The sequence below is a fragment of the Mycobacterium sp. genome (assembly GCF_044223235.1).
Lineage (GTDB): Bacteria > Actinomycetota > Actinomycetes > Mycobacteriales > Mycobacteriaceae > Mycobacterium.
Map to the genome: position 1 here is coordinate 280,491 of NZ_JBGAME010000003.1, position 57,671 is coordinate 338,161.

General features: G+C 67.8%; 48 protein-coding genes and 1 pseudogene (2 of these 49 cut by a window edge). 22 read left to right on the forward strand and 27 right to left on the reverse strand.

All coding sequences use genetic code 11. The features are described from left to right. Both ADBZ6K_RS07090 and ADBZ6K_RS07095 read right to left on the reverse strand, forming a co-directional pair. Window positions 1-217: the start of a M23 family metallopeptidase gene (locus ADBZ6K_RS07090; RefSeq protein WP_526345166.1), read on the reverse strand. The gene continues 1,088 nt to the left of window position 1, outside the view; the window shows 217 of its 1,305 coding nt (coding positions 1-217); the start codon lies at window positions 215-217; its stop codon lies off the left edge, out of view. Between the two features lie 10 nt (window positions 218-227). Further along, complete coding sequence (locus tag ADBZ6K_RS07095; RefSeq protein WP_526345281.1) at window positions 228-1,385, reverse strand: lysylphosphatidylglycerol synthase transmembrane domain-containing protein; 1,158 nt, start codon at window positions 1,383-1,385, stop codon at window positions 228-230. Window positions 1,386-1,504: 119 nt separating this feature from the next. Here ADBZ6K_RS07095 and ADBZ6K_RS07100 point away from each other — a divergent pair, with 119 nt between their 5' ends. Next, complete coding sequence (locus ADBZ6K_RS07100) at window positions 1,505-2,659, forward strand: AI-2E family transporter (protein WP_526345167.1); 1,155 nt, start codon at window positions 1,505-1,507, stop codon at window positions 2,657-2,659. A gap of 54 nt (window positions 2,660-2,713) precedes the next feature. Here ADBZ6K_RS07100 and mmpL3 read toward each other — a convergent pair whose 3' ends face one another. From mmpL3 to trmB, 3 genes are read right to left on the reverse strand one after another with little or no spacing between them, the layout of a single operon-like run. Beyond that, window positions 2,714-5,752 (reverse strand): trehalose monomycolate exporter MmpL3, encoded by a 3,039-nt coding sequence (gene mmpL3 / locus ADBZ6K_RS07105; protein WP_526345168.1) that lies wholly within the window; start codon window positions 5,750-5,752, stop codon window positions 2,714-2,716. Window positions 5,753-5,799: 47 nt separating this feature from the next. Continuing rightward, entirely contained in the window at window positions 5,800-6,492 is a 693-nt protein-coding gene (locus ADBZ6K_RS07110) for an NYN domain-containing protein (protein WP_526345169.1), read from the reverse strand. Between the two features lie 28 nt (window positions 6,493-6,520). Then, complete coding sequence (gene trmB / locus ADBZ6K_RS07115; RefSeq protein ID WP_526345282.1) at window positions 6,521-7,330, reverse strand: tRNA (guanosine(46)-N7)-methyltransferase TrmB; 810 nt, start codon at window positions 7,328-7,330, stop codon at window positions 6,521-6,523. A gap of 148 nt (window positions 7,331-7,478) precedes the next feature. On the opposite strand from trmB, the gene ADBZ6K_RS07120 reads away from it, so the two are divergent. From ADBZ6K_RS07120 to ADBZ6K_RS07160, 9 genes and pseudogenes are all read left to right on the forward strand, one after another. Then, window positions 7,479-8,546 (forward strand): GTPase domain-containing protein, encoded by a 1,068-nt coding sequence (locus tag ADBZ6K_RS07120; RefSeq protein WP_526345170.1) that lies wholly within the window; start codon window positions 7,479-7,481, stop codon window positions 8,544-8,546. Then, a complete protein-coding gene (locus ADBZ6K_RS07125; RefSeq protein ID WP_526345171.1) occupies window positions 8,543-10,000 on the forward strand; it encodes a hypothetical protein in 1,458 nt (485 codons plus the stop codon). Before ADBZ6K_RS07120 ends, ADBZ6K_RS07125 begins: the two co-directional genes overlap by 4 nt. Window positions 10,001-10,216: 216 nt before the next feature. Further along, window positions 10,217-12,037 carry a phosphoenolpyruvate carboxykinase (GTP) gene (locus tag ADBZ6K_RS07130; RefSeq protein WP_526345172.1) on the forward strand — a complete coding sequence of 607 codons (1,821 nt, stop codon included), beginning with the start codon at window positions 10,217-10,219 and terminating at the stop codon, window positions 12,035-12,037. A 105-nt stretch (window positions 12,038-12,142) separates the two neighbouring features. Beyond that, window positions 12,143-12,637 (forward strand): annotated as a pseudogene (locus ADBZ6K_RS07135) (AMP-binding protein); the annotation flags it as partial. A gap of 149 nt (window positions 12,638-12,786) precedes the next feature. After that, window positions 12,787-14,019 carry an alpha/beta hydrolase gene (locus tag ADBZ6K_RS07140; protein ID WP_526345173.1) on the forward strand — a complete coding sequence of 411 codons (1,233 nt, stop codon included), beginning with the start codon at window positions 12,787-12,789 and terminating at the stop codon, window positions 14,017-14,019. Window positions 14,020-14,061: 42 nt separating this feature from the next. Beyond that, entirely contained in the window at window positions 14,062-14,844 is a 783-nt protein-coding gene (locus ADBZ6K_RS07145) for an enoyl-CoA hydratase/isomerase family protein (RefSeq protein WP_526345283.1), read from the forward strand. Window positions 14,845-14,913: 69 nt separating this feature from the next. Continuing rightward, entirely contained in the window at window positions 14,914-15,345 is a 432-nt protein-coding gene (locus tag ADBZ6K_RS07150; protein ID WP_526345284.1) for an arylamine N-acetyltransferase family protein, read from the forward strand. A 75-nt stretch (window positions 15,346-15,420) separates the two neighbouring features. Then, a complete protein-coding gene (locus tag ADBZ6K_RS07155) occupies window positions 15,421-16,344 on the forward strand; it encodes a helix-turn-helix domain-containing protein (RefSeq protein WP_526345174.1) in 924 nt (307 codons plus the stop codon). Then, window positions 16,344-16,865 carry a dihydrofolate reductase family protein gene (locus ADBZ6K_RS07160; protein ID WP_526345285.1) on the forward strand — a complete coding sequence of 174 codons (522 nt, stop codon included), beginning with the start codon at window positions 16,344-16,346 and terminating at the stop codon, window positions 16,863-16,865. The genes ADBZ6K_RS07155 and ADBZ6K_RS07160 overlap by 1 nt, the downstream gene beginning before the upstream one ends. A gap of 29 nt (window positions 16,866-16,894) precedes the next feature. Here ADBZ6K_RS07160 and ADBZ6K_RS07165 read toward each other — a convergent pair whose 3' ends face one another. The 3 genes from ADBZ6K_RS07165 to ADBZ6K_RS07175 form a co-directional block, all read right to left on the reverse strand. Next, window positions 16,895-17,488, reverse strand: coding sequence for a TetR/AcrR family transcriptional regulator (locus tag ADBZ6K_RS07165; RefSeq protein ID WP_526345175.1), 594 nt, complete (start codon window positions 17,486-17,488; stop codon window positions 16,895-16,897). Between the two features lie 65 nt (window positions 17,489-17,553). After that, complete coding sequence (locus ADBZ6K_RS07170) at window positions 17,554-17,694, reverse strand: hypothetical protein (protein WP_526345176.1); 141 nt, start codon at window positions 17,692-17,694, stop codon at window positions 17,554-17,556. 179 nt (window positions 17,695-17,873) lie between these two features. Next, window positions 17,874-18,680, reverse strand: coding sequence for a class I SAM-dependent methyltransferase (locus ADBZ6K_RS07175; protein WP_526345177.1), 807 nt, complete (start codon window positions 18,678-18,680; stop codon window positions 17,874-17,876). Between the two features lie 91 nt (window positions 18,681-18,771). Between ADBZ6K_RS07175 and ADBZ6K_RS07180 the strand changes: the two genes are divergently transcribed. Further along, a complete protein-coding gene (locus ADBZ6K_RS07180) occupies window positions 18,772-19,932 on the forward strand; it encodes a glycosyltransferase family 4 protein (RefSeq protein WP_526345178.1) in 1,161 nt (386 codons plus the stop codon). Here ADBZ6K_RS07180 and ADBZ6K_RS07185 read toward each other — a convergent pair. Both ADBZ6K_RS07185 and pgfA read right to left on the reverse strand, forming a co-directional pair. Continuing rightward, complete coding sequence (locus ADBZ6K_RS07185; protein ID WP_526345179.1) at window positions 19,916-21,649, reverse strand: MmpA family trehalose lipid delivery protein; 1,734 nt, start codon at window positions 21,647-21,649, stop codon at window positions 19,916-19,918. The two genes, ADBZ6K_RS07180 and ADBZ6K_RS07185, sit on opposite strands and share 17 nt — an antisense overlap. Before the next feature lie 20 nt (window positions 21,650-21,669). Beyond that, window positions 21,670-22,872, reverse strand: a complete 1,203-nt coding sequence (pgfA, locus tag ADBZ6K_RS07190; RefSeq protein ID WP_526345180.1) for a cell envelope lipid trafficking protein PgfA — start codon at window positions 22,870-22,872, stop codon at window positions 21,670-21,672. A 228-nt stretch (window positions 22,873-23,100) separates the two neighbouring features. Between pgfA and ADBZ6K_RS07195 the strand changes: the two genes are divergently transcribed. Next, complete coding sequence (locus tag ADBZ6K_RS07195) at window positions 23,101-24,282, forward strand: acyltransferase family protein (RefSeq protein WP_526345181.1); 1,182 nt, start codon at window positions 23,101-23,103, stop codon at window positions 24,280-24,282. Here the strand turns inward: ADBZ6K_RS07195 and ADBZ6K_RS07200 are convergent. Genes ADBZ6K_RS07200 through ADBZ6K_RS07210 form a run of 3 tightly spaced genes read right to left on the reverse strand, consistent with a single transcriptional unit; the run spans window position 24,248 to window position 29,157 of the window. Continuing rightward, window positions 24,248-28,570, reverse strand: a complete 4,323-nt coding sequence (locus tag ADBZ6K_RS07200) for an alpha-(1->3)-arabinofuranosyltransferase domain-containing protein (RefSeq protein WP_526345182.1) — start codon at window positions 28,568-28,570, stop codon at window positions 24,248-24,250. The two genes, ADBZ6K_RS07195 and ADBZ6K_RS07200, sit on opposite strands and share 35 nt — an antisense overlap. Before the next feature lie 10 nt (window positions 28,571-28,580). Then, entirely contained in the window at window positions 28,581-28,754 is a 174-nt protein-coding gene (locus ADBZ6K_RS07205) for a DUF2613 family protein (RefSeq protein WP_526345183.1), read from the reverse strand. Window positions 28,755-28,803: 49 nt separating this feature from the next. Beyond that, window positions 28,804-29,157, reverse strand: coding sequence for a universal stress protein (locus ADBZ6K_RS07210; RefSeq protein WP_526345184.1), 354 nt, complete (start codon window positions 29,155-29,157; stop codon window positions 28,804-28,806). Between the two features lie 209 nt (window positions 29,158-29,366). On the opposite strand from ADBZ6K_RS07210, the gene ADBZ6K_RS07215 reads away from it, so the two are divergent. Further along, entirely contained in the window at window positions 29,367-30,635 is a 1,269-nt protein-coding gene (locus tag ADBZ6K_RS07215) for a glycoside hydrolase family 3 N-terminal domain-containing protein (RefSeq protein WP_526345185.1), read from the forward strand. Between the two features lie 150 nt (window positions 30,636-30,785). Continuing rightward, window positions 30,786-31,433: a TetR/AcrR family transcriptional regulator gene (locus ADBZ6K_RS07220; protein WP_526345186.1), complete on the forward strand. Its 648-nt coding sequence runs from the start codon at window positions 30,786-30,788 to the stop codon at window positions 31,431-31,433. A 58-nt stretch (window positions 31,434-31,491) separates the two neighbouring features. Here ADBZ6K_RS07220 and ADBZ6K_RS07225 read toward each other — a convergent pair whose 3' ends face one another. Further along, complete coding sequence (locus ADBZ6K_RS07225; RefSeq protein WP_526345187.1) at window positions 31,492-31,965, reverse strand: MarR family winged helix-turn-helix transcriptional regulator; 474 nt, start codon at window positions 31,963-31,965, stop codon at window positions 31,492-31,494. A gap of 59 nt (window positions 31,966-32,024) precedes the next feature. On the opposite strand from ADBZ6K_RS07225, the gene ADBZ6K_RS07230 reads away from it, so the two are divergent. Both ADBZ6K_RS07230 and ADBZ6K_RS07235 read left to right on the forward strand, forming a co-directional pair. Beyond that, window positions 32,025-32,645 carry a class I SAM-dependent methyltransferase gene (locus ADBZ6K_RS07230; RefSeq protein WP_526345188.1) on the forward strand — a complete coding sequence of 207 codons (621 nt, stop codon included), beginning with the start codon at window positions 32,025-32,027 and terminating at the stop codon, window positions 32,643-32,645. Window positions 32,646-32,701: 56 nt separating this feature from the next. Then, on the forward strand, window positions 32,702-33,832 hold the full coding sequence (locus ADBZ6K_RS07235; protein WP_526345189.1) for a TDT family transporter: 1,131 nt from the start codon (window positions 32,702-32,704) through the stop codon (window positions 33,830-33,832). Window positions 33,833-33,932: 100 nt separating this feature from the next. Here ADBZ6K_RS07235 and ADBZ6K_RS07240 read toward each other — a convergent pair whose 3' ends face one another. After that, window positions 33,933-34,103, reverse strand: a complete 171-nt coding sequence (locus tag ADBZ6K_RS07240; protein WP_526345190.1) for a hypothetical protein — start codon at window positions 34,101-34,103, stop codon at window positions 33,933-33,935. A gap of 346 nt (window positions 34,104-34,449) precedes the next feature. Continuing rightward, entirely contained in the window at window positions 34,450-35,403 is a 954-nt protein-coding gene (locus ADBZ6K_RS07245; RefSeq protein ID WP_526345191.1) for a LysR substrate-binding domain-containing protein, read from the reverse strand. Window positions 35,404-35,748: 345 nt separating this feature from the next. Here ADBZ6K_RS07245 and ADBZ6K_RS07250 point away from each other — a divergent pair, with 345 nt between their 5' ends. After that, window positions 35,749-36,798, forward strand: a complete 1,050-nt coding sequence (locus tag ADBZ6K_RS07250; protein ID WP_526345192.1) for an alpha/beta fold hydrolase — start codon at window positions 35,749-35,751, stop codon at window positions 36,796-36,798. A gap of 25 nt (window positions 36,799-36,823) precedes the next feature. Here the strand turns inward: ADBZ6K_RS07250 and ADBZ6K_RS07255 are convergent, their stop codons facing one another. After that, entirely contained in the window at window positions 36,824-37,666 is an 843-nt protein-coding gene (locus ADBZ6K_RS07255) for a MaoC/PaaZ C-terminal domain-containing protein (protein WP_526345193.1), read from the reverse strand. A 41-nt stretch (window positions 37,667-37,707) separates the two neighbouring features. Further along, on the reverse strand, window positions 37,708-39,060 hold the full coding sequence (locus ADBZ6K_RS07260) for a 3-oxoacyl-ACP reductase (protein ID WP_526345194.1): 1,353 nt from the start codon (window positions 39,058-39,060) through the stop codon (window positions 37,708-37,710). Window positions 39,061-39,149: 89 nt separating this feature from the next. Here ADBZ6K_RS07260 and ADBZ6K_RS07265 point away from each other — a divergent pair, with 89 nt between their 5' ends. Together ADBZ6K_RS07265 and ADBZ6K_RS07270 are read left to right on the forward strand one after the other, a co-directional pair. Then, on the forward strand, window positions 39,150-40,460 hold the full coding sequence (locus tag ADBZ6K_RS07265; protein WP_526345195.1) for an acetyl-CoA C-acetyltransferase: 1,311 nt from the start codon (window positions 39,150-39,152) through the stop codon (window positions 40,458-40,460). 565 nt (window positions 40,461-41,025) lie between these two features. Continuing rightward, window positions 41,026-45,225 carry an NACHT and WD40 repeat domain-containing protein gene (locus ADBZ6K_RS07270; RefSeq protein ID WP_526345196.1) on the forward strand — a complete coding sequence of 1,400 codons (4,200 nt, stop codon included), beginning with the start codon at window positions 41,026-41,028 and terminating at the stop codon, window positions 45,223-45,225. 406 nt (window positions 45,226-45,631) lie between these two features. Here the strand turns inward: ADBZ6K_RS07270 and ADBZ6K_RS07275 are convergent, their stop codons facing one another. Beyond that, window positions 45,632-47,485: an acyl-CoA dehydrogenase family protein gene (locus tag ADBZ6K_RS07275; protein ID WP_526345197.1), complete on the reverse strand. Its 1,854-nt coding sequence runs from the start codon at window positions 47,483-47,485 to the stop codon at window positions 45,632-45,634. 429 nt (window positions 47,486-47,914) lie between these two features. Here ADBZ6K_RS07275 and ADBZ6K_RS07280 point away from each other — a divergent pair, with 429 nt between their 5' ends. Next, window positions 47,915-48,409 carry a flavin reductase family protein gene (locus ADBZ6K_RS07280; protein ID WP_526345198.1) on the forward strand — a complete coding sequence of 165 codons (495 nt, stop codon included), beginning with the start codon at window positions 47,915-47,917 and terminating at the stop codon, window positions 48,407-48,409. Between the two features lie 16 nt (window positions 48,410-48,425). Here ADBZ6K_RS07280 and ADBZ6K_RS07285 read toward each other — a convergent pair whose 3' ends face one another. The 5 genes from ADBZ6K_RS07285 to ADBZ6K_RS07305 form a co-directional block, all read right to left on the reverse strand. Next, window positions 48,426-48,581 (reverse strand): hypothetical protein, encoded by a 156-nt coding sequence (locus tag ADBZ6K_RS07285; RefSeq protein ID WP_526345294.1) that lies wholly within the window; start codon window positions 48,579-48,581, stop codon window positions 48,426-48,428. Between the two features lie 149 nt (window positions 48,582-48,730). Further along, window positions 48,731-49,492 carry a succinate dehydrogenase/fumarate reductase iron-sulfur subunit gene (locus ADBZ6K_RS07290; protein ID WP_526345199.1) on the reverse strand — a complete coding sequence of 254 codons (762 nt, stop codon included), beginning with the start codon at window positions 49,490-49,492 and terminating at the stop codon, window positions 48,731-48,733. A gap of 1 nt (window position 49,493) precedes the next feature. Continuing rightward, a complete protein-coding gene (locus ADBZ6K_RS07295; protein WP_526345200.1) occupies window positions 49,494-51,455 on the reverse strand; it encodes a fumarate reductase/succinate dehydrogenase flavoprotein subunit in 1,962 nt (653 codons plus the stop codon). 62 nt (window positions 51,456-51,517) lie between these two features. Next, a complete protein-coding gene (gene sdhC / locus ADBZ6K_RS07300) occupies window positions 51,518-52,339 on the reverse strand; it encodes a succinate dehydrogenase subunit SdhC (RefSeq protein ID WP_526345201.1) in 822 nt (273 codons plus the stop codon). 128 nt (window positions 52,340-52,467) lie between these two features. Then, a complete protein-coding gene (locus ADBZ6K_RS07305; protein ID WP_526345202.1) occupies window positions 52,468-52,761 on the reverse strand; it encodes an Rv0250c family protein in 294 nt (97 codons plus the stop codon). A gap of 119 nt (window positions 52,762-52,880) precedes the next feature. Here ADBZ6K_RS07305 and ADBZ6K_RS07310 point away from each other — a divergent pair, with 119 nt between their 5' ends. Further along, window positions 52,881-53,651, forward strand: a complete 771-nt coding sequence (locus ADBZ6K_RS07310) for an isocitrate lyase/PEP mutase family protein (RefSeq protein ID WP_526345203.1) — start codon at window positions 52,881-52,883, stop codon at window positions 53,649-53,651. Between the two features lie 10 nt (window positions 53,652-53,661). Here ADBZ6K_RS07310 and ADBZ6K_RS07315 read toward each other — a convergent pair whose 3' ends face one another. From ADBZ6K_RS07315 to ADBZ6K_RS07325, 3 genes are all read right to left on the reverse strand, one after another. Continuing rightward, window positions 53,662-54,921 carry a serine/threonine protein kinase gene (locus tag ADBZ6K_RS07315; protein WP_526345204.1) on the reverse strand — a complete coding sequence of 420 codons (1,260 nt, stop codon included), beginning with the start codon at window positions 54,919-54,921 and terminating at the stop codon, window positions 53,662-53,664. A gap of 45 nt (window positions 54,922-54,966) precedes the next feature. Beyond that, a complete protein-coding gene (locus tag ADBZ6K_RS07320) occupies window positions 54,967-56,445 on the reverse strand; it encodes a S8 family peptidase (protein WP_526345286.1) in 1,479 nt (492 codons plus the stop codon). Between the two features lie 185 nt (window positions 56,446-56,630). After that, window positions 56,631-57,131: an Hsp20/alpha crystallin family protein gene (locus ADBZ6K_RS07325; RefSeq protein WP_526345205.1), complete on the reverse strand. Its 501-nt coding sequence runs from the start codon at window positions 57,129-57,131 to the stop codon at window positions 56,631-56,633. Between the two features lie 205 nt (window positions 57,132-57,336). Here ADBZ6K_RS07325 and nirB point away from each other — a divergent pair, with 205 nt between their 5' ends. Then, window positions 57,337-57,671: the 5' portion of a nitrite reductase large subunit NirB gene (gene nirB / locus ADBZ6K_RS07330; RefSeq protein WP_526345206.1), read on the forward strand. The gene runs 2,194 nt beyond the window's last position; the window shows 335 of its 2,529 coding nt (coding positions 1-335); its start codon is at window positions 57,337-57,339; its stop codon lies beyond the right edge, outside the window.

The following is a 57,671-nucleotide window of genomic DNA, read 5'->3' on the forward strand; positions in this document are numbered from 1 at the left end:
CCAGGACCGGCGTGACGGCAGGTGGTTGCGCAGGCGCGGTCGGGGCGGGCCCGGCGGTCGGGGTTTCTTGAGCGGATGCCGGGGTGGATGTCGCTGCGGCCTCCGGGCTGGTCACGCTGTCAGCGCTGTTGGGCGGGATTCCCGACTGCTGGTCACATCCTGCGAGGAGGAGAACGGCCGAACCGACGACGGCCGCGGTCGTTCGGAATCCGGGCATGCGAGGGCTCCTAGGGCTCGGGTCGCGGTTCGGGCTCGTGCCGCGCTTCGGGATCGGGGCTGAACTGCGGCGGCTGCGCCACGGTTGCGTCGCGTGCATCGTGCCCACTGCCGGCGGCGTCGCGGGTGACGGTCGTTACGGCGTCGGGGTCGATGTCCTTTTCGGTGCGGAACATGAAGAAGAACACCACCCAGCCGATTGCCGCGATGAAGATCCAGCTGATCAGCCGGTAGATGAACATCGCGGAGATGGCACCTGCCAGCGTCATGCCGCTGGACACCAGGCCGGGCACCAGCACCGCCTCGACCACAAGCAGGCCGCCTGGCATCAACGGGATGGTGCCGACCGCGCGGGCCGCCGCATAGGCCACGGTCAGTCCCGCGAGCGACGGGTGTCCCCCCGCGGCGTAGCAGGCGAACGTCAGACAGGCCACATCGGCGATCCAGTTGAACATCGACCAGCCGAACGCCATCCCGAGGTCACGCCTGCCGAGGCTGACCGACTCGAGCTGTTCGAGGGTCTCGCGCCACTTGGCAAGGCCGGTGTCGGCGGGCTTGCCACGCAACGAGTTGAACCACGCGAGCAGCTTCACCCCGATGCCGTCGATGAGTTCCGGGCGGGTGGCGACGGCCTGCGCGAGGATCAGCAGCGCCGCGAACCCGCCGAGTGTGAAGATCAGCGACAAGGGGTTCTTGCTCGCGCCGAGCATGAAGGCACCGCCGAGACCGAGCAGCGCAAGGCCAACGCCCTGCAGTACCCCCGACATCACCAGCTGCCAGGACGCCACCACCGGCGTCGCCCCCCAGATGCGTTGCTGTCGGTACAGGAACGTCGCCGAGAGCACCGGTCCGCCCGGCATCGTCGTGCTCAGCGCGTTGCCCGCGTAGTAGGCGGCCTCCGACCGCCACTGCCTGACGTGCACGCCCGCCGATCTCAGCAGTGTCCGCTGGATCTGCGCGAAGCTGTGCATCGACGCCAGTGCCGCGACCATCGCCGCGAGCACCCACCACCAGTTCGCCGACAGCAGGCTCTTCCATGCCTTGGCGATTTGGTCCCACACCAGCGCCATCTCGACCGCCAGCACCGTGACGGCCAGGCCGATGATCACCCAGCGCAGCCACCAGTATTTGCCGCGGGTCGATCCCTGCTGGCTTGTCCGCCCCTGCATGGCGGCGCTCGCCGGCGCGTCATGGGACACGCTTACAGGGTAACGGTGCAGGTAGCTCTCCCACCTCCCCGCGCCGGGCGTGCCGTCGCCCTCGGTGTGCGGACGGCTACGCTACCGGCATGGCCGCCGGTGTCTCGCTCGACGACGAGTCGGTGTCGCCGCTCGTTCGCAAGACCGCGGCGTGGGCGTGGCGGCTGCTCGTCATCGTCGGCGCAGCGGTGGCCTTGTTGTGGGTGATCCTGCGCATCGAGGTGATCGTCGTGCCGGTGGCGCTCGCGACCATGCTGGCGGCGCTGTTGATGCCCGCCGTCGACTTCCTCGACCGCAGGGGCGCCCCGCGCGGCGGCGCGGTGGCGCTGGTGCTGCTCACCGGGATCGCCGTGGTCGGCGGCATCCTGGCGTTCGTCGTCAGCCAGTTCATCGAGGGCGCCCCAGCGCTCGTCGACCAGGTGACGCAGAGCATCGATTCGGCCCGCACCTGGCTGATCGAGGGTCCGCCGCGCCTGTCGCGGGAACAGATCGACCAGGCGGGAAATGCGGCGATCGAGGCGCTGCGCAACAACCAGGAGAAGCTGACCAGCGGCGCGCTGTCCACCGCGGGCACTATCACCGAGATCGTCACCGGCGCATTGCTGACCCTGTTCACGCTGATCTTCCTGCTGCACGGCGGACGCAATATCTTCGGCTTCGTCACCCAGGTGTTTCCCGCGCACGTGCGCGAACGGGTTCGCGACGCGGGCCGGGCCGGGTTCCACTCACTGATCGGCTATGTCCGTGCGACGTTCCTGGTGGCCCTCGTCGACGCCGTGGGGATCGGCGCCGGCCTGGGCATCATGGGGGTCCCGCTGGCCCTGCCGCTGGCGTCGCTGGTGTTCCTCGGCGCGTTCGTCCCGCTGGTCGGCGCGGTCGTCGCCGGCTCGCTGGCCGTGATCGTGGCATTGCTGACCAAGGGCTTCATCTACGCCCTCATCACGCTGGGGCTGATCATCGCCGTCCAGCAGCTGGAGGGGCACGTCCTTCAGCCGCTGGTGATGGGCCGTGCGGTATCCATCCACCCGCTGGCGATCGTGTTGGCCATCGCAGGCGGCGCCGTGCTGGCCGGGATCGTCGGCGCGCTGCTGGCGGTGCCTGCGGTCGCATTCCTCAACAGCGCTGTGCGGGTGCTGCTCGCCGAGGATCCCGACAAGGAGGCCGCGCAGCTGGAGGCGGAGGACGGCCCGGCCATCAAGGCCGAGGCCGACGACGTCGAGGCCGAGCGGGTACCCGACGAGTGACCGCCGTCCCGAAGCGCTTTCCGAAGACCAGGGCAGGCTGAAGACCAGGGCAGGCTAGAGCCTGCCCTCGCGGCGCAGCAGATCCTGGGCGCTGACCCCGCCGCCGCGGCGCTGCCGCTGTTCGTCATCACTGCGATCACTGCGATCAGTGCGGTCGTTCCGGTCGCGGGTGTCGAGCTTCTCCGTGGTCTCCGGATCCTGCGGACGCTGCACGGGTATCGCCGTCGTCGCGTCGTTCTCACCCGCCTGCTGGTGCGGTGCCTGCCCGCCGCGCCGGACGACCGGAATGGCGGTGGTCGCGTCGGCGCCGTCGGCGCCCTCGGGGTTCACGCGGTTCTCGGGGCTGTCGGGGCCAGACGGGCCGGGCCGCTGATCCTTGATCGCGCGGGTGGCCTCGGCCGATGGCGGCGACTGCTGGGCCACGCCGGTCGGCGCGCCCCGCAACTCGCCAAGCCAGGACTCGATCTCGCGGTCCTTCGGAGCGATCGGCGGCGTCGGGCGGGCGGATGTGGTGCCGGCGTTCCTCGCCACCGAAAGCCGCGTGGTGGCCGGCTCGTCGGCCGGGGCGGGTCCCGGCGCGGGCCCCGGGGAGGGCCTTGGCCTCGTCGGGATCCTGGTGGTCCCGGCGACCGACGGGCCGTTGAGCCGCGGCGGGGGTGCGGGCCGGTTTGCGGGCCGCGACGAACCCTCCACCGCGGGATGGGTCGGATCGTGCGGCGGCCGTGACCGCGGCGGAACGGGCGCGCCCGCACCGACGAGTGCGGCATGCTCTTCGCCGGGCTCATGCACCGCGGGGCGTTTCCGTTCGTCGGGCAGCTCGACCTCGCCGAGGCCGATGCGCTCCTGCAGCCTCTTCATCCAGCGCGGCGCCCACCAGCAATCGTCGCCGAGCAGCTTCATCACCGCAGGTACCAGGAACATCCGGATGATCGTCGCGTCCAGCAACAGCGCGATCAGAAGGCCGAACGCCAGGTACTTCATCATGACGAGGTCGGAGAACACGAACGCGCCCGCGACGACGGCCAGGATCAGTGCGGCACCGGTGATGAGCCGGCCGGTGGTTGCGGTGCCGATGCGGATCGCCTCGGCGGTGGACATGCCGCGCTCCCTGGCCTCGACCATCCGGGACACCAGGAAGACCTCGTAGTCGGTCGACAGGCCCCAGATCACCGCGATGATCAGGCCGATCATCGGGGCCATCAGCGGCTGCGGTGTGTAGTTCAACAGGCCCGACCCGTGCCCGTCGACGAACATCCACGTCAGGATGCCCATCGTCGAGCCGAGCGTCAGCGCGCTCATCACGGCCGCCTTGATCGGCAGCACCACCGATCCGAACGCCAGGAACATCAGGATCGTCGTCGTGACGATCAGCAACACCACCATCAGCGGCAGCTTGGCGAACAGGCTGTGGATGCTGTCCTGCTCCAGCGCCGGGGTGCCGCCGACCGACACGGTCAGACCGTGTGGTGGCGACAGCGCCCGAAGTTCGGCGACCTTCTTCGCGGCGTCGTTGCGGTTCTCCAGGCCGTTCTGGATCACCCGCACGGACGGATCCTTCGACGCACCGTCGAGGAAGTTGCGTTCCTGCCACATCTTGGACGGGTCGTTGTCCGGATCGGTGAACCCGGACACCGTCATCGCCTTCGCCCGCACCTCGGCGATCTGCTGGTCGGTGACGGGCTCACCGCTGTCGTTCTTGATGACGAGGGTCAACGGCTCGGTGCGGAAGCCCGGGAAGGTGCGGTCGAATTCCTCCTGTGCCAGGCGCACCGAGTTGTCCGGCGGCAGGTATTTCTCGCTGATGCCGCCCAACGCCAGTTGGCCCAGCGGAATGATGAGCAGGATCATCAGGACCAGGATGGGTGCGGCGAAGGCGATCGGCCGCTTCATCACACGGTTGACCAGCCGGCCCCAGAAACCCTTCTCGACCTCTTCTCGGGTCTTGGTCTTCTGGGTCTTCTCGGCCAGGAAGTTCAGCCACCAGTTCGTCGGCTTCCAGTTGCGCAGGAACGGAACCCGCAGCAACGTGCGGACCCCGAGCGCGTCGACGTTGCGCCCTAGGATGCCCAGCGCGGCGGGCAGCACCGTGATCGACAGGATCGCGGCCAGCATGACCGACGCGATGATCGCGTAGGTGATCGACTTCAGGAAGCCCTGCGGGAACAGCAGCAGCGGCACCGACGACGCCACGATGATGACCGCGGAGAACATGACGGTGCGGCCCGCGGTCATCACGGTCCGGCGCACCGCCGCCTCGGTGTCGTACCCCTCGGCGATCTCCTCCCGGAACCGGCTCACCACGAAGAGGCCGTAGTCGATCGCGATGCCGAGACCGATGAGCGTGACCACCGGCTGCGCGAAGAAATGCACGGGTGTGAACTCGGCGACCAGTCGCATCACGCCGAGCGCGCCGGCGATCGAAAGCCCGCCGATGATGGCGGGGAGGCTGGCGGCGACCACGCCGCCGAAGACGAAGAACAGCACGACGGCCACCAGCGGGATGGCGGCGACTTCGGCGCGCCTCTGGTCCTCACCGATGGTGCCGGTCAGCTCGCTGGCCAGCGGCTGCAGACCGGCCAGCTTCACATCGACGCCGTCGAGGGAGTGCAGATCGTCCTTGACGGTCGTGCCGTCCTCGCCGACGTTCTTGTTGTAGTTGTTCAGGATCGCGTCGTCGTTGTCGCCCTTGAGCTGGATCGACATGAACGCGTGCCGCTTGTCCTCGTCGGACATGTTCGCGAGGAGCTCGGGACTCTTGAAGTACCCGATCGTGCGCAGGACCTGGTCGGGGTGGTCCTTCTCCAGCTTGGCCAGCTGGTCGAGGATCTTCTTCTGGAATGCGGGGTCTTCGACCGTCTTTCCCTCGGGAGCGGTGTAGATGGCCACGATGTGGCCGGAGGTGTCGCGGCCGTAGACCTCGTCGGCCAGCACCGAGGCGGCCACCGACTCACTACCCTCGTCGTAGAAACCGCTCTGGGTGACGTGCTGCCCGAGGCTGATGCCGTAGATGCCGCCCGCGAGGCACAGCGCCACCATGACACCGATCACGATGTACCTGTATCGGTACACCGTTCGTCCCCACCAGGCGAACAATTAAGCTCCTAACTGACTGTTTCCGGCCTCGCGCATTCAGTTGTGCATTACACGCGCGAGGTCAGAAGCGAGGACAGCGGCCGGAACGGCTGCAGCCATGCGCCCTGCTCAGGCAGCGAATCGAGGCCGATCCGCGGTAACGGCTCCCGGAACACCCCGGGAATGTCCTCCAGATCGACGAACTCCAAGGTATCCGACGCTAGCGCCCAACTCGCATGTTCACGAAATCCAAGCACCTCCACGGGCACGCCGCAGCGGGCGATCCGCTCGAGGGGCTGCCGGAACGCCTGTCCGTCGGCCGATGCGACCAACAGACCGGCCAGACCTTCGGCGTGCCGCAGCGCGATGTGATCCAGCATGTCGCTGTCGACGTCACTGCCTTCGTCGATCTTCGGCTTGGCGAAAACGGCGAACCCGACGTTGCGAAGCGCCTCCACCCACGGCCTGACGACGTCGGCGCTACCGGGTGCGATGTTGGTGAAGACGGTGGCCTCCGGTTCCAGCGACACCGTCGTCGCGTCGCCCGCGAGAGCCGACAGATCGGCCGTGCGGGCCAGCAGCCACCGGCCGAGGGCATCGAATCTGGGGCGGTGCGCGGCCGTCGGCCTGCCACCGAGGATCGAGCCGAGGCCCATGTCCAGATTGGGCGCATCCCAAACCAGTAGTACGCGCAGGGTGGTGGGAGCCGTCGCCGTGGGTGGCTCGGTGGCAATCCCGTCGAGCTCGTCGGTGACGCTCATGGGTGACTTCCTCTGCTCACGGGCGTGCTCATGGCGCCTTCTCCCAGATGAGCTCGGCCACGCTGCTGCCCGCGTCCTGTGCCTTGGATTCGTATTTGGTGACGGGCCGGGCCACCGATATCGGCAGCTCGGCGGTGCCGGTCACCCGGCGCAGCAGCGGTTCCGCGTCGCCGACCTCGGCGATCTGCTCGGCGTATCCGGCGTGGTCGGTGGCAGCGTGCAGCACACCGCCCGGACGCAGCCGGTCGGCGATGAGGGCGACCGTCGCCGGCTGCAGCAGTCTCCGCTTGTGATGGCGCGCCTTGGGCCACGGATCGGGGAAGAAGACGCGGACCCCGATGAGTGTCTCGGGGCCGATCATGTGCTCGAGCACGTCGAGACCGTCACCGCGGATGAGCCGGATGTTGGTCACCCCCGCGCGGTCGATGCCACCGAGCAGCTGCGCGAGGCCGCGCCGGTACACCTCCACCGCGATGACATCGAGGTCGGGCTCATCCTGAGCCATGGCCAGCGTCGAGGTTCCCGTTCCGCACCCGATCTCCAGCACCACCGGGGCTCTACGGCCGAACCACGCCTCGGCGTCGATTCGGGGGGCCATTCGGGGGGCTATTCGGGGGGCTTCAGCCCCGTCGGCGCTACGGGCCGCCGGCCGGGCTTCGGCTCCGAGTTCCGGCCAACGCCGGTCCCAGGTCGCCTGTTGGCCACCGGACAGTGCGGAACGCCGGGATCGGAAGCTGGTCACCCGTCGGGGCGGAGGCGGGCCGGCGACGTCGGACTGGACGCTCGGCAGGTCGGCGACGTCGGCCCTGCGCACGTGCATCCGTCCATCGTCGCGCATCGACCCCAGCGAGCCTGCATCGTGGTGCAGATTGATACCCAACAGTTGCCTTCTGCTGGTATGGAGAAACAAGCGTTCACGGGGCGGCTGGGGAGATGCCACGATTTGGGTGGGGCAGGCCATCGGGCCGGCTATGGACGGACTGTGGATGGGCTCTGGATCGGCCCCGAGATTCACGAAAGGCCGCGAGATTTTCGTCGACGAGCTGACGCGATTTGCTGAGCGGATACCCGACCGGAGGTTGACGCCGATCATCGATCGGGTGCGCCGGCCGATCAGCGTTGCGATCTCCGGCCGCAACGGTGTGGGCCGACGCACTCTGGCAGGCGCACTGGCCGCGGCGGGCGACTGGGACGTCGTTCTGAGCGCTCCCGATACCCCGGGTTCTCCAGATACCCCAGGTTCTCCAGATACCCCGGGGGCGGACGTGCACGTTCTGGTCGTCGCCGAGACACTCAAACCGGAGGACAAGGCCATGCTGGCCGCGGCGGGTCGACTCCCGACGGTGCTGATACTCAACAAGGCCGACCTCACCGGGGCGGGCGTCGGCGGTCCGCTGGCCGCCGCCCAGCGGCGTGCGGCGGACTTCCGGGCGTTGACCGGCGTGCCGACTGTGCCGACGGTGGCGGCACTGGCCTCCGTCGACCTCGACGGCGAGCTGCAGGCGGCGTTGCAGACACTGACCACCGAACCCGGTGATCTCACCTCGGTCGACGCCTTCGTCGCCGCCGGTCACCGGATTCCCCGGGCGGTTCGGGCCGGGCTGCTCGCCACACTCGACCGGTTCGGCATCGCGTACTCGGTGCTCGCCCTCGGCAGAGGCGTCGGAGTCGACGGGCTGGCCGCGGAGCTGCGCGAGATCAGCGGGATCGAACGGGTGGCCGCCGAGATCGACGCCGCCGCCGCGCCGGTGCGCTATCGCCGGACGCGGACGGCGATCACCGAGCTGCGCGCCCTGGCCGCGCGTTGCGGTGATGCCCGGATCGCCGAGTTCCTCGCCGCCGATCAGACCGCCTTCGCGGTGATGGAGGCCGCGGTCGACGTGGTGGAAGCCGCCGGTGCGGTCGTCGACCGCGGCGACGATCCGGACGCGCATCTGCGCCGCGCGGTGCGCTGGCGCCACTACAGTCACGGCCCCGTCAACGCGCTGCACCGCAGTTGTGGCGACGACATCACCAGGGGGTCGTTGCGCCTGCTGGGGAAACGCGGTGAGTGACCCCTGTGAGTGACCCGATTGCGTCGGCCGACGCCGTCGTCACGGCCGTCGATCCCGCACTGAAAGCCCCCACCGTCCGGGGCCGCGATGTCGTCCTCGTCACCGGCCCGTGGCTGGCCGGCACCACCAGCGTGGTCGCCGCCCTGCGGGAACGGATGCCGCAGCACGTGTTCGTCGAGGCGGGCCAGCTGATGCCGGGCGAGGGGCCGGCGGCCACGGTTTTCGTGACCTCGGCGATCGCACCGCTGGCCGAATCCGATTGTGCGCTGGTCGATTCGGCGTCCGCGCACACCGACCTGGTGATCGGGGCGGTGGCTAAGATCGACGCACATCGAGGCTGGCGCGAGGTGCTGGCCGCCGACCGGGAACTGCTCGCGGCGCGATCCCCCCGGTACGCACGGATGCCGTGGGTGGGTGTGGCAGCCGCACCCGACCTCGGCGACCCGCATCTCGACGAACTCGTCCAAATGCTCGGACAGGGTCTGGGGGACGCCTCCCTGGAACGTCGTAATCGCTTGCGCTCCTGGGAATCTCGGGTGAACGCGATGATGGACGAGTATCGCGCGGATGGTGCCGGTGCGACCCGGCAGAGCCGGATCACGGAATTGCAGGCCCTCCGCGAACAGGTTCGTCGCGAGCGCCGGCTGTCGAAGGTGGAAGGCGCCATCGCGCTGCGCAGCCAGATTCAGCAGGCCCGTGTGCAGTTGTCGTACTTCGCGCGCAATCGGTGCGCGTCGGTGCGTGCGGAGCTCCAGGAGGACGCCTCGGGGGTCGGCCGCCGCGGAATCGAAGAGTTCACCGGCTACGTGCAGCACCGGGCGGCGGAGGTGATCGGTGAAGTCGACGAGGGCATCACCCGCCACCTCGGCGACGTCGCGCGCGAACTCGGGTTCACCGCCCCCGCCGCTCCCGCCGACGCCGCCGCGGCGCCCGACGTCGGCGTCCCGCCGGTGAAGTCACGGACGCTGGAAACGCGGCTGATGATGCTGCTGGGTGCGGGCTTCGGACTCGGCGTCGCGCTCGCGGTCAGCCGGTTGTTCGCCGGCCTTGCCCCGGGCCTCACCGCGGCCGGGCTGGCCGCGGGCGGCGCGGCGGGCCTGTTGCTGACGGTGTGGGTGGTCGGCATCCGTGGCCTGCTGCACGACCGGGCGGTGCTGGACCGCTGGGTCGTCGACATCACGGCGGCGGTGCGGTCCTCGGCCGAGGAGCTGGTTGCCACCAGAGTGCTGGCCGCCGAGGCGGCGCTCACCTCCGAGTTGGCCGCGCGCGACGACGAGGCCGGCAGGGCCGCGGCGGGCCGGATCGCCCAGATCGATGCCGAGCTGCACACCCATGCCAAGGCCATCGCGGTCGCCGCTGCCACGCGGGACCGTCGAATCCCCGAGTTGCAGCGGGTGCTCGACGCCGTCAGGGCGGAGCTGTCCCGGTCGGATGGCCGGTCGAGCGGTTCGTGAATGGTTGCTGACCGTGTCGCAGTTTGTTAACTGAATCGGTACACCGCTCTGAACGGGCTTCTGAATCGTTCTTGTGAGTGATCGGACATGAATCCACATATCCGCGGGTATGTCACCCGCGTTAACCTCGAACCAGGGACGACCGTGACCGCCACCAATCTGTAGTTGGCGTACATGTGGCCTGCGTCCTGGCAAGAAACCACGCAGGAGAAGTAGATGACTTCAGCGACCTTTCCAGGTCTGGACACCGCCCCGACGAAACACGATGCGCTGCTGGCGTGGGTACAAGAGGTTGCCGAGCTCACCCAGCCGGATCGCGTCGTATTCGCCGACGGCTCCGAGGAGGAATTCGCCCGGTTGACCGATCAGCTCGTGGCGGCAGGAACATTCCAGCGGTTGGACGACAAGAAGCTGCCGAACTCCTTCCTGGCGCTTTCGGATCCCTCCGACGTCGCGCGGGTGGAGTCGCGCACCTACATCTGCTCGGAACGCGAGATCGACGCCGGTCCCACCAACAACTGGATGGACCCCGCCGAGATGCGGTCGCTGATGACGGAGCTCTACCGGGGCTGCATGCGCGGCCGCACGATGTATGTGGTCCCGTTCTGCATGGGCCCGCTTGACGCCGACGATCCGAAGCTGGGTGTGGAGATCACCGACAGCGAGTACGTCGTCATCTCGATGAAGGTCATGACCCGGATGGGTGCCGCCGCGCTGGAGAAGCTCGGGACTGACGGATTCTTCGTCAAGGCGCTGCACTCCATCGGTGCACCGCTCGAGCCGGGCCAAGAGGACGTGCCGTGGCCGTGCAACGACACCAAATACATCACCCATTTCCCAGACACCCGCGAGATCTGGAGCTACGGCTCGGGCTACGGCGGCAACGCCCTGCTCGGCAAGAAGTGCTACTCGCTGCGTATCGCCTCGGCGATGGCCCGCGACGAGGGCTGGATGGCCGAGCACATGCTGATCCTCAAGCTGATCTCCCCGCAGAACAAGGCCTACTACGTGGCGGCGGCGTTCCCGTCGGCTTGCGGCAAGACCAACCTCGCGATGCTGCAGCCCACGCTGGAGGGCTGGCGCGCGGAGACCGTCGGCGACGACATCGCCTGGATGCGTTTCGGCAAGGACGGCCGGCTGTATGCCACCAACCCCGAGTTCGGTTTCTTCGGTGTCGCTCCCGGAACCAACTGGGATTCGAACCCCAATGCGATGAAGACCATCGCGGCGGGCAATACCGTGTTCACCAACGTCGCCAAGACCGACGAGAACACCGTGTGGTGGGAGGGCCTGGAAGGCAAACCCGAGCACCTCATCGACTGGAAGGGCCGCGACTGGACACCCGAGTCGGGCGAGAAGGCCGCCCATCCCAACTCGCGCTACTGCACCCCGATCTCGCAGTGCCCGACGCTGGCGCCGGAGTGGGACGACCCGCAGGGTGTGCCGATCTCGGCGATCCTGTTCGGCGGGCGGCGTAAGACCACCGTTCCGCTGGTCAGCGAGGCCAACGACTGGCAGCACGGGGTATTCATCGGGTCCACCATCGGCTCCGAGCAGACCGCCGCCGCCGAGGGCAAGGTCGGTACCGTGCGCCGCGACCCGATGGCCATGCTGCCCTTCATCGGCTACAACGTCGGCGACTACTTCCAGCACTGGATCGACATCGGCAAGAACTCCGACGAGTCCAAGTTGCCGAAGGTCTTCTTCGTCAACTGGTTCCGCCGCGGCGATGACGGCAGGTTCCTGTGGCCCGGATTCGGCGAGAACAGCCGGGTGCTCAAGTGGGTGGTCGGGCGCATCGAGCAGACCGCGGGGGGTTCCACCACCCCCATCGGCGTGGTGCCGACCGTTGACGACATCGACCTGACCGGCCTTGATATCGATCCCGCCGACGTCGCCGAGGCGCTGACGGTCGATCCCGAGGAATGGCGTGCCGAGCTGCCGCTCATCGAGGAGTGGTTCGAATTCGTCGGGGAGAAGCTGCCGACGGGCATCAAGGACGAGTTCGACGCGCTGAAGCACCGCCTGTCCGAATAGTCGCCGACGCCGTCTGCGCCGGTTTCTGCACGAGGGTCGTGGAATCAGCGCGACCACAGCCCTCGCGCAGGATTCGGTGCAGACGGGGGCGATGCCGTCGCGATCCTGATGGCGGCGGAGGCCGCCTACATCGTCGACAACAGCGACGCCAAAGCCGTCATCGGCTCGGCTGTACTCCGCGCGACCTGTGAGGCCATCGGCGAACACCTGCCTGACGGACTTGCCCGAGCTGTTGATGTTCGCCAGGCCTACAGAGCACCGCCCCGACGGCTGGCCGCCTTGCCCCGAATGCGTTGTGGATCAACTGGATACGCTCGGTCTGCTGTCTGGACGCCATTCAGCGCCACGGCGTCACCCACGGGCAGTTCGTCCCGACGATGTTTACCCGGATGCTGAAACTTCCTGAATCCGTGCGTAATTCGTACGACATCTCCAGTCTGCGCCGGGTGATCCACGCCGCGGCGCCCTGCCCAGTCGATCAGGCGGCAGATCATCGACTGGTGGGGCCGCATCGTCGACGAGTATCACGCCTCCGCGGAGGCGATCGATGAGACGCTGATCACCGCCGACGAATGGCTGCGGCATCCTGGGTCGGTGGGCAGCTTCCGCTTCCGGCCGCAACAACGGCCTGCGGGTCTCCGAGGTGTCACCGGTGTCCGCCGCCCTCGGCTGAACGCGCGAATGTGACAGCAGCAGACAACTTTTGAATATCGTCCATCTCGGGCCGATCGCGACGGTACATTCGCGCCGTGACGGAACGACCCGACACCCGCGGTCCCGGACCAACGATGGTCTCGCGGGCGCGTTGGTTGCTGCATGCTCGACCCGCCGACTATGCACTCGCGGTGAGCGTCGCATACGCATCGCTTCCGGTGATCGGCAAACATCTTGAGCCCCTTGGCGCCGCGACGGCGGTGAGCATCTGGGGCACTCGCCTGCTGCCCGACTACCTCTCCGCGACGGCCCGTGCCTGGCTGACGCCCGGCGTTGCCGAAATCCGCAGGCGGGAACGCGAAAGCACCCACGCGGTATCGGATGCCGCATTGCGTGGCGTGGTTGCTGACGAGGATCTGATGATCCAGTGGCCCGCGCCGGAGCGCACCCCGCCGTTGTGGAAATCGCTGCACTTCCGCCGCCACGTCCACCGCACATCGGTGCGCTACGGGAGCCTGCCCAGCCAACTGCTCGACGTGTGGCGGCGCGGAGACGTCGAAGACCTGCCCCGGCATCCCGCGCCCGTGCTGATCTTCGTTCCCGGCGGCGCCTGGGTGCATGGGAGCCGACTTCTCCAGGGCTATGCGTTGATGGCCCATCTGGCCGAGCTGGGCTGGATATGCCTGTCCATCGACTACCGGGTCGCTCCGCACCATCGGTGGCCCTGCCACATCACCGACGTCAAGACCGCCATCGCCTGGGCCAGGGCCAACGTCGACAAATTCGGCGGCGACCGCGATTTCATCGCGATCGCGGGCTGTTCGGCGGGTGCCCACCTCTCCGCGCTGGCCGGGCTGACCGGCAACGATGCCGCGATGCAAGCCGACCTGCCGGAGGGGTCGGACACCACCGTGGACGCGGTGGTCGGTGTGTACGGGCGCTACGACTGGGAAGACCGGTCGACCGCGGAGCGCGCGCGTTTCGTCGACTATCTGGAGCGGGTCGTGGTGAAACGCCGGATCTCGCGGCACCCGGAGATCTTCCGGCAGGCCTCACCGATGGCCAGGGCGCACCCGGGGGCGCCACCGTTCCTGATCGTTCACGGCACCGGCGACGCGGTGGTTCCCGTCGAGCAGGCACGCATGTTCGTCGAGCGGCTCCGGGCTACGTCGGATGCGCCGGTCAGCTACATCGAGCTACCCGGGGCCAGCCATGGATTCGATGTGACCGACGGCGCCCGGACGGGTTCGATGGTGACGGGGATCGGATTGTTCCTCAACGAGATTCATCGCAGGGCCAGCAGCGGCCGGGCCAGGGAAGCCATCTAGTCCAGCCGATATCACCCCAGCGGCCTCGCCGATCTCGCTAGCATCACGGCCGTGAGCGACGACGCATCCACCCCGGTTCTTCTCGAGCAGCGCGGCCGAATCCTGATCATCACCATCAACCGTCCTGAGGCCAGGAACGCGGTGAATGCCGCGGTCAGCCGCGGGCTGGCCGACGCGATGGATCATCTCGACGGGGACCCCGAGCTCTCGGTGGGAGTGCTGACCGGGGCGGGCGGCTCGTTCTGCGCCGGGATGGACCTCAAGGCCTTCGCTCGCGGCGAGAACGTCGTCGTCGCGGGTCGGGGACTGGGATTCACGGAGCGGCCCCCGGCCAAGCCGCTCATCGCGGCTGTCGAGGGCTATGCACTCGCCGGCGGAATGGAGCTCGCGCTGGCCACCGACCTGATCGTGGCGTCGAGGGCGGCGGCATTCGGCATCACCGAGGTCAAACGGGGCCTCGTCGCGGGCGGCGGTGGGCTGTTGCGGCTGCCGCAGCGCATCCCCTACTCGATCGCGATGGAGCTCGCGTTGACCGGTGAACACCTACCCGCCGAGCGCGCCGAAGCCCTCGGCCTGGTCAATGCACTGGCTGAGCCGGGGGCGGCGCTGGACGCGGCGATCGCGTTGGCCGAGAAGATCACCGCCAACGGGCCGCTGGCGGTGGCGGCCACCAAACGGATCATCGTGGAATCGCGGGGCTGGGATCCCGACGAGATGTTCGCCGAACAGCTGAAGATCCTGATACCCGTGTTCACCAGCAATGACGCCAGGGAAGGGGCCATCGCATTCGCCGAGAAGCGGGTCCCACACTGGACGGGCACCTGACCGGTTGACCTCAACCTCCATTCAGATCGCAGGATGAGACCATGACAGCTCAGCTGGGCACGGGCATCGATCTGGCGGCCTATTTCGCTGGTCGACGACCTTGTCCAGCAGACGCCGCACGAACCCTACCGGGTCGTCCGATTCGGCGACGGCCATGCGGTCCAGGTCAGGATCGGTGAGCAGTGGCGACCGTTGTACATCTTCAACACCAGGCCGCAGCCGCGGATCGACCTGGAGGTGGGCAGCTGGTACGTGTCGACACATCCGGCGTCCACCTTCGTCGTCGGACTGACCGTCGCGTTGGTCACCGACAACGCGAGGCTCAACCTCCGCGGGCGCCACCTGGCTATTCACCGCGATGGCGGCACGGAGCGGATCCGCTTCGACACCGCCGGGCAGGTCGTCGACGCGCTCGCCGGCCGGTTCGGGATCGACGTGGCCGATGTAGTGGGTCGCCGCGGCGCGCTGGAAGCGCGTGTCGGCGACGTCCTCGACACCTGACGGCGTGAGCCCCGGGACGGGATCAGCACGAATCGTCATGTCCATTGCGCGGTCGGGTGACCATACTCGGTAGATGTGAGCGAGTTTCCTGCCCGACGTGACCGGTTGCGGGAGTTGCTCGACGCGGTCGTGGATGCCGACAACGCCGACGTCCCCGACATGGCGCGCAGCAGCTACTCGTCGACATTCCACTTCTCCCGTGAGGTCCGGCGATTGACCGGCGAGTCGCCCGCGGCCCTGCGTCGCCGGGTCATGCTCGAGCGCGCCGCGTGGCGCCTGCAGCGCGGTGAGAGTGTGTCCGCGGTGGCCGCAGAGGGGGGCTGGTCGTCGGCGGAGGTGTTCTCGCGGGCATTCCGCCGCTCGTTCGGGGTTCCGCCGTCGCGAGCGTGCGACACCGGATTTCGGCTCAGCGCCCCCAATGGGCTGCATTTCCATCCGCCGCAGTCGCTTTGGCTCGACAGCGCGGGCGACACCAAACAGCCCGACATCCCCGCGCTGATGATCGCCCATGACGTCGCCGACACCGCATACCTCATCGACCGATCCAGCGAACTGTTGGAAGGGCAATGGGACGAGGCGATTTCGCCAGGGCAGGTGGTTCTCGAATGGGACGGGCCGGAACCGAGCGTCGGTGCGGTGCTTGGTGCGTTGGTGTGGGCGAAAGAGGTCTGGCTGGCCACCATCGAAGGCCGGGACTACCCGTCGCGCACGGCGACGACGGCGCGGACGACAACGGCTGAGTCGTTGGCCGCACACCATGGCGAGGTCGGAAGCCGTTGGGCGGCCATGGTTTCGGAGAAGACGGCTGAGGGTCGGCTGGCGGATACGGTGATCGACGCGCTGTGTGATCCACCGGAGTCGTTCCCGCTGTACGGAATCGTCGCGCACGTCCTGACCTACTCGGCGCATCGCCGGGAGTTGGTCCGCACGATGCTCGCGCGCCTGGATGTGCAAGTGCGCAACGGGGACCCACTGGAGTGGATGAGAGGGAACTGCTGATGGCGACCGTGTACTACACCGCGTCGAGTCTGGACGGCTTCATCGTCGACGACGCAGGCAGCCTGGACTGGCTGATGTCGCGTGCGATCGACGAGGACGGCCCCTTCAACTACCAACAGTTCGCCAATAGCGTCGGCGCCCTTGCGATGGGTTCGGTCACCTACGAGTGGGTTGTGAACAATCAGCCGGGCCCGTGGATGTACGAGCAGCCGACCTGGGTGTTGACCAGCCGACCGCAGATCATCGTCGACGGACATCCGGTACAGACCTTCGACGGCGACGTCGCCGAGTTGCATCCCCAGCTGGTCGCCGCGGCGGAGGGTAAGGATGTCTGGGTTGTCGGCGGCGGGGCGACGGCGGCACAGTTCGTATCCGCGAACCTCGTCGACGAGATGATCGTCTCCTATGCACCGTGCTCCCTTGGCAGGGGAGCTCCGGTGTTGCCGATGCGGTCCGAATGGGTGCTCGTGGAATCGGCGATCAATCGGGATTTCCTCTGCGCGAGGTGGCGCAGGGCCTGAGCGCCGATCGCGGGCGCACCGGGCGTTGGTTACGCGTCCTGACGCGGCGCGCGGCCGGGGTCTGTCGGCGCGTTCTGGTGGACGAACTGTCGTGATCTGATCAGGAACTCGATCTCGTGTGCGACATCGCTCAGCACGCCAAGAGCGCGGGTGGATCGCGCCAGCACGACCGCGCCCTCCAGGGCGGCGATACATGTGCGGGCCAGCGACGTGGCTTCGGCTCCGCCCAACCCATCGCTGCGGAAGGCCTCTGTCAGCGCGGCCCGCCAGTGGCGAAAGATGTCGCCCGCCACCGACGCCAGTTCGGGTGAATCGTCGGAGGAGCTGACGGCCGCCGCCATCACCGGACATCCGGCGCTGAAATCGCTGTCGATCAGCTCGTGCTCCCAATACTCGACGAAGCGGCGGACCATCGACACGCCGCCCTCGTCGACGCCCGCATCGATGATGGCGGTGATGGCGTCGCCGGCCTGGTTGAGAGCTTCGGTCAGGATCTGGTTGCGACCGTGCGGGAAGTGGTAGTACACCGAACCGCGCGGCGCCCCGCTACGGGAGAGCACCTCGTCGATGGTGACGCCGGCCGGTCCGCGTTCACGCAGTACCTTCGCCGCTGTGACCAGCATGTTGTTGCGGGTCGAGCCGCGCTTGGGAGGTGTGGCGGTGGTGGGCAGGTTCGGATCCGTTGAGGTCAGGCCACGCGCTGGGGTTGCAGCTGTTGCGACGACCGGCGCTCCTCGGTCCGCGCCTTGAACAGGCACAACGTCCGCTTGCGATCCGGTACCCGGTGTGTGAACCGGCGGCCTGCGAAGTTGATCTCGACGATCCACATCGGACACCTCCTGTCTATGACATTGAGCATAAATATCGTAAGACAAGTGTGCAATCACATTTCGGAGCGTTATCCGAATGGGCAGGTGAACAGTTCGTAAATTAACTGTCTAAATGGGTAGTCGTGAGCCTGAATATGACAGCTGACATATTCGGTCGTTTGTCTGCATGAGAGCGTTCTCATGAGTGCGGGGTCATGACCAGCACGAGATTGCTCACCAGGAACTCGCGCAGCACCGGTGCGCGAGTCATCCACCACGCCCATCGTGGGTGGTAGCGGGGAAATGCGGCGAGCAGCGCCCCGGTGCTGTGTGCCCACTGCAGGCCGTCGGCCGCGGAGACGGCGAATAGCGACGATCCGTAGTTGTTCTTGGGCTGATGGCCATGTTTGCGGGTGTAGCGGGCGGCCGCTCGCTCACCGCCCAGATAGTGGGTCAGGCCCATCTCATGGCCGCCGAACGGGCCGTGCCACACCGTATAGGACAGGATCGCCAGACCGCCGGGCCTGGTCACCCGGAGCATCTCGCGGCCAAGGCGCCACGGCTCCCTGACGTGTTCTGCGACGTTGGACGACAGGCAGACATCAACGCTGCCATCGGCAAATGGCAACGCCATTCCGGATGCGCGTACGTAGGCGGCGCCGCGGTCGACCGCCGCGAGCGGCGCATCGGATCCCGCCGCGAGCGGCGCCTCGGGCAGCACCCCGTGCAGTTCGCCGGGATCCGGTTCGACGCCGATGTAGCGCATGCCCCGGCGTCCGAACGCCGCGGCGAAATAACCAGGACCACCACCGACGTCGAGCACCGTCTGACCGCCGGGTGCCGTTCCGGTGGCCGACCGCCACAGGTCGGCCACCATTTCGGCGGTGTCAGCGGCCAGCGCACCGTAGAAGCGGGCCGGATCGCGCTGCTCGAACCGGAATTCGGCGAGCAGCCGCATCGAGCGGCTCAGCGTCGCGCGGCGCGCGAAGAGATCAGTGGCAGCCACCGGACAGACCCTAGGGGGCGGGCTGCCCATGGGCGATCCCGCCCCGCGACGGGCGCGAGGTGCGCCCCGGTTTGCGTCTAGTGTGGTCCGGGTGTCCGTTCGCCCGCTGAGGTCCGTGCTGCTGTTGTGCTGGCGCGACACCGGCCATCCGCAGGGCGGTGGCAGCGAGGCATATCTGCAGCGGATCGGCGCCGAATTGGCCGCGACCGGCGTCGGCGTGACATTGCGCACCGCCCGATATCCCGGTGCACCCCGCCGCGAGGTGGTCGGCGGCGTCCACATCAGCCGCGCCGGTGGCAGATATTCGGTGTACGTGTGGGCGTTGCTGGCGATGGCCGCGGCGCGGCTCGGGCTCGGCCCGCTGCGGGCGGTACGCCCCGATGTGGTCGTCGACACGCAGAACGGATTGCCGTTCATGGCCCGCCTGGTGTTCGGCAGGCGGGTCGCGGTGCTGGTCCACCACTGCCACCGCGAGCAATGGCCGGTGGCCGGCGCGCTGACCGGCCGGATCGGCTGGTTCGTCGAATCCTTCGTCTCGCCGCGGGTGCATCGCCGCAATCAGTACGTGACGGTGTCGCTGCCGTCGGCGCGGGACCTGACCGAGCTGGGCGTCGACGACGACCGGATCGCGGTGGTGCGCAACGGGCTCGACGAGGCCCCGCCCCACACCCTGAGTCTGCCGAGATCCGCCACCCCCCGGGTGGCGGTGCTGTCCAGGCTGGTGCCGCACAAACAGATCGAGGACGCCCTCGACGCCGTCGCCAGGCTGCGGCCGCGGATGCCAGATCTGCATTTGGACATCGTCGGCGACGGTTGGTGGCGCCACCGGTTGGTCGAGCACGCCGAGCGGCTGGGCATCTCCGACGCCGTGACCTTCCACGGACACGTCGGCGACGGCGTCAAACACGTCGTGCTGCAGAGGTGCTGGGTACATGTGCTGCCGTCGCGGAAGGAAGGCTGGGGACTTGCCGTCGTCGAAGCGGCACAGCATGCGGTTCCCACCATCGGCTACCGGTCCTCGGGCGGGCTGAACGATTCGATCGTCGACGGCGTCACCGGCCTGCTCGTCGACGACCGCAGGCACCTCAGCGACGCGCTGGAGCGGGTGCTGTCCGACCGGGTGCTGCGCGAGCAGTTGGGCGTGAAGGCCCAGGCCCGCAGCGAGGAGTTCTCGTGGCCGCAGACCGCGGACGCGATGCGGCTGGTGCTCGCGTCGATGCGCGCCGGGGTCCTCGTCAGCGGCGTCGTCTGATCGCGGACACCCTGCCTGCCAACAGGCCGACCAGCCCGGCGCACAGCGTCGCCAGCCACACCAGATGCGCGGCGATCGCCAGGCCCCGATGCGCGGCGGCCGGATGGTCGCCGCCCACCCGGTAGACGGCGATGCTGTCGTCGCGGTAGGCCAACCCCAGCCCGGCCGGTGCCGCGTCCGCGGCACCCGCTCCCTGCCCGTCTTCCGCCCTGTCTTTCTCCCTGTCTTTCTCGAGGACCAGCCAGCCGACGCCCGCACGGGCCAGCTCCTCGGCCGGTGCGCCGTCGAGCAGCAGCCACTCCACGTGGCGGGCCCGGTTGCCCTCGCCCGGTACGGTCTGCCCGCCGATGATCAGGTCTCCGCTGGTCAGCACGTCGGCGTGCACCCAGCGGGGTAGCGGATCCAGCACGGGTGCCTCACCGGCCCAGCCGAAGTCGCGCATGCTGGCGGCGGGCAGCACCGCCACCGGGCGCGGATCGGCGTTGATCACCGCCGCGGCGGCCGCCCAGCCGGGCGGGTAGTGCACCGGCACGACCCGGCCGCCCACACCCCACGCCAGGTCGGGCAGCATCGCGACGATCAGCGCACAGGCCACCGCGGCGGTGGCCGGCGCGGGTATCCAGCGCCGCAGGGTGAGCACCGCACCCGCGCCCGCCAGCGCATAGCCCGGCATCGCCAGCGCGACCCACTTCTGCCCGTCGCGGACGACGCCGAGGCCGGGGACGGTCCGCACGGCCGACTCCACGACCGCCAATCCCGGTCCGGTGGCCATCGCGGCGGGCAGCACGACCGCGGCCGCCGCAAGGATCAGTAATGGCGCCGCGGCGCGGCGACGCGCCACGGCGGGCAGACCCGCCCCTATCACTGCGAGCAGCACCAGGGTGGCGACCACGGCGAACGACGTCGTCCGCGACGGCGGGACCGCCTCGCTGTTCCAGATCCCGCCGAGGCCGGCGAGGCTGCCCAACGTGCCAAGACCGGGTTCGGCCCGCGCCGCGAACGCGTGGATGCCCGCTGCGGGATCCGGCGCCGGTTGGGACACCGAGCCCGACACCGACACCGCGACCAGCCACGGTGTGGCTGCGAGCGCCGCTACACCCAGCGACACCGCGGCCACCGGCAGCCGGCCCGCACCCCCGTCGCCCGCGGCCGAATCCCCGGCGGCCCCGACGCTGACCAGCGCCACCACCGCCGCGAGCAGCAACCCGGTCGGTGTCAGGCCTGCCAGCGCCAGCCAGAACACCAGCGGCCACCAGTCGCCCGTGCCGGTGCGCAGCCGCAGCACCGCCACAGCCACCCACGGCAGGCATCCATACCCGACCAGCAAACTCCAATGCCCCTGAAGCAGGCGTTCGGCGACATAGGGATTCCAGATCGCGACCGTGGCTGCGACCAGCTGGCCCGGCACGCCCGCGTCGGGCAGGACGGTCGCGGCCAGCCGCGCGGCGCCCCAGCCCGCCAGCCACAGGCCCACCACCAGCAACGCCTTGACGACCAGGCCGCCATCGAGGACCTGCGATGCGGCCGACACCGCGAAGTCCTGCGGCACCGCCCGCGGCGCGGCTTCGGCGAGCCCGAGCGCCGCATCGGTGAGATACGACCGCGGCGTCGACACCGCGTCCCTGAGCAGCAGGTATCCGGGCGCCAGCAGCGGCGCGTTCACCGCGAGCGCCAGCACCAGCGGGTATCCGGGTGCCAGCAGCGTTTGCGCCCTCACGGGTGCGTCAGTCCGCGATATCAGACCGGTCTGTCCGGTGGCAGATCAGTCGGCCGCTGGGCCGGCAACTTCTCGGTCTTCGCCTCGGCGCCCGGCACCGGCTTGCCCTCGGTGTCCGTGCCGAAGAAGCCGTGGCCGGCGTCGTCAAGGCCCGGGTCGATCAGTGCGGATTCGGCGCGCAGGCTGAACGATCCGAGCAGCGCCCCGCCCACCAGGGTCAGCAGGCCCGTCGCGGTGAACGCGATCGGCAGGATGCGACCCCACAGCGCCAGCCGGTCGCGCTCGTCGCGGGCGCTGGCGACCTGAGACTCCACCGTCTGCTCGTCGGAGCTGACCTTGTAGTCCACGTAGGTGAGCTCAGGTCTGAGCGCCTCGCGCGCGTAGTACTGGAAGCCGTGTTGGTCGGCCTTGACGATGGTGCCCGACACCGGATCCACCCAGAACGTGCGCTGCGCGGCGTAGAAGCGGCTCATGGTGACCGTTTCCTCTGGTTCGCCGGGCAGACCCCACTGCACCGCCCGGGCGGTCACCCGGCTGTCCTCGTCGTTGTCGTACAGCGAGGAGTATTCGATCGGGTCGGCGAGCTTCCCGTCGGCGTCGTAGCCGACGTTCTGGGTGAACCTGTAGGTGGTCAGGCCGTTGACGTCTTCTTCTCCGTCGTAGTTGGCGTCGAACGCCTTCTGCGCGATCGGGTCGAAGAACGGGTAGGTCTTCTTCTCGGTGTCGAAGGGGAACCGGTAGGTCAGCCCCTCGTGGGGCAGCGCGATATTCGTCGGCGGGGTGTCGTCCTCGATGGCCCGCGGCCGCTGGACCGCACCACCGGGGTTGGTGTCACTGGATACCGCCATCGCCGTCGTGCGATCCACCGTGACGGTGTCCACCATGGCCAGCAGCAGACCGTTGTCCTGTTGTTTGTCCGCCCGCCGCAGCGTGCTGCCGACCTGCAGGGTGACGACGTCCGCGTTGGCCGGCGCCTCGACGCTGACCTGCTGCTGCAGGACCACGGGAACGTTCTCGTCCACGACAAACCGCTCACCTGAAAGCGACGCCGGATCGAATGCCGTACCCGTGCCGTTGCTGACCAGCGTCGTGTCGATGTCGAGCGGAATCTTGGCGATCTTGCCCTTGGTGTAGGTGGTGAGCAACAGCGCGGCGATCAGAAGGGCAGCACCGAGCCCTAACAGTCCGCATGCCGCGATACGCAGCGCCACTGCGCGGTTCAAGCCGTGCCCTCCTTTGGTTCGGGCTTACCCCAATCCGGTGCCGTCGACCGCCTGCGCCGGGTCGCTCCCGCGCGCCCGGCAACGCACCTCCACCCGCTTACGGCGGAGCGGTGGAGGCAAACCCGTACGACCCTAACAGCAGAGAATAAAGGCGTACTTACTACACGCGTGGGCGACGTGGTCCCACCTGGTTGGGCTCTCCTCGTCCGGCACGGCACACTGGGTGCCGTGGCGGGTTCCGGTGAAGCAGGCGGGACGCGCGGCTTTCTTCCCGCGGTGGAAGGGCTGCGCGCGTGCGCCGCGATCGGCGTCGTCGTCACCCATGCCGCATTCCAGACCGGGCACACCGAGGGTTTCTGGGGCCGGGTGTGGGGCCGATTCGACCTCGCCGTTGCCGTCTTCTTCGCGCTGTCGGGCTTCCTGTTGTGGCGGGGTCACGCCGCGGCCGCCCGTGGCCTACGCCCCCGACCGCCGACGGGGCACTACCTGCGTTCGCGGGTGGTCAGGATCATGCCCGGCTATCTGGTCGCGGTCGTCGTGATCATGATGCTGCTTCCCGGCGCCGCGGACACCCGCGACGATCTGACCGTCTGGCTGGCCAACCTGACCCTCACACAGATCTACGTGCCGCTGACGCTGACCGCCGGCCTGACCCAGATGTGGAGCCTGTCGGTCGAGGTGAGCTTCTATCTGGCGCTGCCGCTGATGGCGCTGCTGATGCGGCGCTGCCCGGTGCGCGCCAGGATCCCGGTCCTGCTGGCCATGGCGTTCGCCAGCCTGTTGTGGGTGCAGATTCCGTTCGACGGGTCGTCGGGCCACAATGCCTGGAACTGGCCGCCCGCGTTCCTGTCCTGGTTCGCCGCGGGGATGGTGCTCGCCGAGCTGACGGTCAGCCCGGTCGGCTGGATGCACCGGCTCGCGCGGCGGCGGGTGGTGATGGCCGCGATCGCCCTGGCCGCGTTCGCGGTGGCGGCCTCGCCGCTGGCCGCGGTGGAGGGTCTGCATCCGGGCACGGTTCACCAGGTCACGGTCAAGATTGCGGTCGGCGCCGTGCTGGCCTACGTGCTGATGGCGCCGCTGGTGCTCGACCGCCCCGACACCTCCCACCGGATTCTGGGCAGCCCGGCGCTGGTCACCCTGGGGCGCTGGTCCTACGGCCTGTTCGTCTGGCATCTGGCCGCGCTGGCGATGGTGTTCCCGATGATCGGCGAGTTCCCGTTCAACGGGAAGATGCCCGCTGTGCTGGCGCTGACGCTGTTGTTCGGGTTCGCGATGGCAATGGTCAGCTACGCGCTGGTCGAGCATCCGTGCAGGCAGGCGCTGCGCAACTGGGAATACCGGCGGCGTGAGCGCATCCCGCCGCTGGACAGTTCGGTCAGTGCGACGCCGGAGCCTGCTGCCGCCCGGTGATCGTCGCCGACGCATCCTCCTCCGGCGAACCCTCCGGGGAAGCGGGGTCGGCGACGGGACGCGGAGGCCAGCTCAGCGTCGACGCCGCCACGGCGGCCACCGAGATCAACGCCAGGGCCTGCACCCCGGATGAATGGCCGACGTAGCCGTCGACCGAGCGCCACGGATGCTGGGAGAGTGCCGCACCGGCCAGCAGGAATCCGCCGGCCGCGGCGGTGACGGTGATCCGCTCGCACAGCGTCTCGCGGTCGCGCAGCAGATACCGGATGCTCAGCGCGCCGAGCATCGCCACCGCGCCGGCCACCCCCGCGATCAGGGTGCCGAACGCGACCACCCCGATCCCCACCGCGGTTTTGCCCGGATGCCAGGGCAGGGCCGGTTGGCAGGGCCCGCCGGAACGGCGTGAGGGCACCAGTGCCAGCGCCGCCAGCAGCGGCAACAACCCGAGCCCGACGATCAACCCGGCGCGGTAGAGCGTGTTGGAGCCGAACGTCACGGTGACGGTTCCCGACGTCCCCGCCGGGAGCACCCACCCCTGCTGCCAGCCGTTGACGACGATCGGTGTCAGCGATGCGCCGTTGGCGGACCGGGCCGTCCAGCCCGGGTTGACGCTTTCTGGCACCACGAGCACGCGCTGTGTGGGTGAGGCGTGCACGTCGACTTCGCGGTGATCGCTGACCCACGACACGATATCGGCGGGAGTGGTTGCGGCGGTGGTGATGTGGTCGGCCTGCGGGGTAGACAGCTGAGCACCGTCGACGGTGAAGCCGGACCCAGGGCTGATGAGCAACTCCTGATCGCCCGCGGGCAGCGTGATCGGTTCCGCCCTGCACGGCAGGGCCGCGATCGGTTCACCGTCGAGCAGCGCGGCGACGGTGGTGCTCACCGACGTCGGCACGAACTGCCCGGCGATGCCGATGATGGGGCCCTGCCCGCACGGCACCGAGATGTGCCGGGCCCGGTTGCCTGCGGCGTCGGCGGCGCCGATCGGAACACCGTGCACGTCGAGGACGGCGACGTCGGCCAGCCCCGGCGGTTTGAGCTGATCGAATCCGATTGCGGTGCGGTCGATTACGTCCGCCCAGTCCACGATTGACAGCGAGATGGTGTCGGTCACGTGGGGCTGGAGCGCGAACGTCTGCGTGCCCTCGCCGGGGGTGAGCCTGCGGACCTGCGGCCCATCGCCCAGATTCACCGACACCATCGTGGGATGCGCCGGTGGCTGACTGACGCTCGGCGTAATCCGCAGCGCCGCAACCGCAGTGGGGGCGGGCAGCTTCAGGGTCAGGGTGGCCGGGCTGCGGTGCTGCACGACGCGCTGAGGTGCCGTCCACGACGTGCGCGGGTCGCCGTCGGTGGCCGCGAACGCCGAGCCGAGCACGTCGAGGGGGTCGGCGTCACCGCGGGCGCGCGTGGTGCCCGGCTCGGCAATCAGATCGGCCAGGTTGGGACCCTGCCGCGCCCTCACCCATACCGTCGGGCGCACCGTCGTGGGCTCGGGGACGCTCAACGTGCGGCTCATGTTGACCGGCTCCTCCGGCGCCAGTGACATCGCGGCGGAGCACCTGACACCGTCGGGTCCGTCGACGCAGCCGGGCCGCCCGAGCAGTTCGGAGCCCAGATCCCATTGCGCCACTTCAGATCCGGGTGGCGGGCCGGGCACGAGCACCGTGTGGCGCAGGTTGAGGGGGTGAGCGAACCCCGACGCGTCGTACTGGGTGACCGAAAGGTCGGTGATGCCGAACTGCACGCCGCCCGTCCCGTCGTCGGTTCCCACCGCGGTGATCCGCACCCACGGTGTCTCGCCGTAGGGCAACGCCACCGTCAGCGGCATGCCCGGCTCGTCGAAGCTGCGGGTGCTTGTGCCGTTGACGGTGGACACCTCGATGCGGCGGACCTGTGCGCCGATCGCCGTCGCGCTTGGCGTGATGGTGAGGGTGGCGTTGGTGACCGGATGGTCGAAGTCGATCTGCAGCCATTGGCCGACCGCGGACTGCAAGGCGTTGGACACCCAGCTCGTCGACGCGTCGCCGTCGATCGCGGCGGCCGGACCGCTGGCCGGGGCGACGTTGGGCAGCGCGGTGGAATCCGCAGCCGAACTCGACACCGTCAGGCGCCCGCCGTACCACTGGCCGTACACCGGGTCCGCGCCGGTGGCGGGATAGTCGGGTACCCGGTTGAACGTATGCCTGACGTCGTCGGGTGTGCGGATCGCCGAGGAGTGGTCGTCGACGCGGCCGTAGTCGGTCTCCCGCGCGGTGGGGGTGTCGGTGACGGTGACCAGCGGCGCGGGCAGACCGGCCCGGCGCGCGTCCTGGGTCAACAGCATCGGTCCCAGCGGGGGCCGATCGAGCAGCCGGCGCCGCTCGTCGATCCGTAGCAGCGCCTCGGGCCCACCGTCGACCCGCGCCATCGCGTTGGTGTCCGCCAGATACGGCGCCGCCGGGTTCACGCCGCCCGCGTCAACGCGGTAGATCTCCACGGCGGGGTAGCGGGGCCGCAGACCGCTGTCGGTGACGAACCCCTCCAGCGTTCCGGGTCCGACGGGGTCGCCGAACTGGGCGACCTGCGACAGCCCGGGCGAACCGTCGATGGCGCGGTGCACCAGCAGTGGCCGCGCCGACCGTGACGTCTCGGGATCCAGGTCGTTGCGCACCACGACGTAGGAGATCCCCTGCCTGGCGAGGGTGTCGGCCAGTCCGGCCGACGGCCTGCCCGCCGCGATCAGCCGCTGCACCGAATCGAGGGCTCTGATGGTCTCCGGAGGCGTCAGCGGGATCGAGTCGCGAACCCCCCACGGGCTGTCGCCGAGCACCTGCAGCGGCTCATCGTGGCTGTTCCCCCACACCTGCGTGGCGAACGGTGCGCCGGGGACCACGAGCACACGGCCGGGAGTGGCGTCGCCGGCGCCGGTGTTGTGCTCGTCCAGCCAGCCCGCCGCGTCATGCCAGTACTGCGGGATCGCCGTGAACGAACCGGGTGGGGTCAGCCTGCCCGTCCACGCCAGCGAGGTTCCCGCGGCCAGCGCGGCGAGCACGACGATGCCGACCGCCACCCGCTTGTCCCGCTCGGGGTGGGTGAACGCCGCCAGCCACACCGGTCGCGGAACGCTGCCGGGAAGGGGGACGCGGCCCATCAGGTGAGTGACCCCGAGGGCCAGCGGCAGCCGGATCACCGGATCCAGCTTGTGCAGATTGCGCAGCGGCGTGCCGTCGCCGTCGAGGAACGCCTGAACCTGGTGGGCGATCGGCGATCCCAGGCCGCCGGAATACCCCGCCGCCAGCAGCGTCACGCCGATCAGCAGCATGGTGATCAGCCGGCCCCTTGCGGGCATCGTGCGCATCGCCAGGCCTGCCAGCCCGGCGGCGGCGACCACCGTCGTCGCAAGGACCGCGACAGAGCCGGTGACCAGCGATGCGCCCGCGGTGGCGGTCGGCGCCACGAACGGCGTCCAGCTGCCGGTGCCGCGCAGCATCTCCGTCAGCGACATCCACTGGGTGGTGACGCCGGAGGACTCGATGAAGTCGAGGAACGGCGGGCTGACGCGGCCCAGCAGCAGCAGCGCCGTCACCCACCACACGATCGCCAGCGCGCAACAGGGCAGCCACCATGCGGTGAATCGGCGCCACACGGGGTTGGGTCGGTGGCTTGCCCACCAGATCACGGCGGGTAGGCATGCCGTGAGTGTGGCGACCGCGTTGACCGCGCCCATCAGCGCGACGGCCAGTGCGGAGCGGGCCGCCAGCACACGCAGCGACTGCTGTCCCGGCGGCGCTTCCGCCGTCACGCGCTCGAGCGCCGTCCCGCGCCGCAGCGCGGTGACCACAGGGAGGAGCACCCACGGCGCCAGCATCATCGGCAGGGTCTCCGACGAGATCGCGCCGAGCGTGGTGAGCACGCGGGGGGAAAGGGCGAACGCGAGCGCGCCGAGGACGCGCGACGTCGGGCTGCCGATGCCGAGAGCCTCGGCGACCCGCAGCAGCCCCCAGAACCCGGCGGTCAACAGCAACGCCCACCACAGCCGCTGGGTCACCCAAGCGGGCATGCCGAGCGAGTCGCCGATCAGGAAGAACGTGCCGTGGGGGAACAGATACCCATACGCCTGGTTCTGCGCCTGGCCGAACGGCAGTTCGCTGTTCCACAGGTTGGCCGCGCGGGCGAGAAACCGCACCGGGTTGGCGGTCAGGTCGAGCTTGGTGTCGGGTGAGATCTGTCCCGGTGACTGGGCGAAAGTCAGGGCCAGCGCCGACGCACCGACCAGCCACAACCAGCGCCGCGACAGCGGCACCGGCGGGCAGCTAGGTCCGGTCGCCGTACTCGACCCGGTTGAGCACCGATGACGCCGGATCGCCCGCCTGCAGCGGGGGCTTGCTGTCCTGCTGCACCATCAACGTCACACCGAATACAGCGGCAGCGCCCAGCAACAGCCCGACCACGACACTGGCCGCAGAGGGCACGATGAACCGCTCCATGCGGCCAACGTAGCATGCGGCCCCCACCTGTCCCCGGACCCGCGAAGCGTCATTGACCCGGAGGGACGATCAGCACCGGGCGGTGTCCGTACCGCAACACGTGGTCGGCGATGCTCGACTGCACCAGCGATCGCAGGCCGGTGGTGCCGCGGGTTCCGGTGACGATCAGGTCGGCATCCATCGCGTCGGCGGCCTCTATGATCGTGGACCACACCGACCCGGTGATCTGTGCGCACAAGGGTTCGGCGGACAGCCCGACGGAACGCGCCAACAGCAGCCCCTCGGCGTTGATGCGCTGCGCGTCTGCCAGCGCCATGTCGACGTCGCCGTCGGCGTCCGGCGGGTCGGGGGGACCGTCGAAATCAGAGACACCGGGTCGTGTCCGCGTTGCGCAGGCGACCACACCGTGATCACCACCGCCCGGTTGGCCGCCAGCAGGCGTCCCGCGTACTGCACCGCACGGCGGGCGTTTCTGGTGCCGCCGTATGCGATCACCATGACCGTCTCTGCCTCGGCGGTCACCTAGGGCACCTCCCTGATCGCATATCGCCGCACACCAGCGTCGTCGCCAGATATTGGGCTCCGTGGCCGCAGCCGCTACCGTGGGGGCCCATGGCCTTGCCCCGAACGGTCGTCCGGCTTGTTTCCGGGCAGCCCCGACCTCCGCTGCACCGTCGACATGGCCGCCTCCGGTCCACTGTCTGCGCCGCGGCCGCGCTTCCGCTGCTCGCCGCCTGCGCGACACCCGCCGAACAGCCCGCCGCAGCCGCCCCACCGCCGGCCACGACGACCGCGGTCGCCCCGGCTGCCCCCATCGCACCGCTGAACGGCCCGCTGCCCGCCGCGCCACCGGGGCCGGTCTGCGGTGACAACCAGGCGCTGCTCGCCGGACTGACCACCCGCGACAAGCTCGCCCAGCTGCTGATGGTGGGTGTGACCGGTGCCGCCGACGCGCGCGCCGTCGTCGCCGACCATCATGTCGGCGGAATCTTCATCGGCAGCTGGACGGATCTGTCGATGCTGTCGAACGGCTCGCTGGCCGACATCGCCGGGTCGTCCGGTCCGCTGGCGCTGGCGGTCAGCGTGGACGAGGAGGGCGGCAGGGTGTCACGGCTGGCACCCCTCATCGGTAGCCAGCCGTCGCCGCGCGTGCTGGCGCAGAACTACTCGGCCGACGACGTCTACCGCATCGCGCGCGACCGCGGCAGCAAGATGCGCGCGCTGGGCATCACGATCGACTTCGCTCCCGTTGCCGACGTCACCGACGCGTCCGCCGATTCGGTCATCGGCGATCGGTCGTTCAGCGCCGATCCGGCCGTGGTGACGGAATATGCGGGTGCCTACGCGCGCGGGCTGCGCGACGCCGGGGTGCTGCCGGTGCTCAAACACTTCCCCGGGCACGGCAATGCCTCCGGCGATTCGCACACCGGCGGCGTCGTCACGCCGGCGCTGGCCGATTTGGAAAGCTATGACCTGGTGCCTTACCGGACCTTGACGGCCCAGGCGCCGGTGGGTGTGATGGTGGGCCACATGGAGGTTCCCGGCCTCACCGGTTCCGATCCGGCGAGCCTCAGCCCGGCCGCCTACGGGCTACTACGGTCGGGCGGGTACGGCGGTCCGCCGTTCGCGGGTCCGGTGTTCACCGACGACCTGTCGAGCATGCGGGCGGTGTCCGCCCGCTACGGCGTGGCGGAGGCGGTGCTGCGGGCGCTTCAGGCGGGTGCGGACACCGCGCTGTGGGTGACGACGGGTGAGGTGCCCGCGGTGCTGGACCGGCTCGAGAGTGCGGTCACGGCGGGGGAGCTGAGCATGCCCGCGGTCGACGGGTCGGTGCTGCGGATGGCCGCGGTCAAGGGTCCGGCGCCGCGGTGCGGCGGATAAAGCCCGGCCGCGGTGCGGCGGATAAAGCCCGGCCGCAGTGCGGCGGATAAAGCCCCGCCGCAGTGCGGCGGGTAGCGCCGAGTCCGCAGCGGGATAGCCGGCGAAGGCGCCCGGAGCGCTGACCCGGCGTCGATTGCTTACCCTGAAGCGATGGCTGGTGGGACGAAACGTTTGCCGCGCGCGGTCCGTGAGCAACAGATGCTCGACGCCGCGGTGCAGATGTTCTCCGTCAACGGCTACCACGAGACCTCGATGGATGCGATCGCTGCGGAGGCGCAGATCTCCAAGCCGATGCTGTACCTGTACTACGGGTCCAAGGAGGAACTCTTCGGCGCCTGCCTCAACCGGGAGCTGACGCGTTTCGTCGACGTGGTGCGCGCCGACATCGATTTCACCCAGAGCCCGAAAGACCTGCTGCGCAATGCGGTGCTGTCGTTCCTGAACTACATCGACGCCAACCGGGCCTCCTGGATCGTGCTGTACACCCAGGCCACCAGCTCGCAGGCGTTCGCGCACACGGTGCGGGAGGGTCGTGAGCGGATCGTCGACCTGGTTGGTCGGCTGCTGCGCTCGGGCACCCGCCATCCCGATCCCGACACCGACTTCGACATGATGGCGGTCGCGCTGGTGGGCGCCGGGGAGGCGATCGCTGCGCGGGTGAGCGTCGGCGACGCCGACGTGGACGAGGCCGCGGAGCTGATGATCAACCTGTTCTGGCGCGGTTTGAAGGGCGCCGGCACCGAGAAGGAGGCGAAGGACGCGGGCGCAGTCGTCGCCACGGAGCCCCAGCGAGTGTGAACCCTGGGTGGCGACTCGCCGAGGGAGTCCGCCCTGACTGCACACTCGGCGATCGGCGTCACCCTGGCGATTCGCTGACCACCCGGATCAGGGCGGGCAGGCCGAGCAGCAGGGCCGCGCGTTCCTGCGGGGACATCGCGGCGGTCCACACCCGATACTTGTCGCCGTAGCTCCGGGACACCCTGGTGTGGAAGGCGCGGCCCTCATCGGTGAGACGCAGCCGGTAGACGCGCCGGTTCGCCGGGTCGCGGTCCCGCGCCACCAGACCCTTTCGCTCGAGATCGGCGATCATCCGGCTGACGGTGCTCTTCTCGAGGTGCAGCCGCGCGGCCAGGTCCCGCTGGGACAGCCCCTCGCCGTGGTCGAGCTCGTGGATGGCGTAGGCCTGCGAGAGGGAGACCGGCAGACCGGGCAGCTCCTGGTCGGGCTGCAGCAGTCCGGCGACGCGCACGAGGTGCATGAACAGCTCGTGCAGTCGGTCGGAGTCGTCGGTGGTCACCGCGGCCGCCTCCCGTTCTGGGTTGTGCCGCACAACTATAAGACGGTACCGTCGTAGTTGATAGTTGTGTGACACAACTCTGGAGGTGTGTGATGCGCGCTCACGTGCACGGCAATCGCCCGGCCTTCTTCGAGGGACGGGCCAGCCGAATCTACGATTTCATCGCCCGCAGGCCGCTACGGCGGCTCTACCGGCGGATCGCCGACGATCTTGTCGAGTTCATCCCGGATGGCGCCGATGTGCTCGATGTCGGCACTGGGCCGGGGGTGTTGCTGGTCGAACTGGCCGAACGACGTCCTGACTTGCGGGTGACCGGTGTCGACCTGTCGGCGGACATGGTGGCGGCGGCTCGTCGTAACACCGGCCGATTCGGGGATCGGGTCTCTGCGCAGATCGCGGATGTGGCGGGGCTGCCGTTCGCCGACGATTCCTTCGACGCGGTGGTGACCTCCTACAGCTTGCATCACTGGGATGACCCGGCCGGCGCCGTTCCTGAGCTGGATCGGGTGCTGCGGCCCGGTGGACGGCTGTACGTCTACGACTTCGAGCTCGCGCCGTTCGACGTGCTCACCCGGACCGCCTCTGAGCGTGGTGTGTTGTCCGGTGCGCCGGTGCGCACCACGACGATCCAGACCGGTGTGCCGTTCTTCTCCTCGTGCGTGCGACAGACGATGACCGCCCGTAACCGCTTGGGCCACAACCCGTCCTTGTGATCTGACAACAGCGCACGGGCTACCGCCGATCCGCGCGGTCGCCGAGTATCGAGATCATGACCGATGTGCTCGCCACCAGACCGTTCACCAGAACGTGGGTGCTGCGCGACCTGGACCATCCCGCGGAGCTTTTTGCCCACATCACGCCGAACTGGTTCGCCTCGGTGATGGGAACCGGGATCGTGGCCAACGCGGCTGCGGTGCTACCCGTGCGCATCCCCGGTCTGCGCGACTTCGCCACGGCGGTGTGGCTGCTTGCGGCGCTGGCGCTCATTCTGCTCAGCTGTGCATTCGCCACACACTGGATCCGGCACCGCGCCAGCGCCAAAGGCTATGCGGTGCATCGGGTTTTCGTGCACTTCTACGGGGCACCCGCGATGGCGCTGCTGACGGTCGGCGCGGGCACACTGCTGCTTGGCCCGCCGGTGATCGGCGCCCGGGCCGCAGTGACCGTCGACATAGTGCTGTGGGCCCTCGGCACGGCTCTCGGCCTGCTGGTGAGCGTCTGGGTGCCGTTCACGATGATCACCGGCGGCAGTGACCAGGTCGTCGCGCTGCCTGCGTGGATGATGCCGGTCGTGCCCCCGATGGTGTCGGCGAGCACCGGTGCGCTGTTGCTTCCGCACGCGGGTGCGGGCCAGTTCGGCCTGACCATGCTCGTGGCGTGCTACGCGATGTTCGGGCTGAGCCTGTTCGTCGGAATGATCACCATGGCAATGGTTTACGCGCGTTTGGTCCACGGCGGTCTTCCCGAGGTGCAGTCGATACCCACGGTGTGGATCACGATCGGCCTGATCGGGCAGTCGATCACCGCCGCCAACATGCTGGCCGCCAATGCCGGCTCGGTGCTGATCGGCGAACAGGCCGGGTTGCTGGCGGCACTACATGGCTTCGGCGTGGTCTTCGGCCTGGTGATGGGTGGATTCGGAGCGTTCGTGTTTTGCCTGGCGACGGCGTTGACGGCACACGCGGCGCGGCGGGGGCTTCGCTTCACCCTGACCTGGTGGAGTTTCACCTTCCCGGTCGGCACGTGCGTTACCGGGGCAGCCGCACTGGGCGTTGCCGCCGGGGTGCAGGTGCTGAGCCAGCTGGCGGTTCTGCTCTATATCGCCCTTGTCGCGGCCTGGGGAGTCGTGGCGGCGAACACGGTCAAGGGGTCGTGGTCGGGTCGGCTGTTCCGTTCGTGATCACCGCCGGTTGACGACCCTGTCGCAGAAGCGGGCGCAAGGAGGGGCGGAGAAACGCCGACGGGCACCCCGCGATGGGGTGCCCGTTGAGCGTGGAGATTTAGCGGCCGCTGTGCTGCACGGTGGTGTCGACGTGGGGGACGGTGACGGTGGGTTGGATGTCCTGGATCCAGCCGTGGTGGTCGATGTCGGCCTGGGCTGGGGCGGCGAAGCCGAACAGGCCTGCGGCCAGGGCGCCTGCGGTCAGGGCGGAGAGGGTGAACTTCTTCATGGTGATCACTCCCGGTGATGTCGTAGCGGCGGTGAAGCGGTGGTGCTTCGTGCCGGTCTGACTGTCTAACGAACAGGCCTGCGGCCAGGGCGCCTGCGGTCAGGGCGGAGAGGGTGAACTTCTTCATGGTGATCACTCCCGGTGATGTCGTAGCGGCGGTGAAGCGGTGGTGCTTCGTGCCGGTCTGACTGTCTAAACCAGCAGGTCAGCGGATTAATTCCAGTGGCAGAAATTGATCGCCGACTGGCAGAAACCGGTCGGTCGCGGCCGCGCTGAGCGACCCTCGCAGCCCCCTCGATCCGTCGAAATCTGCGCAGTGATCGTGAAACCGTTGACGGCGCTGCCCTCAGGCAGACGTCGGCGTCCGCGAGGCCGTCGCAATGTGACTGAGCAGATCGCGAACCGCCCCCGCGGGTGGGGTACGAGCGCCTGCCCACACTGCCCGAAGCTCGCGCCGCAGGTCGAGCCCGGCCACGGCGATCGCACGTAACCTGCCCACGGCGAGGTCGTCGGCAACCGCGAGCCGGCTCATCACGGCTGGACCCGCGCCGGCGAGCACCGCCGCGCGCATCGCCGTCGACGAGGACAACTCGATTGCCGGCGGCACGGCCCCGGCCGACGGTCCCAGCACGTGCTCCAGCGCACTCTGGAGATAATCCCTTGTGCCGGAGCCTTGTTCACGCATCACAAGTGCCGTTCCCGCGAGCTCTCCCGCGGCTATCGGTGCCGACCGGCGGGCCCATCGATGGGTCGGCGGCACGACTACGACGAGGTCGTCGTGGGAGATCACACGCGTCCGCAAGCCCTTGGGCACCCAAGGGCTCTCGATGAATCCGAGGTCGGCCGCGCCCCCGCGCACGGCGGCGATGACCTGATCGCTGTTGGCCGCGGTGAGGATCACCTCGGGAGCGGCACTGCCATGCCTGCTCGCCGATGCCTGGAGCATCACCAGCCACCTCGGCATCAGGTGTTCGGCGATGGTGAGGCTGGCGATCACCTTGATGCGGCTGCGGCCCTCACTGCGCAGCGAAGCCAGACCCGCGTCGACCCGTTCGGCGACTTCGATGAGTTGACCGGCCCATTCCGAGGCGACGACGCCCGCAGGCGTCAATTGCGAACCCCGCGTGCTGCGTCGAACCAGGATCACCCCGGTCTGGCCCTCGATGGAGGCCAGGCGGGCGGAGACGGCCTGCTGGGTGAGGCCCAGTTCGCGACCGGCTCCGCCGAGGCTGCCCGTTCTGGCGATCGCCATGAGCACCTCGAACGCCCGCAGGTCGGGCATGTGCGTACTGAGCGGCATGGGACATCGTAGCGCCCACAATCAGTGTTTGTGGCCAACCTAGCCTGGCACCGGTACGTCGAACGGCGTAAGTTCGCGTCTACTCCCACTGGGGAGGATTGGCGGCCATCGCGGGCTGCCGAGGGAAGGCGTCATGGCCATCTACCCACACCGATGCGCGGAGCACGGGGTCGTCGGCCGCAGCTACCCGACGGGATCGGCTCCCGTGTCGATAGCCATCGAGCGCCATGCGTAATCGGCGGAGTCCCCTTGAACCACAGGTGAATCCAGTATTCATCGAGCAGTGAGGAGCGAGAAGTCAGCAGCTGAATCATTCCGTCCAGCGAACATCCGAGGAGGCCTTCCATGCCCGCACCCACCGATGCCGAGCTCTTCGAGCTCGGCGATTTCACGCTCCAGAACGGCCAGACGCTTCGCGACGCGAAGCTCGCCTACAAGACCTACGGCACGCTCAACGCCGACAAGAACAATGCCATCGTCTACCCGACCTGGTTCTCGGGGTGGCACACCAGCAACGAGTGGCTCATCGGCACCGACAAGACGCTGAACCCGGACGAATGGTTCATCGTGGTGCCGAACATGCTCGGCAACGGCTTGTCGTCGTCGCCGTCGAATACCCCGGCTCCGTACGACCATGCGCGGTTCCCGTCGGTGACGTTCCACGACCAGGTCGAGGCGCAGCACAAACTCATCACCGAGAAGTTCGGCATCTCGACGATTGCACTCGTGACGGGCTGGTCGATGGGTGCCGGTCAGACCTACCAGTGGGCGGTCAGCCACTCCGACATGGTCGAGCGGGCGGCGCCGTTCTGCGGATCGAGCATCACCGCGCCGCACAACAAGGTCTTCCTGGAGTCACTGGAAGTCGCGCTCACGGCGGATGCCGCGTGGGCCGACGGTGATTACCGCGCCGATTCGCCTCCGGTCAAAGGTCTGAGGGCGTTCGCCCGCATCTACTCCGGGTGGGGCTTTTCCCAGGCGTTCTACTGGGAAGAGGAGTGGCGCAAGCTGGGCTTCACATCCTTCGATGACTTCCTGTTCGGATTCTGGGAGAACTTCTTCCGGGACGGCCGCGATCCCAACAACCTCATCGCGATGCTGCACACCTGGCACGGTGGAAATGTCGGCAACACACCAGGATTCGGTGGCGACGTCGAGAAGGCGCTGCGTTCGATCAGGTGCCCGCTGCTGGCGATGCCGGCCGAGAAGGATCTCTACTTCCCTCCCGAGGACGAGGTGTGGGCCAGCCGGTTCATCGAGCGCGGTGAAGTCCGCGTCATCCCCGGCATCTGGGGCCATTTCGCCGGCGGCGGCGTCAACCCGGTCGATACGGCCTTCATCGACGACGGAATCCGTGAACTGCTGTCGAAACCCGGTCGGTCAGGCCTGATCTGACGCGCGACCCGCAATCAGCGCTCCCTCAATGCGCCGACACCGTGCCCGTCAGGTGCGGGTAGCCCTTGGTCAGGTGCCGCAGCGTGAGGCCCCAGCGCTGGGAGGTGCGGTCGACGTAGAGACCGGCGCTGGCGGGCAGCACTACCGGTTTGGCGAACCGCACCGAATACCGCACCGCATCGGGCAGCTGACCCTCGATGTTGGCGAGAACCGCTGCCGCGGTGAACATCCCGTGCGCAATGACGGTTGGGAAGCCGAACAGCCTGGCGGCCACCGGATTGGTGTGGATCGGGTTGTGGTCACCGCCGACCGATGCGTAGTGCCGGATCTGACCGGGTGTGATCCGCAGCACCGAGTTGGGGGGTCCCGGCTTGGGCTGTTTGGGTGGTTCGGGTTTGGGCTCGTCGGACAGACTGGTGCGCTGCTGATGGAGGAAGGTCGTCACCTGGTGCCAGGCCGCTTCGTTACCGACCTTGACGTCGGTCACCACGTCCGCCAGCAGACCGCGACGGTGCTCGCGCAGGTTCTCGGTGCGCGTCGTCACGGAGACGGTATCGGTGACCAGAATCGGTCGGAACTGCGTGATGTGGTTCTCCAGATGGACCGAACCCATTGCGGCAAAGGGAAAGTCGAAGCCGGTGACCAGAGACATCATCGTCGGGAAGGTCAGCGCGAACGGGTACGTGAGCGGAACCGCATCGCCGAACCGCAGCCCGGTGACGGCAGCGTACTCGGCGACGTTGGCCCGGTCGATGGCGACGTCCTCGACCGCCAGGGTGCGGTCGGGCAACTGGTCGCCGCGCGGTACGAACGGCAACGCGCCCGCGGCCGCGCGCACCAAGTTCATCAATCCGGACGGCTGTCCCATGCTGTCCACCCTAGTGATCGTCGCTGCGCTGTCGGTCACGGCTAAGCGCCGAGGATCGCCTGGCCGCATACCCGGATGGTGTTTCCGGTGACGGCGTTGGAGGCCGGACTGGCGAAGTAGGCGATGGTCTCGGCGACGTCGACCGGCTGACCCCCTTGATAGAGGGAATTGAGCCGGCGGCCAACCTCGCGGGTGGCCAGCGGGATGGCTTCGGTCATCTTGGTCTCGATGAACCCTGGTGCGACGGCATTGATGGTGATCGCCTTGTCGGCGAGCACGGGGGCGAGCGCCTCGGTCAGCCCGATCATGCCGGCCTTGGTGGTCGCGTAGTTGGTCTGTCCGCGGTTGCCGGCGATCCCGGCCATCGACGACAGCCCGACGATGCGGCCGCCGTCGCCGAGGCTGCCGTTGGCCACCAGGCCCTCGCTGAGCCGTTGCGGTGCAAGAAGATTGACGGCCAGGACGGCGTCCCAGCGCGCCTCGTCCATGTTGGCCAGCAGCTTGTCGCGGGTGATACCCGCATTGTTGACCAGGATGTCGACGCGTCCGCCGTGCTGCTCGCGCAGATGGCCGGTGATGCGGTCGACGGCGTCGTCGGCGGTGACATCGAGCGTCAGCGCGGTCCCGCCGACGCGTGCGGCGGTCTCGCTCAGTGCCTCGGCCGCACTGTCGACGTCGACGGCCACCACGGTGGCGCCGTCGCGGGCGAAGACGTCGGCGATCGTCGCGCCGATCCCGCGTGCGGCGCCGGTGACCACGGCGACCTTGCCCGCCAACGGCTTATCCCAGTCGGCTGGGGGCGCCGAATCCGCCGCGCCCACCCGGAAGACCTGGCCGTCGACGTAGGCCGATTTGGCCGACAGCAGGAAACGCATTGTGGACTCCAGCCCGGTCGCGGCCGGTTTGGCCGCAGCCGACAGATACACCAGCGCCACCGTCGCGCCGTGCCGCAACTCTTTGCCCAGCGATCGGGTGAAGCCTTCCAGTGCCCGTTGCGCCACCCGTTCGTGCACGCTGCCGGTCTCTTCGGGGGTGGTGCCGACGACGACGACCCGCCCACAGGTCCCCAGGTTGCGCAGCAGCGGGGTGAAGAACTCGTACAGCCCCTTCAGTCCGGCAGCATCGGCGATCCCTGTGGCGTCGTACACGAGGCCGCCGAAGGAGTCCGCCCAGCGGCCGCCGATGTTGTTCGAGACCACGTCGTAGTCTCCGGCCAGCGTGGCGCGCAACGGCTCGACGACCCGACCCTCGCCGCCGACGAGCAGCGATCCCACCAGCGGTGGATCGCCGGGCCGGTACCGGCGCAGCGTCGCCGGCTGGGGGATGCCCAACTGCTTGGCGATGAATGAACCCGGTGCCGAGTGGACGAGTTGCGAGTACAGGTCGGTAGCCATATCACCGAACTTACTCCAGAGTAAGAACCGTGAGTAGTATTGGTTGACAAGCCGAGACCAACAGTGATCTCACAGTGGAGGCAACAGCCATGTCAGGCGCCGGTGACAACAAGACCATCCGACGGGTCGCCGTTCTGGGCGGCAACAGAATCCCCTTCGCCCGCTCGGATGGCGCGTATGCCAGTGCCTCCAACCAGGACATGTTCACCGCGGCTCTGGGCGGGCTGGTCGACCGGTTCGGCCTGGCGGGTGAGTCACTGGGTGCGGTTATCGGTGGGGCGGTGCTCAAGCACAGCCGGGATTTCAACCTCATCCGGGAATGCGTGCTGGGCAGTGCCCTGTCGCCGTACACGCCGGCGTGGGATCTGCAGCAGGCGTGCGGCACCGGGTTGCAGGCCACCATCGCCGCCGCCGACGGCATCGCCGCGGGCCGATACGACGTGGCGGCGGCGGGCGGAGTGGACACCGCCTCGGACGCCCCGATCGCCTTCGGCGACGACCTGCGCAGGGTGCTGCTGGGGCTGCGCAGGTCCAAGTCGACCGTGGACCGACTCAAGCTGGTGGGCAGGCTGCCTGCCTCGGTGGGGGTCGACATCCCCGTCAACAGCGAGCGGCGCACCGGCCTATCGATGGGCGAGCACGCGGCCATCACCGCAAAGCAGATGGGGATCAAACGCGTCGATCAGGACGAACTGGCCGCGGCCAGTCACCGCAACATGGCGGCCGCCTACGACCGCGGCTTCTTCGACGATCTGGTGACACCATTCCTGGGGGTCTACCGTGACAACAACCTCCGGCCCGATTCGACGACGGACAAGCTGGCAAAACTCAAGCCGGTGTTCGGTGTCAGGGCCGGCGACGCGACGATGACGGCGGGCAACTCCACCCCACTCACCGACGGTGCGTCGGTCTCCCTGCTCGCCAGCGAGGAGTGGGCGGCGCGGCATTCGCTGAACCCCCTTGCCTACTTCGTCGACGCGGAAACCGCGGCGGTCGACTATGTCAACGGCAGCGACGGCCTGCTGATGGCACCGACGTATGCGGTGCCGCGGATGCTCGCCCGAAATGGGTTGAGCCTGCAGGATTTCGACTTCTACGAGATTCACGAGGCGTTCGCCTCGGTGGTGCTGACGCATCTACAGGCGTGGGAATCGGAGGAGTACTGCAAGGGGCGGCTCGGTCTGGACAGCGCCCTCGGCGCCGTCGATCGAACGAAGCTGAACGTCAACGGGTCGTCATTGGCGGCCGGGCATCCGTTCGCGGCCACGGGTGGGCGGATCGTCGCGCAGCTGGCCAAACAGCTGGCCGAGAAGCGGCAGGAGACGGGCGGGCCGGTACGCGGGCTGATCTCGATCTGCGCGGCAGGGGGGCAGGGCGTCGCCGCGATCCTCGAGGCGTGACGGCCAGGTTTCTACGGTCGCGTGTAACGGTCTGGGCCGGCCTGGCGATACACGGATAGCTCCGTGTTGCCGTCTGACCCCCCGACCCGACGGCAGCACGGGGCATCTTCGATTTTGTTCAAATTTCCTCTGGTATCACCGCAGTTGGCGGCGTAGCATCGATCGCACGACGGGTTCGGGAGTGACTAATCCGAAGAGCCGGCAAGGGATGAAAGCCGGACGCGTGAGACAAAAATGAGACGCACCCACATGTCCTCCCGAACCCGCCCTTGTGTTTAGAGCAGTGTCCAATAGATCGGCCCGATCGGTGCCTCAACGAGATCGGTGCCGCTTGCGCGATCCGATGCACGCCGACGCAAATCTGCGGGCGCGGACGTCGCCGCCGCTGCCGGCGGAGCTGTCGATCGAGTGCTTCAGATGACTCACGCGGAGCAAACCTCGCGTTAGTGGAGTAGCGGGCTACTCTATTTGGCGGCTTCAGCCGCTCCTACACTCCCCTGAAACAATTCGGGGGAATGTCATGAGGTCAATGACGACGAACAGCGGTCCGATGTAAGGGCCGGCCGTGTACAGAATCTTCATCAGCCACGCGAGCTCGGAGCTCCGTGAAGCGAAGGCCCTCAAGGACTGGCTTGTAAAGCAGGACCCTCCGCTTGCCAACGAGATATTTCTCGACGCGGAAATGATGCGTCCGGGACTGCTCTGGAAAGAGCAGCTGAAGCAGGCGATGAAGAACTGCGAGGCGGTCGTCTGTATGACCTCGATCGATTGGGCCAATCGCCCCGAATGCGTCGCCGAATTCCGGACCGCGGAGTACCTCAACAAACGCATCTTCTGCGCTCGGCTGGAATCGTCCAGCGCCGATGAGGAGACCGAGGCGTGGCAACGTGTGGACCTGTTCGGTACCGATCAGGAAGTGAAGATCCTGCTCGACGATGGTGGTCCGCCCGTCGAGTTCTCCTCCGGAGGCTTACACGGGCTCAAAGAGGAAATCATCAAGAAGGGCATCGGCGCCGACTCGTTCGTATGGCCACCCCCGGATGAACCCGGCCGCGCACCGTATCGCGGTTGGGAGCCGTTGGAAGAAGTCGATGCCGCGGTGTATTTCGGCCGGGACGCCGAACTCATCAGAGCAATGGACAAGCTTCGTGGCATGCGCAAATCCGCGGCGGAGTCGCTCTTCGTCATACTCGGCCCATCGGGCACCGGTAAATCGTCATTCCTGCGGGCCGGGCTGCTGCCACGGTTACGCCGCGCCGACCGGGATTTCGTCGTTCTCGACAAGGTCGTCCGGCCCGAGCTCAACGTCCTGACCGGTAAGAATGGGCTCGCGGAGGCGATTTACGAGACGCGACGTCGCTGGGGTTTCACCTCGCCTCGGCTCGCCGACATCAAAGCTGCCTGTCTGACCGACCCCGGCAAAGTCCGCGATCTGTTGTTCGAAATCCAGTGCGCCGCGGCGAGTCCTGCTGACGACCCCGATCCCGGCGCGGATCTCGACACGGAGCAATCCCCACTTCCCACCATCGTCATACCCGTTGATCAGGCCGAGGAGCTTTTCAGCGAAGACGCGATCAACGAGGCGCCGATCTTCCTCGACATGATCGAGCGACACGCAGTGGCCGACTTGCCGCGACAACCGCCGATCGTGGCGATCACCATCCGTACCGACCGGCACCAGGCGCTGCAGACCGCGAAGCAACTGTCCGAGGCGAAAAGCGTGGTGTTCGACGATCTGAAACCGATGCCGCAGGGCCAGTTTCGGGAGGTGATACTTGGCCCCGCGCGACGAGCCAGCGATGGAGGGGCACGGCTGGCGATCGAGGCGGCCCTCGTCGAACAACTGCTGGCGGACTGCACCGACGGCGCCGACACGCTTCCGCTGCTGGCACTGACACTGGCCAGACTGTTCACCGACTATGGCCGCGACGGTGACCTGACACTGCACGAGTACACCCAGATGGGCGGGATGCGCAATGTCGTGCAGACCGAGGTCGACACCATTCTCGGCCACGACCCGACCAGAAAGCTGGACCGTCTCGAACTGTTGCGGCCTGCCTTCGTCCCCTGGCTCGCGACATTCAACCGGGACAGCAACATTCCCATTCGGCGGGTTGCCAAGTGGGATGCGCTTCCGCCGGCATCCAAACCCCTGCTGCAGCAGTTCGTCGACAGGCGCTTGTTGATGCGCGATGCCCGCGACGGCGGTGATGTCGTCGAGATCGCGCTCGAAAGTCTGCTTCGGCAGTGGAAGGAACTCAGCAATTGGCTTGAGGCCGAACGTGCCGACCTCAAGTTGGCCGACGACCTCAGGCACGCGGCCCTCGACTGGGACGAACGTGGCCGCGACGAGTCGGCCCTGTTCGTCGGACGACGGCTGGCCGATGCCGAGGAGTTGCTCGCCAGGCCCGACTTTCGTGAGCACCTGGAATCCGCCCGGGCATTTGTTGGGGCGTCGAAGGAGCGTGCCCGCGTACGCAGTCAACAGGATCGGCGTCGCAAACGTGCGTTCAGATCGTTGCTGGCCGTCGCCACCGCCGCCGCGTTGATCGCCGCGGTGATCGTCGTGCAACTCACGTCGAACATCAGACAGAACGCCGCATGGCAACTGGTGTCGGAAGCCGAGCAGATTCTGAAAGGCAGCCGGGAAGGGGGCGACGTTCAGGCCCTGCAAAAGCTGCTGGCCGCCGATGACCTCGGGGCGGCGACCGCCGAAGCAGTCGTCAATTCGCGACGGGACGTGCTCAAGATCTTCGAGAACCCGCCGCGGGAGGGATCCACCGGTGTCACTCCCGTGGTCAGCCTCGCGGTGCATGGGGACTTGATCGCAACGTCGAACGCCGATCACAAGGTACGAATCTGGGACACCGCCACCGGCTCGGTCAGGCAGCTGACCATCAGAGGCAATCAGGAGCCCCCAGCCGTGGCGTTCAGTCCCGACGGTACGTTGCTCGCGGCGGCAACCGGCGACAACGCCGTTCAGCTCTGGAGCATCGACGACGGTGAACCGGACGGCAAGCAGATCACGCAGCCGGAAAAGGTGTACAGCCTCGCGTTCAGTAGCGACAGTCGGCGAATCGCGACCGGCAGTGAGGACGGCACCATCCGGGTGTGGGACCGCGCGGGAAACCTTCTGGCCGAAAGCCGTTCAGCGAGTGAGAGGCGGGACGCGGTGTTGGCTGTGGCCTTCAGTCCGTCCTCGGTCGCCGGTGATGTCGTAGCGTCCGCCGGCAACGACGGGACGGTTCGGTTGTGGAATGTCGCCACGGACCGCACCCGCGAGTGGTCGGCTCCCAGCGATGTTCCGGTGAAGAGTGTGGCTTTCGATGCAACCGGTGAGCGGCTGGCGGCAGGGATCGCCGACGGGAGCATCCAGATCTTCGACGGGCGGACGCTGCATTCCGTCAGCTCAATTCCGGCGGCGCACGCCTACTCGGTGCTGAGTGTTGCCTACAGCCCCGACGGCAGCAGAATCGTTTCCGGGGGCGCCGACAACACGGTGCATGTGTGGGATGCCGCCACCAACACCAGGGTCGGCAATGCGTTGATCGGACACCACGGGCCGGTGACGGCGGTCGCGGTCACCGGGCAGGGCACCAGAATCGTCTCTGGAAGTGCGGACGGCTCCGTGCGGGTATGGGACGCGGTGACCGGACTCCCGACGCCCACCGGCCAAGGTGAGGTTCGCGGTGTGGCGTTCAGCAGCCACGGCCGGCTGATGGCGTCGGTCGGCACCGACGGCACGGTCCGCCTCTGGGACCCGGTGACCGCTGCGCCCCGAGGCCGGCTCGGAACTCCGTCCGACGACGGAGCCCGGACCCTCAATGCCATCGCTGTCAGTCCTGACGGGCAATCGGTTGTCACCGGGGGTCTCGACGGATCGATCCGGTTGTGGGACGTCGACCAGCCGCATCGGGTCAAGGCGCTGGTTCGTACCGCTGTCGATATGCAGTCCCTGCCGAGCCACCGGGTGCAAAGCGTCGCGTTCAGCGCCGACGGATTACTCATCGCGTCGGCCGGAATGGATGGCGAGGTTCAGCTCTGGCGTTCGGCTACCGGAGATCCGGTCGCGGGAGCGGTCGCGCACACCACCGACGAGCAGGGACTGGCCCATCCGTACCAGGTGTGGAGTATCGCGTTCAGCCCCGACGGCAGCAAGATCGTGACCGGCGCAGGCGGTGGCAGGAATCTGGTTCAGGTCTGGAACGTCGATCCGGGCGCCGACAAAGCGGACCGCTTGGTCGAGCGCGGCGATCCGATGGTCGGTCACACCCGCGACGTCTACAGCGTGGCGTTCAGCCCCGACGGCACCGTGATCGCGTCGGCCGGCGCTGACGGGACTGCACGCCTGTGGGACGTCGACACCGGCCGACAAAGCGGAAACTCGATGAGCATCGGGCAGAACCCGTTGTTCAGTGTGGCCTTCGCTCACAGCCATCCGTGGATCGTTGCCGGCAGTGAGGACGGGAAGGTCCGGCTGTGGAACATCGGCGGTGTGCAACCCGAACCGATCGGAACTCCCTTGGAAGGCCACAAGAACTGGGTCTACAGCGTGGCGTTCAGCCCCGATGACGCGCTGATCGTCTCGGGAAGCGCCGACGGGAACATCCACCTCTGGTCGGCGCCGACCGATCACCTGTCCGAGGTGATCTGCAGCAAGCTGGTGACCGATATGAGCGAAGAGCAATGGCACCAATGGATTTCAGACAGTTTTGTCATCCGCTACAAGAAGTTGTGCGCGCGGGTCGCCGATTCTCGGCGATAGCGATCGCGGTGCACGAAAGGAGGCATCCACCGTGATACTCGTCCATCGATTCCTGGCCGCCGTGGGTGGGACAGCAGTCATGATGTCCTCGGTTGCGGCCGCCACGGCATTCGCGCAGCCATCGGACCCCTGCCGGCTCTACCCCAGACCCAAAACGTGCGAGACGCCCACGATGACCGGCCCGACGGCGAAAACTCCGACGGTGAAGGGTACGCCGACTCCGGCGAAGCCATCCGCCCCTGGGCGGACGAACACCAGGGCCAGCGGGACGGCGATCGCCGCGATACCTACGGGGATCTCGTATGCGGTTCTGCAGGTGCAGCTGCCGTCAAGCCCCTCGTGACGACACGCACGAGGCCCCCGGGGTCACCCCGAGGGCCTCGTCGACGAAGCGGCACAAGACGTGTCAGAACGCCGCTTCGCTCAGCTCCATGACGTCGTTGTCGAGCTGTTCGATCACCTGGCGCGTGCCGGTCAGCAGCGGCAGGAAGTTCTTGGCGAAGAAGGACGCCACTGCGACCTTGCCCTCGTAGAAGGCGCGATCGTCGCCGCCGGACGTCCCAGGCGCCCCGGCCGCGGCATCGAGCTGTGCGATCGCCACGGCGCCATGCTGGAGCAGCAGCCATCCGATGACAAGGTCGCCGACACTCATCAGGAAGCGGACCGAACCCAGGCCCACCTTGTAGATGTTCTTCGGATCCTCCTGCGCCGACATGAGATAGCCCGTCAGCGTCGCAGCCATCGCCTGGACGTCGGTGAGCGCCGTCGCAAGCAGCGCGCGCTCGGTCTTGAGCCGACCGTCACCCGCCTCGTTCTTGATGAACTTGTCGATCTGGCCGGCCACATGCGCCAGAGCCACGCCCTTGTCGCGGACGATCTTGCGGAAGAAGAAGTCCTGCGCCTGGATGGCGGTGGTGCCCTCGTAGAGCGAATCGATCTTGGCGTCGCGGATGTACTGCTCGATGGGGTAGTCCTGCAGGAAGCCCGAACCGCCGTAGGTCTGCAGGCTCTCGGTGAGCTTGGCATAGGCCTGTTCCGAGCCGACGCCCTTTACCAGCGGCAGCATCAGGTCGTTGACCTTCACCGCCAGTCCCGCGTCGACGCCGTGCAGCGCCTCGGCGACGGCCGAATCCTGATAAGTCGCGGTGAACAGGTACAGGGCGCGTAAACCCTCGGCGTAGGCCTTCTGGGTCATCAGGCTGCGGCGCACGTCGGGATGGTGGGTAATCGACACGCGGGGTGCGGCCTTGTCGGTCATCTGGACCATGTCCGCGCCCTGAACACGGCTCTTGGCGTACTCCAGCGCGTTGAGGTAACCGGTCGACAGCGTCGCGATCGCCTTCGTGCCGACCATCATGCGGGCCTGCTCGATGACGTCGAACATCTGCGCGATGCCGTCGTGCACCTCGCCGACCAGCCAACCCTTGGCGGGGACGCCGTGCTGACCCAGCGAGAGCTCGCAGGTGGCCGAAACCTTCAGGCCCATCTTGTGTTCGACGTTGGTGACGAAGACGCCGTTGCGCTCGCCCGGCTCACCGGTCTCCGGATCGAACAGGAACTTCGGAACGAAGAACAGCGACAGCCCCTTGGTGCCGGGGCCCGCACCCTCGGGACGGGCCAGCACCAGATGGAAGATGTTCTCGAACATATCGTCGGAATCGCCGGACGTGATGAACCGCTTCACGCCCTCGATGTGCCACGAGCCGTCGTCCTGCTTGACAGCCTTGGTGCGTCCTGCGCCCACGTCGGAGCCTGCATCGGGTTCGGTCAGCACCATGGTGGCGCCCCAGCCGCGATCGGTGGCCAGCACGGCCCACTTCTTCTGCTCTTCGGTGCCGAGCTTGTAGAAGATGCTGGCGAAGCCTGCGCCGCCGCCGTACATCCACACCGCGGGGTTCGCTCCGAGCAGGTGTTCGTGCAGGGCCCAGACGAGTGCCTTCGGCATGGGCATGCCGCCGAGTTCCTCTTCGACGCCCACCTTGTCCCAGCCGCCGTCGATGACGGCGCGTACGGATTTCTTGAACGACTCGGGCAGCGTCACCGTGTGCGTCTTGGGATCGAATGTCGGTGGGTTGCGGTCGCCGTCGGCGAACGAATCCGCAACCGGCCCCTCGGCCAGCCGGGCCATCTCGCCCAGCATCTCGCGTACGGTATCCGCGTCCAGATCGCTGAACGCGCCCGCACCGAGCGCCTTGTCGAGGCCCAGCACCTCGAAGAGGTTAAATACCTGGTCACGGACGTTGCTCTTGTAGTGGGACACTTTTCCTCCTCGATGAGAACGCCACTCGCGGTTGGGCACTCTGGGTCAAGTTACCCACCAGTAACTGCGCCCAACTATACCGCTCGGTAACATCAACGCAAAGCTATCTTGAGCAATTTCCATGCACTAATCAACCCAGTGGTTGATCGGGGTTCGTTTAGCGGGGTGACACCCGCCCAACCAGGCCTTTTCAAATGGTGTGATGCTGGTCACATAAGAGGCTGGGGAGCGGGAGGAAACTGTCCGGTCGACCCCCTTGACCGGTCCCTAGCCGATCCGGGGTTTTCTGCTCACGCAGATCTCGAACATGGTCAGCGCGCGGCCCCGCCACGAGGATGGCCCGGTGACGCCGGCATGAAGCGCGTCGGTCCGGCGTTGCAGCGTCCGTGGGTATCGGGACGTGGCCGCAGCGCAATATCGCGTGTGAAGATGGAAGTTGATATGACCGCCAACCTCAGCCCATCGAGTCTTCGCGAGGCATTCGGGCATTTCCCGTCTGGTGTCATCGCGATCGCCGCTGAGATCGACGGGATCCGCACGGGGCTGGCAGCGAGCACGTTCGTCCCCGTATCCCTCGAGCCGCCCCTGGTGTCCTTCTGCGTGCAAAACACGTCCGCGACCTGGCCGAAGCTACGTGAGCTGCCATTCCTCGGTATCAGTGTGCTCGGCGAGTCACACGACGAGGCCGCCCGGGCGTTGGCCGCCAAGACCGGCGACCGGTTCGCCGGGCTGCGGACCGTGTCCACCGGCAGCGGAGCCGTGTTCGTCGAGGGCACCAGCGTATGGCTGGAGAGCTCGATCGAGCAGACGATCCCCGCCGGCGACCACACGATCGTGATCCTGCGGGTGAGCGGCATTACCGTTCACCCCGATGTCCCACCGATCGTGTTCCACCGCAGTACGTTTCGCCGGTTGGGCGCCTGACCGGCGGCTCGGCTCGCTACGGACGTTCGGCGAGTTCCTCGCGATAGCCCTTGATGCGCTGATCCAGCTCCGCGGCATCCTCCGGCCTGCCCTCTTTGCGAGCCAGTTCGGCGCGGGCCGTCAGCTCGCGGATGGCGGTGCGGATGTCGTTGACGCTGTGGGTTTGTCCCATGCCCATATTGCTGCCCTTCGTCGTTGATTGGCCGCTTGGCACGAGCCTACGCGCCTTTTGCGGTGAGGCCACGGATCGCACCCGAATCAGACGCGAGTATTTTCAGAAACTCGTCCGTTGCTTCACACTTCGTGAGCGGCTGCCGATCGTCAGCGCCTGAAGAGTTTGTTGCCGAGCCAGACGATCGGGTCGTATTTTCGGTCGGCGACCCGCTCCTTCATTGGGATGAGTGCGTTGTCGGTGATCTTTATGTGCTCGGGGCAGACTTCGGTGCAGCACTTGGTGATGTTGCAGTAGCCCAGGCCGAACTCGTCCTGTGCCATGTCCTTGCGGTCCAGGACGTCCAGCGGATGCATGTCGAGTTCGGCGATGCGCATCAGGTAGCGGGGTCCGGCGAACGCAGGCTTGTTCTCCTCATGGTCGCGGATCACGTGGCAGGTGTTCTGGCACAGGAAGCACTCGATGCACTTGCGGAACTCCTGGCTGCGCTCCACGTCGACCTGCTGCATGCGGTACTCGCCCGGCTGGAGGTCCTTCGGCGGGGTGAACGACGGGATCTCGCGCGCCTTTTCGTAGTTGTACGACACATCGGTCACGAGATCGCGCATCACCGGAAACGCGCGCAGCGGGGTGACCGTCACCGTCTCGGCGGGATCGAAGGTCGACATCCGGGTCATGCACAACAGCCGCGGTCGGCCGTTGATCTCGGCCGAACACGAACCACACTTGCCGGCCTTGCAGTTCCACCGAACCGCCAGGTCGGGCGCCTGGGTGGCCTGGATGCGGTGGATGATGTCGAGCACCACCTCGCCCTCGCTGACCTCGACCCGGTAGTCGTGCAGGTCGCCGCCGGTCTCGTCGCCGCGCCACACCCGCATGCTGGCTTGGTAGCTTCCTTGGGAGCCGCCCATCTCAGTTTCTCCGTTCCGGATGGTCGCCCAGTTCAGCGTCCGTGTAGTACTTCTCCAGCTCCGAGAGCTCGAAACAGTCCAGAAGATCGGGTCGCATAGGGACCTGCGACTCGGGTGTCACGCTCACATCGGGGACCAGAGCCGCCGTGGGGTCGCCCCCCGCCGCGCGGCACACCAGCAGCGTGTTGCGCCAGTCGGCGTCCATCTGCGGATAGTCATCGCGGGTATGGCCGCCGCGACTCTCGGTGCGCTGCAACGCGGCCTTGGCCACGCACTCGCTGACAAGCAGCATGTTGCGCATGTCGACGGCCAGGTGCCAGCCCGGGTTGAATTGCCGGTGGCCTTCGACGGTGACGTTACGTAGTCGGGCCTTGAGCTCCGCGAGTCGGGTCAGCGCATCCTCGATCTCGTCGGCCCGGCGGATGATCCCGACGAGATCGTTCATCGACTGCTGCAGCTCTTGGTGCAGCGTGTAGGGATTCTCGGCGTGGGGATGCTCGTCGAAGGGGGACAGGGCCATCTTTGCGGCGGCGTCTACGGCGTCGTCGGGGACCCTCGGCCGGTCGGCGAGCGCACGCACGTAGTCAGCCGCACCGAGGCCCGCGCGGCGCCCGAAGACGAGCAGGTCCGAGAGTGAGTTGCCGCCCAGCCGGTTGCTGCCGTGCATTCCGCCCGAGCATTCGCCCGCGGCGAACAGACCCGGCGTCCTCGCCGCCCCGCTGTCGGGGTCGACCTCGATGCCGCCCATGACGTAGTGGCAGGTCGGCCCGACTTCCATCGCGTCCTTGGTGATATCGACCTCCGCCAGCTCCATGAACTGGTGGTACATCGACGGCAGCCGGCGCTTGATCTCCTCGATGGGGATGCGCGAGGCGATGTCGAGATAGACCCCGCCGTGCGGGGTGCCCCGTCCGGCCTTGACCTCGGAGTTGATGGCGCGGGCCACCTCGTCGCGGGGCAGCAGGTCAGGGGTGCGCCTCGCGGAGTCGTTGTCCTTGAGCCATTGGTCCGCCTCTTCCTCGGTCTCGGCGTACTGGCCCTTGAAGACCGAGGGGATGTAGTCGAACATGAACCGCTTGCCGTCGGAGTTCTTCAGCACCCCGCCGTCGCCGCGCACACCCTCGGTGACCAGAATGCCCTTCACACTGGGCGGCCAGACCATCCCGGTGGGGTGGAACTGGATGAATTCCATGTTGATCAGCGTCGCGCCGGCCCGAAGCGCCAACGCATGTCCGTCGCCGGTGTACTCCCAGCTGTTGGACGACACCTTGAAGGATTTGCCGATCCCGCCCGTGGCGAGCACCACGGCCGGGGCCTCGAACAGGATGAACCGGCCCGACTCGCGCCAGTAACCGAACGCGCCGGCGATTCTGCGTTCACCGCCGGTCTCGTCGAGGATCAGCTCGGTGATCGTGCACTCCGCGAACACCTTGATCCTGGCCTCGTAGTCGCCCAGCTCGGCCTTGTCCTCCTGCTGCAGCGAGACGATCTTCTGCTGCATGGTCCGGATGATCTCCAGGCCGGTGCGGTCACCGACGTGGGCCAGGCGCGGGTAGGTATGGCCGCCGAAGTTGCGCTGGCTGATCCGGCCGTCCTTGGTGCGGTCGAACAGCGCGCCGTAGGTCTCCAGCTCCCACACCCGGTCGGGAGCTTCCTGCGCGTGCAGTTCGGCCATCCGCCAGTTGTTGAGGAACTTGCCGCCCCGCATCGTGTCGGCGAAGTGGACCTGCCAGGTGTCCTTCGGGTTGGCGTTCTTCATCGACGCCGCGCAGCCGCCCTCGGCCATCACCGTGTGCGCCTTGCCGAACAGTGACTTGCATACGACGGCGACGCGCAGGCCGCGCTCCCTGGCCTCGATCACCGCTCGCAGCCCGGCGCCGCCGGCTCCGATGACGATCACGTCGTAGGGATGCCGTTCCACCGCCGACGAGGCCCTCGGTCGAGGAGAACCCGGCTCAGCCATTTACCCTCACTTGCCTTTTCGTGCGTGCACTAGCGCTCATGTCAGCGAGATCTTCGAGATTGTCAGCCAATGAATCTCAGATCCGAAATGGTGTTGCTGGCAACCAGCATGACGTAGAAGTCGGTCAGCATCAGAGTGCCGAGGGTGATCCACGCGAACTGCATGTGGCGGGTGTTGAGCTTGCTGATCTGCGTCCAGATCCAGTAGCGCACAGGATGTTTGGAGAAGTGCTTGAGCCGGCCGCCGGTGACGTGCCTGCATGAGTGGCAGGACAGCGTGTACGCCCACAGCAGGATGACGTTGAGGGTGAGGATGACGTTGCCGAGACCGAATCCGAAGCCCGACGGCGAATGGAAGGCGGTGACGGCGTCGTAGGTGTTGACCAGCGAGATGAGCACCGCGACGTAGAAGAAATAGCGGTGGAAGTTCTGCATGATGAGCGGGAAGCGAGTCTCTCCGGTGTATTTCGCGTGCGGCTCGGCCACCGCGCATGCCGTCGGGGACTGCCACACCGACCGGTAGTAGGCGCGCCGGTAGTAGTAACAGGTCAGGCGGAACAGTAGAAGGAACGGCAGTGAAATGAACGCCATCGGGATGAACCACGGCAGTTCGCCGACCCACGTGCCGAAATGGCTTGACCCCGGCGCACACGCCGTGCTCACGCACGGTGAGTAGAACGGTGTCAGATAGTGGTATTCGGGAACCCAATACGCGCTGCCCCAGAATGCGCGCACGGTCGCGTAGATGACGAATGTGGCCAGGCCCAGGTCAGTCAGCAGCGGGGCCTTCCACCACCGATCGGTACGCAGTGTGCGCTGGGGAATTGCAGCGCGGTTGGACGAGAAGACGCCCGTCCCCGGGCGGTCAGCGGTGGGTGCGCTCAAGGCTCCCTTTCCTGTATCGGTCGCAGACCACGCGGGTGCGCGAAGCCGGTTCCTCGGCGGTTCCGTCAGTTCCTGCTCGCATGTTGTCTATCGGATGCGGGGCATTCCGCTCGTCGCGGCGCAAGCGCTCATCGCTGCCCCCCGACACCTTCGTCGTCCACATCCCGCCAGAAGTCCGAGTCGTACTGGGTATCGGGGATCGGGATCTTCTCCGGTTGCTTGTGACGCGTGACCCGCCTGCCGAGCTCCAGCTCCTCTGCGTCGATGTCGAGCCGGTCGACGGCATTGAGAATGCCCTCGGCGTCGTTCACAATGCGGCGGGTGGCGGGCGAGTCACCGTACCTGGACACCAGCGCCGTGACGCAGCGCCGCAGATCTCCGATCAGCTCGTGCAGCTCGGTGAACTCGGTGGTGCTGGACAATTGACCTCCTCGGGCTGAAGGGTGTCATCGATCACAGTACGACAATCGATGCTAGTCACATTATGAAGTGCGACGTGACGAAGGTCACGCCGCACGACCCAGAGTGGAAGGATGACGGCGTGTCCGACGCAGTGTCGAAGCAGGAACTACAAGATCGGGCAGCCGCGTTGCTCGCGCTGCACCAGCCGGGCAATCCGGTCATTCTCCCCACGGTGTGGGACGCCTGGTCGGCGAAGCTGGCCGTCGACGCGGGCTTTTCGGCCCTGACGGTGGGCAGCCATCCGGTGGCCGACTCGCTCGGTAAGGGGGACAACGAGGGGATGTCGTTCGACGACCTGCTCGCGCGCGTCGCCCAGATCACCGCGGCCGTCGACGTCCCCGTGTCGGTCGACATCGAATCGGGCTACGCCGAGTCCCCGGGCCGCCTCATCGACGGCCTGCTCGGTGTCGACGCGGTCGGGCTCAACATCGAAGACACCGTGCACAGTGAGGGTGGCCGGCTGCGGGACTCCGCCGAGCACGCCCAGCTCGTCGGGGCGTTGCGTGAAGCCGCCGACTCCGCCGGTGTACACGTGGTGGTCAATGCGCGCACTGACCTGTTCCTGCGCCAGGACGGTGACGCGTCGGATCGTGTCGACCGAGCCATCGTCCGGCTGACCGAGGCGGCTGCCGCCGGCGCCGACGTCCTGTATCCGGTCGGACGTCACGACCCGGATACCTTGCGGCGCTTGGCGACCGAACTTCCGCTTCCCATCAATGCGATCGCCCTGCCGAACCAGGATGACCCCGCCTCGTTCGGCCCGCTGGGGGTTGCCCGGATCAGCTTCGGCCCATTTCTACAGGCGGCGTTGACTGCTCGGGCCAACGAGATCCTCGCGCGCTGGGTGTGAGGTCGGCGCGTCAGGCATCCAGACCGGCCGCGCACACCACCGCCCAGAGCACCTCGGGATGGCAGATGTCACTGTGCGCCCCGCTGAACGGCGACTGGTTGGCGTTGATGACCTCGTTGGAGTCCAACGCGTAGAACGTCGCCGGAGAGAAGTGGTAGGGCTTGCCCGCTGCCGACAGAGGCACCACGGTCGCCGCCGGCCGCTGCTGGTAGCCGTCGCGGCCCATCGCGCCCCACCGGTAGACCAGGTCGTCGGCGGCCTCGCTGTCTTCGCGCGCCAGCATGCTCGCGGCGGGGTACCACCACCCGACTGCGCGGTCCGCAGAGCTGAACGTGGCGATCAGCGGGCCGTCGACGCGGTCGCGGACACCGGCCAGACCGCCGCTTCTGGCGGCGTCGATCGGCAGCGGTGAGGCGAAGGTGAAATGTGAGAAGGCGCCCTGGACCAGGGTCAGGGACTTGACCGCGCTCGCCGACCCGCGCCAGCCGTCGGGCAATCCCGCCAGGGCATAGGACACCAGCCGCGCGCCGAAGCTGTGGCCGATCAGGTGGATTCGCGGTGGTCCGGCCAGCCGGCCCAGCAGCGGACCCAGCCCGGCCTGCCCGACAACGCCGGCCCGATTCTTCATCTCGTAGTAGCTCAGCGTGCGCAGCACCTCCTTGGCGCCCGACCAGAACACCGAGAACGGATTGCCGATCCCTTGCGCGTCGCCACCCTGCCGGGGCGCCATCGCCGCGGCATGGCTGAGAACTGTGAGCGTGTCGGCGCTGAGGAGCCGAGACTCGCCGGTGTCCTCGCCGCCCTGCGGTGGGGTGGTCACCAGCTGGTTGGCCAGCACGTGGAACTCGTTGAGCTTCGCGGCGTCCTGGGGCCTGTCGTCGAGCAGCTCGCCGATGGTCGCCAACGGCTGTTGCTGGCCGGGGAACGCGGGGGCCAGTGCGGCCGCGAGCTGAGCGCCCGTGGACGGAACCGCCCGCGCGGTCGCCGGGTCGTCCTCGGGGAACAGCAGTGAGGGCCAGATGAGGCCGACGGCGACGCTGGCGGACCGGCGTGCGCCCAGCTGGTCGGCTAGCAGGCCGAACATCGCGCGATACAGGTTGCGCGCCGAGTCCACGCCGTTGTTCCAGCCGTGCGACATGACGAACACGTCGCTGATCCCGCTCGCCGCGACTGCCGCGATGAGCCCGCCGTCCCCGCCGCCCGCGGTGTCCAGGGAGCCGTCTGCGGTGAATTCGACTTCGTAGTACGGCATTCCGTTGATCGTGGCCATGGTGCGTTCCTCGTATCGAAGGGGCTGGTATCGAAGGGCTTGCGGTCAGGTGTTGGACAATGCCCGCATGAGGTCGACCAGACCTGCGCCCTGGTAAAACTGGTGGCGGCCCAGGTCCGTGGCGGTGGACATCAGGATGTCCTTCACCTGCTGGGGCTGTCCGATGAACTCGGTACGGGTCGACATGAATGCGGCGGCCACCCCCGACACGTGCGCCGCGGCCATCGAGGTCCCGCTGTCTTCGATGTAACAGGCTGCGCCTGCGGCATCGCCGTTCTCCGCGGTCAGGGGCGGAACACCTGCGGCCAGCCCACCGGTCGCGGCCGACGTGATGCGCTCGCCGGGGGCCACCAGATCGGGTTTGAGCCGACCGTCCAGCGTCGGTCCCTTCGACGAGTCGAAGGTGATGCCGAAGGTATGCGGGCGGTAGCGGTGGACGGAACCGACGGTGATGGCGCATGCGGCGTTGCCGGGATCGGTGATCGTGGCCAGCTGTCCGTATATGTCATTGCTCATGCCGGTCATCGTGCCGCCGGCCCCCGAGTTGCCCGCGCTGACGACGGCGACCACACCGGTACCGACCAACAGATCCAGCTCCTTGCAGAGCGGACTCTGGCCTGCAGCGTAATCTCTTGGTAGCCAACCACATCCGAGCGACAGGTTGACGCCGTGGATCTGCAGGTCGCGGCCGTAGCCGTTGATGGTCCGGACATAGTCCAGGGCATCGATGATGACACTCGACAGTGTTTTGGCGTTGTCGTCGAGCACCTTGAGGCTGACGAGGTTGGCCTTCGGTGCCACCCCCGACAGGCAACCGCCGTCGGCGAGTCCGCGCGGCACCCAGTTCGGAAAGCCCTCGGCGGTGGGCTCGTTGGCGGCGATGCGCAGGACGGCCGCGTCGGTGGGCGCGCATCCGGCGATAATTCCCGCGACGTGGGTGCCGTGGCCCACCGGATCGGTCAGCGGATCAACGGGCGGGCCGGATCGCAGGGTGAAGTCGCGGTGCAGCGCCTTGACCGAATCGGCGGTCAGCGTGGCGTTCGCGACGAAGTGCGGGTGTGTCGCGTCGATTCCCGAATCCAGAACGGCCCAGACGATGCCGGCTCCGCTGCAGCAGTAGGTGCGCGATGCGGCGTCGGCCTTGATCGTGCCCAACGACCGGTCCAGGTGTGCGTCGACCACGAGATCGGGCCAGACGTGAAAGATCAGTGAGAGCGCGCGTTGCGCCGCCCGCGTCGTCGGAGACCGGGAACCACCCTGGACGAGCTGCCGGACCTCGTCGGGGGTCAGCACGCAGCGCATGTAGTGGCGGCCCACTGGTTCGGGCTGCGGTGGACCGTCGGCGGCGTTGAAAACCTGCGTGAACAGATCCATGAACCTGCCGCGGACGATGTCGGGAATGTCGCCGGGCTCCAGCCGCAACTCGACGAGCACCACGCGCCGGTCCTGCTCGTCGGCGAGTAGCGCGCGGGCCGCGTCGGGCGGAGCCGCATCGCGATCGCTCAGGACCAGCGGGCTGACCAATGACGGGCGGGGACCGCGCGGGAGCAACGGCTCTGGGGGCACTCTCGTATGGTGTGGCTCCGGCGTCGGTCCGCGCGCGAGTATCGAACTACTTGTTTCCTGCGGATGTCCTGAACCCGCTCACCGGGCCCGCCAAAGAAATCCGGTGGGTATGACCCCACCGGATTTCGGCACCTCGTCGAAACTTACTTGCTGTCGATCGCGATGCGCTGCGCGCCGGGAACCTCGGGCTTCTTGTGTGCCCCGGTTATCCGCACGGTGAGTACGCCTGCGTCGTAGGACGCGGTGACGGCGTCACCGGTGATGTGCTCGGGCAGCGCGAACGAACGGCGGAAGGAGCCGTACCTGACCTCACGTAGGGTCCTGCGCACGGGGGCCTGCTCGTCCTTGCCGTCCTCAGTGCCGTCCCGGGGGCCCTGCTCGGCGGTGAACTCGTCGCGGCGCTCGCCGTGGATGACCAGTCGGCCGTCCTCGACATCTACGTTGACGTCCTTGGCGACGTCGACACCGGGCAGCTCCACACGCACGATCGCGTCGTCACCGTCCCGGACGATCTCCGCGGCGGGATTGAAGCCTGCCGGCAGTGGCTTGAACCAGTCGTCGGCGGTGGCGGGGCCGAAGAAATCACGGACCCAGCGGTCTGCATTCCACGCGGGACGAGCCCACAGGGTGACATTCCTGCTCATGAGTGCTCCTTGTCTGTGTTGTCCGACCGGCACCTCACCGGTCTCACCCGATAGAACTTGAGTCGATCACGCTTAAGTTCCGTCTGGGTGTTCGCCGGGAGTGAACAGGTCTCACAACGCGGTGTCCGGGCAAGTGAGCACAGTGTGATGGCGGCTTCACACAGGGCCGACACGGCCGCAATATCGGCTCCCTAGCCTCGGCCGCATGACGTCGAGCAGAGATGTGGTGGTCGTCGGGCACGGCATGGTCGGACACCGGTTCGTGGAAGCGTTACGCGCCCGCGACGCGGATGGGTCCTGGCGGGTCACCGTGCTGGCAGAGGAGGCCGACGCCGCCTACGACCGGGTCGGGCTGACGGGCTACACCGAGCACTGGGACCGCGCCCAGCTGGCGTTGCCCGGCAACGACTACGCCGGCGACGACCTGGTCGACCTCCGGCTGGGTGGTGCGGTGACCGCCGTCGACGTCGACGCCCGCAGTGTGCGCACCGCCGACGGCGCCGAGGTCGGATACGACGCACTGGTGCTGGCCACCGGCTC

Bases quoted from the DNA above. Each gene is read 5' to 3' on its own strand.
- ADBZ6K_RS07095 (WP_526345281.1), bottom strand. From the start codon at position 1,385: ATGCAGGGGCGGACAAGCCAGCAGGGATCGACCCGCGGCAAATACTGG.
- ADBZ6K_RS07100 (WP_526345167.1), top strand. From the start codon at position 1,505: ATGGCCGCCGGTGTCTCGCTCGACGACGAGTCGGTGTCGCCGCTCGTT.
- ADBZ6K_RS07110 (WP_526345169.1), bottom strand. From the start codon at position 6,492: ATGAGCGTCACCGACGAGCTCGACGGGATTGCCACCGAGCCACCCACG.
- trmB (WP_526345282.1), bottom strand. From the start codon at position 7,330: ATGCGCGACGATGGACGGATGCACGTGCGCAGGGCCGACGTCGCCGAC.
- ADBZ6K_RS07120 (WP_526345170.1), top strand. From the start codon at position 7,479: ATGGGCTCTGGATCGGCCCCGAGATTCACGAAAGGCCGCGAGATTTTC.
- ADBZ6K_RS07130 (WP_526345172.1), top strand. From the start codon at position 10,217: ATGACTTCAGCGACCTTTCCAGGTCTGGACACCGCCCCGACGAAACAC.
- ADBZ6K_RS07160 (WP_526345285.1), top strand. From the start codon at position 16,344: ATGGCGACCGTGTACTACACCGCGTCGAGTCTGGACGGCTTCATCGTC.
- ADBZ6K_RS07165 (WP_526345175.1), bottom strand. From the start codon at position 17,488: ATGCTGGTCACAGCGGCGAAGGTACTGCGTGAACGCGGACCGGCCGGC.
- ADBZ6K_RS07170 (WP_526345176.1), bottom strand. From the start codon at position 17,694: ATGTGGATCGTCGAGATCAACTTCGCAGGCCGCCGGTTCACACACCGG.
- ADBZ6K_RS07205 (WP_526345183.1), bottom strand. From the start codon at position 28,754: ATGGAGCGGTTCATCGTGCCCTCTGCGGCCAGTGTCGTGGTCGGGCTG.
- ADBZ6K_RS07215 (WP_526345185.1), top strand. From the start codon at position 29,367: ATGGCCTTGCCCCGAACGGTCGTCCGGCTTGTTTCCGGGCAGCCCCGA.
- ADBZ6K_RS07220 (WP_526345186.1), top strand. From the start codon at position 30,786: ATGGCTGGTGGGACGAAACGTTTGCCGCGCGCGGTCCGTGAGCAACAG.
- ADBZ6K_RS07230 (WP_526345188.1), top strand. From the start codon at position 32,025: ATGCGCGCTCACGTGCACGGCAATCGCCCGGCCTTCTTCGAGGGACGG.
- ADBZ6K_RS07235 (WP_526345189.1), top strand. From the start codon at position 32,702: ATGACCGATGTGCTCGCCACCAGACCGTTCACCAGAACGTGGGTGCTG.
- ADBZ6K_RS07240 (WP_526345190.1), bottom strand. From the start codon at position 34,103: ATGAAGAAGTTCACCCTCTCCGCCCTGACCGCAGGCGCCCTGGCCGCA.
- ADBZ6K_RS07245 (WP_526345191.1), bottom strand. From the start codon at position 35,403: ATGCCGCTCAGTACGCACATGCCCGACCTGCGGGCGTTCGAGGTGCTC.
- ADBZ6K_RS07250 (WP_526345192.1), top strand. From the start codon at position 35,749: ATGCCCGCACCCACCGATGCCGAGCTCTTCGAGCTCGGCGATTTCACG.
- ADBZ6K_RS07255 (WP_526345193.1), bottom strand. From the start codon at position 37,666: ATGGGACAGCCGTCCGGATTGATGAACTTGGTGCGCGCGGCCGCGGGC.
- ADBZ6K_RS07260 (WP_526345194.1), bottom strand. From the start codon at position 39,060: ATGGCTACCGACCTGTACTCGCAACTCGTCCACTCGGCACCGGGTTCA.
- ADBZ6K_RS07265 (WP_526345195.1), top strand. From the start codon at position 39,150: ATGTCAGGCGCCGGTGACAACAAGACCATCCGACGGGTCGCCGTTCTG.
- ADBZ6K_RS07280 (WP_526345198.1), top strand. From the start codon at position 47,915: ATGGAAGTTGATATGACCGCCAACCTCAGCCCATCGAGTCTTCGCGAG.
- ADBZ6K_RS07285 (WP_526345294.1), bottom strand. From the start codon at position 48,581: ATGGGACAAACCCACAGCGTCAACGACATCCGCACCGCCATCCGCGAG.
- ADBZ6K_RS07290 (WP_526345199.1), bottom strand. From the start codon at position 49,492: ATGGGCGGCTCCCAAGGAAGCTACCAAGCCAGCATGCGGGTGTGGCGC.
- ADBZ6K_RS07295 (WP_526345200.1), bottom strand. From the start codon at position 51,455: ATGGCTGAGCCGGGTTCTCCTCGACCGAGGGCCTCGTCGGCGGTGGAA.
- ADBZ6K_RS07315 (WP_526345204.1), bottom strand. From the start codon at position 54,921: ATGGCCACGATCAACGGAATGCCGTACTACGAAGTCGAATTCACCGCA.
- ADBZ6K_RS07325 (WP_526345205.1), bottom strand. From the start codon at position 57,131: ATGAGCAGGAATGTCACCCTGTGGGCTCGTCCCGCGTGGAATGCAGAC.